Consider the following 55,857-nt stretch of genomic DNA (forward strand, 5'->3'; position numbering starts at 1 on the left):
ACGCCTTCGATATGCGTAAGCGGTCCGTCCGGCGATGCCGGTTGCGCGCTGAGCTGATCGTCGATGATCAGGCGACATGACGCAGGCAAGCTCTCCCGCCCGCAGTCGAGCGCAGGATCGAGCATCACCGTTTCTCCGCCGAATGTACGGACGGCCTGCGTCAGGCTGCGCAACACATAGGCATCGCGAATGCGCAAACCGACCGTGATGCCGGCAAGCGGATAGTCTGAAAACTCACGCTGTTCGATGTCGAGCGGCAAGCGGAATTCCACGCGCGTGCCTTGCCCGACCTCGCCTTCCATGCCGATGCTGCCGCCCAGCATCGCCACCAGACGACGCGAGATCGTCAGGCCGAGGCCGGTTCCGCCGAACCGCCGCGTAGTCGATGCTTCGGCCTGCACGAAGGGCTGAAACAGACGCGCAAGCTGGTCCGCACTCACGCCGATGCCCGTATCCGTCACGCGCCACACAATGGGTTGCCTGCCATCGGCTTCGTCAGCCAGTTCGACATCGAGCCGGATGCTGCCCTCCGACGTGAACTTGAGCGCGTTGCTCAGCAGATTGAAAAGAATCTGCCGCAGCCGCACGCCATCACTCCACACGGTTGGCGCAATCGCGGCATCGATGCACAAGCCCAGCTTCAGTCCCTTCTCCTGCGCACGCCAGAAGAACAGCGCGAACGTGCCTGTGCACAGATCGCGAATATCGACGGGTGCGCGCTCCAGCGCGATCTTGCCCGCTTCGATTTTCGAATAGTCGAGGATGTCGTTGAGAATCTGCAACAGCGATTCGGCGGCCTGCGAAATCAGCTTCACCTTGACGGCCTGATCGGGACGCAGATTGCTGTGGCCTAGCAGTTCGATCAGCCCGAGTACCGCGCTCATCGGCGTGCGGATTTCGTGGCTCATCGCCGCGAGAAACTCGCTCTTCGCGCGCGATGCCTGCTCGGCGGCATCGCGCGCCCCGGCAAGCGCGACGGCATGTTGATGCTGCTCCTCGGCGTCGGCCCAGTAGCCGTTCCAGACCAGGTCGCCATTGTCGGCGCGGTGCGGTACGGCGTGCAGCCGCGTCCAACGGTAAGCGCCGAGCCGCAGCACGCGTAGCTCGCGGTTCACGGGCGCCAGCGTCTGCGCGGCATGCTGCGCATCGTCCACGAGTGTCCGGCGATCATCGGGATGGACGGTCGAGAGCACATCGCCGGGGCTCGCCTGAAGTTCGGCGCTGGTCTTGCCGAACATCTCGACGGTATTGCCGCTCAGCCAGTTGATGCGCCACGCGCCGCCCGTCGCCCGTCGATACTGGAAGGCTGTCGCGGGCAACTGGCTGGTCACGTCGATCAGCCGCAGTTCCGCCTCGCGGCGCACGCGTGCCTCCTTGCGCAGCGCGTGCTGCGAGCGCCACAACACCGCGATCACGGCCAGCAGCGCGAGCGCCACGGGCGCAAAGCGCGTCGCGATGTCGCGCCATGACGGTCCGAGCACATAGTTCGCGCCGAAATAGCGGTTCTGGATCGCGAGCCGTTCGGTGTCGGGCAAGGCCGCCAGCGCGCGGTCGATCAGCGGCATCAGCCGTTCCGCCAGCTTCGGCGAAACGGCAAAGCCCGTCTGTACCGACGTGCCGCCCGAGCCGATGATGCGCAGATTGCCGCCTTCCATGCGCTGCAGCATGTAATGCGCGGTTGCGAGATCGTCGACATAGACATCGGCCTTCCCTTGCGCGACGTCGTTCATGCCCGTCGCCACGTCCGGCACGACGACGATCTGCGCATGCGGCGCTGCGGACGCCACCAGCCAGCGCAGCCCGCCGCCGTCGGTGATGGCCACGCGCTTGCCGTTGAGATCGCGCAACTGGCCCAATACGGGCGCGTCGTTGCGGCCAACGGCCACGACGGGAAACGTCGCATACGGCCGCGACACGGGGATGCCCGCCAGCGCCGGATCGCGCAGAATCGCCACCGCGTTCAGGTCGAGATCGCCTGTGCGCAATGCTTCGACGGTCGCGCCGAGCGTAGGCTCGTGCTGGCGCACGAAGCTGATGCCCAGCTGATTCGACAGATACCGCAGATAATCCTGCGCCATGCCGTGCGTCTGGCCGCTGTCATCGACATAGCTGTACGGCGCCAGCCCGTTGTCCACGCCCACGCGCAGCGGCGCGAGCGTGCGCAGCCAGGCACGCTCCCCGTCGGTCAGGAAGAACGGCGCGGCGCCCTCTCTGGCGATCGGTCCCGTGCTCATCCAGCGGCCGAGGATGCGTTCGCGCTCATCGTCGGGTAGCGCAGCGAGCCGCGTGTCGATGCTGTCGCGCAGCGCCTCGCGCGTACGCGGAAAACCAAAATGAATACCGCTTGCCGTCTCGCGATAGCGATTGATCTCCGCCAGCCCTGCGAACTCCGGCTTCGACAGCGCATAGTCGGCCACCGGCTGCAGCGTGATGAAGGCATCGGCCTCCTTGCGCAGCACGGCGCGCAAGCCCTGCTGCGGATCGTAGACGCGCACGAACACCGAACCGGGATAGCGTTCATGCGATACCTGCTCGATGTAAGAACCCGCCTCGACGGCGATGCGCTTTCCCGACAGACGCGGCGCTGTGCCATTGGGTGCAGCTTCCGCCGCACGTCCGACCACCACGAAGTCGGAATCGAAATATGGCGCGGACAAGATCAGGCAACGCCGCGCTTCGATTGGCTTCTGCACGGCCAGCACGATGTCCACGGCGCCGTCACAGGCGGCCGCGGCGAGCGATGGATAGTCGGGAAAAATCTTGACCCGCAGCTGGGTGGTCGGCGCGATGACGGACTTGAGAATGTCGAATGCCGCGCCCGACAGTTGCCCGTCGTCGACGAACACGAGCGGCGGCCAGCCGGCCGCCGTCTCGCCTACCGTGAGCGTGGCAGGCGCCTGCGCGACGGCATGGCCCGATGCCGCCGCCAGCATCGCTCAGATCAACCAGCACAGGCTGATGCAACCGTTCCGGATAGTGTCCATGGAAGTCAGGAATGCGACGCGCCGCGCGCAAACGCGCCGGCGTCATGTTGCTGAAACCATGATAGTGCCCCGACAGCCTGTTCGGGTCCCTGGTTGTGGACAACCGCACCGCATTCGATCCGGCGTGCAGCCGGGCGGATCAGGCGAGTTCGACCGTGACTTCGTCGAGGGCGCGGAACGGCGCGAGCAGGGTGTCGTCGGCGGCGACCGAGGTGATCAGCCGCCAGTCGCGCTGCAACGGCGTCCAGTGCTGCTGGCGCGCGCGGCCCAGCTTGTCTGCATCGGCGAGCACGATGATCTCGGCGGCACGCGACACGATGCACTCCTTCAGATACGCCTGCTGCGCCGATGCTTCGCACAGCCCGAAGCCCGCGACCACGCCGTCCGCGCCGAGAAACGCGCAATCGACGGTCAAACGGCTGAGAATGAGTTCTGCCAGCGGCCCGAGCGTGCTCATGCTGGAGCCGCGCAGTTCGCCGCCGATAAGCGTCAGCCGCACGCCCGGCGCATTGGCGAGCGCGGTGACCGCGAGCAGATTGTTGGTGACCACATGCAGGTCTTCACGCGTGGACAGGTGCCACGCGAGTCCCGCGCAGGTGGTGCCGCCGTCGAGCAGGACCGTGTCGCCGTCGCGCACGTGCAGCGCCGCGGCCTGTGCGATCGCTTCTTTCTGTTCGCGCTGGGCCGCCTTGCGTTCTTCCAGTGACGCTTCCGGCTCATGCACGCCGACCAGCGCCGTCGCGCCGCCATAGGTACGCACGAGGCGCTTCTGCTTCGCGAGCGCCGTCAGGTCGCGCCGGACCGTTGCCTCCGACACGCCCAGCGCCGCACACAACTGCTCGACATTGGCATCGCGCGTGCGGACGAGTTCGAGAATCGCCTGTTGACGGTCGGAAGTTTTTTTCACGTTTCTCGAGGGGCTGGGAAGGGGCTTGATCTTACACCAGCCCCTGATGTGAGCCGCTTATAGCAGCGGCTTGCGGCGAGCCCGCAAGGATCAGCGGCGCGTCGCCAGTTCCGCGCCCTGGCGCAGCGCTTCGAGCATGCTGCCTTCGTCGACCACACCCTTGCCAGCGATGTCGAACGCCGTGCCGTGATCGACGGACGTGCGGATCACTTCCAGTCCCACCGTCACGTTCACGCCCGCTTCCACACCGAGCACCTTCACCGGGCCGTGACCCTGATCGTGATACATCGCCACGACGAGATCGAAATCGCCTCGTCCGGCGCGGAAGAACAGCGTATCGGCGGGCAGCGGGCCGGTGACGTCGAGGCCGCGTTCCTGCAGCAGCTTCACGGCGGGGATGATCTTCTCTTCTTCTTCGCCATAGCCGAACAGGCCGTTTTCGCCCGCATGCGGATTGATCCCGCACACGCCGATACGCGGACGCTCGATGCCCGCCTTCACCAACGTTGCGTGGCCGCGTTCGATGGTCCGCTGCACGAGGCCCGGCTCGATCTTGCGGATCGCGTCGATGATGCCGATATGCGTCGTCACGTGAATCACGCGCAGTTGCGGCGCGACCAGCATCATCGACACTTCTTCGACGCCCGTCAGATGCGCGAGCATTTCCGTGTGGCCCGGATACTTGTGGCCGCCCGCGTGCAGCGCTTCCTTGTTCAGCGGCGCGGTGCAGATCGCGTCGATCTTGCCCGCCTGCGCGAGTTCGGTGGCGCGCCTGATGTATTGATAAGCGGCGTCGCCCGCCACGGCCGACAACTGGCCGAACGGCAGATCTTCCGGAATCAGGCCGAGGTCGATACAGTCGATCACGCCCTGTTCGTAGCGCGCGTCGGATGCGTCTTCGATACGGCGAATCGTCATCGTGCCGCCGACAATCTGGTTCGCGCGTTCGAGACGCTTTGCATCGCCGATCACGAGCGGACGGCATTGCGCGTAGACCGACGCGTGCGCGAGGCTCTTGACGACGACTTCTGCGCCGACGCCTGCTGCATCGCCCATCGTGATGCCGATTACGGGAAGGTAGTTGCTCATGATGTGATCTCGTCTAGCTTCTTCAGGGTACTTGCTGTTTGCTGTTGATGCGCGCACGTCAATGCGAAACGACGTCGCGCTCGGTTTCGTTGCGCAGGGTCAGCCATGCGGCGTACAGCGCGTGATCGGTGCCGAATGCGCCCGCCTTCGTCACGACGCCGGGCCGATGCGCGCGGGTGGCATCGAGCGGCTTTGCCACGGCCACGCCCGCCTCGACTTCCGCGAGCAGATGCAGATTGCCGATGCGCGCCGCCGCCAGCATCGCGCGTGCGGTCTCGCCGCCGGTGGCAATCACACCGCCCGTTTTCGTGAAGTGCGGTTCGACCAGTGCCGCGAGCGCGGCTGAAAGCTGCGCGCCTTCGGCGGGATCGAAGGCATCGTCGCGGCCGATTCGCAGCAGCAGATCGCAATCCGACTTCAGCGACACGCCGACCTGCTCCTGCCACGCGCGCCAGTCGCGATGGCTGCGGCCTTCGCGCAGCACGACGGGCGGCACGATCAGTTCCTCGACGCCGCCGCGCTCGCGCAACATCGCGCACTGACGCTCGCTGACGGCCGACAGGCTGCCGACCAGAATCAGGATCGGGCCGCCCGGGAAGGTCTCGGTCGCTGGCTGACTTGTGGCGTCGTTGCGCGGAATAAGCGCGGCGATCTCACGCGCGAGACCGCCCGAGCCGACCCAGAAAAACGGCGCATCGCTGCGCAGCGATGCCTGCGCCAGCGCGCGCAATGCTTTTTCGCTTTGTGTATCGACGATCAGCGCCTGCACGCCATTGGCCGCCATCGCGCCGATGCACACGGCGAGCGTGTCGGGTTCGCCCGCGAGCGCTTCGGCATCGAGACGATCGGTCCTGAGACCGGCAGCTTCGAGTTGGTCGGCAATACCGGCAGGCAGGCCCGCGTGTTCGAGCTTCCACGTGGCCGTCTGGTCGAGCGGCTCGCCGTGCACGAATACGCGGCCATCGCGCACCGTGCGTCCCGTTGCCGGGAACGCGGGCGCGACGATCGCCATGCCCGCAAGACGCTGCAATCCCGCCACTTCCGCGGCCCAGTTGCCGCGCAAGGTCGAATCGATTTTCTTGTAGAGCCGCTGGCCGCGCGTGTTCATTTCCGTGTAAGCCGCCGACGTGCGCGCCGCGGCTTCGTGCGGCGCGAGACGGCGCGTGTCGGTATCGACGGCGATCGTGTCCGCGCCGTCATGCGCCGCCGTGCGCGCTGCTTCCAGCGTGACGACGGTGCGATGCCCTGCGCTCGCATAACCGATCGCGCAGTCCGCGGCGCCCGACAGATCGTCCGCGATAATCAGAATCTTCATCGTGCCAGCCCTTCGCGATTCTTCGTGCGTGCGCCTTCCTGGCGCTGCTGATAGCGTTTCGCCACCGACGCCGTGAGGATCGGCGACAGGATTGCCGTGACGACCACGGCAGCCGCCACCAGCAAGGTCGCGCTTTTCGCCGCTTCGTTGTACACCGGGTTCGCCGCCGCGACGAGCGCTGGCACGGCGGCGGCATTGCCTGCCGTATTCGCTGCCGCCACACCTGCCACGCCCGTGCCGCCCGTCAGGCGATCCGCGAAATAGAGCGGAATGCCCGTCACGATCACCACGGCGATACCCAGACCGATGCCGAGCAAACCAGCCTGCCACACCTTGTGCAGATCGAGACCCGCGCCGAGCGCCAGCGCGAAGAACGGGATCATCACGGGCACGGCTTTGGCCAGAAAGTCGCGCATTTCGCGGTCCAGATTGCCGAGCAGCATGCCGAGCGCGAGCGGCAAGATGCTGCCGACCAGCGTCTGCCACGGAAACGCCGACAGCCCCGCGACGCCGAGCGTCACCATCGTCAGGAACGGGCCCGATTCGAGCGACATCAGCGTGTAGGCGCCGACGTCTTCCGAGCGGCCATACTGGCCCATCAGCGCCATATAGAGGCCGCCGTTTGTGTCGTTCATCGCGGCGATCACGGCGAGCGTCGAAATGCCCGCGAACAGGCCCGACGACACCGGCTGCTCGCCAAGAATACGCCCGAGAATCACACCGACGATCACCGCCGCGCCAACCTTCGTGATCAGCAGCGCGCCGCCCTTTTTCATCAGATACGGCGTGGCCTTCACGTCGATGCCCGCGCCCATGCACACATAGAACACAGCAAGAATGGGCAGCGCGCCCGTGAAGAGTGCATTGGTGAAGGAGCCGAAGAACTTCGGCATGTTGGGCAGGAACGTCGCCACCAGTGAGCCGACGAGCAGCGGCACGATCATCATGCCGCCGGGAATGCGCTCGATCGAGCGTTTGATGGGAATCTGAACCATGCGAGTCTCCTGGCGTTTATTGAGCACCGCGTCTGTTCGCGGTTTTGATTGAAACAATCACCATTCGATCAAATCGATCAGATCGCAGTGTAGCCGCTTTGATCGAATCGCGCAAATCGATCAGATGTTTGCGCAAAACGATCATTTTTATGACCAAAGAGACACGCGGCCCAATCACTGAGCCAGTTCATTTCCCTCCGCGCGCAGATTCCGTTGCATCCATTGCCCGACGTTCTCGACAGCAATATTGCGCTGGGCGTTGAAGGTCTGCTGCTCATCCCACGCGACGCCCCGGCCTTGCGCGAACACCACGCGATACTTCTTCAGCGCGTTATCGGCATCGTCGGCGAGCTCGCGCTTCAACTGGGGCACCGTCCATTCCACGCGTTCGAAGCTGCGGCCAGTGAACGCGTCGAGTTTGTCGGCGAGTTGCTGATAACCGATCGTTTCACCCGCGACATGCACGACGCGCCGGCTGATGCGCGGCTCGGTCAGCAGGATCTCCGCCGTCAACGCGCCGATATCCTCGGCGGTCGTGACCGTGACCGCGTTATCCCAGCCACCGAGCGCGCGGACCACGCCACGCTCGAAGTCCACCACGCCAAACGAGGCTTCGAACAGAAAGCTGGTGAACATGCCCGTCGATACGATCACCCAGTCGGTGCGCGATTGCGCGCGCAGCAGATCGCGCACGGCGAGTTGTTCGTCGAACAGATCCTGCGCGCTGCCCCGGCCAATCACGTCGTAGTCGACGCCGAACTGCCACGGAAAGTAGCGCGGCACGCCCGCATCCAGCGCCGCGCGTGCAATTTTCAGCTGCACGCCCTTGCCGCCGACGAAGCCCGTGCACGACACCACGGTATCGAACTGTGCGAACAGCGCGGCGAGCGTTTCGACGGAATCTGCGGCGAGATCGCCGGAAACCGTTGCGATGCCGAGCGCGCGAAGTGTGTCGATCTCGTGGCGTTTCACGGGGTCCGCGCTGTCGAGCGTCGACGGGCGCAGCAGCACGCTGATGTTCAAAGCAGAAGCACCCGCGCGTCCTGCGAGATTGCGCAGCACGGACATGCCGAGTTCGCCTGCGCCCAGAACGAGAATACGTTGTTGCGTCATCACGCTTTACCCTTTTTGTTGATACGTTGATCAGTTGATGCGTTGATCGCAGCGCGAGCCTGAAGGCGCGCTGCGTCGATCGAAGTCTAGGGTGCTGCGTGCGCCTGATTGTTCGGCACGCTTGAATTCACAACGCGTGCACGCCGAACGGGCGCGCTGAATGTACGGATGCGGCGCGCGCGGTATGCTCGCGTTCAATCGCCCGGCACGGCGCTCACGCTCAATCACGTTCCATGGACAAACTTCAGGCAATCAGCCTCTTCGTGCGTGTGGTCGATGCACGCAGTTTCAGCAAGGCGGCTGAAACGCTGTCGATGCCACGCTCGTCGGTCACGACTACCATCAAGAATCTCGAACAGCATCTGGGCACCGTGCTGCTGCGGCGAAGCACGCGCAACCTGAGCCTGACGGAAGCGGGCGAGCGTTACTACGCGTCGTGCCGCACGATCCTCGCGGAGATCGAGCGCGCGGAAAACGGGCTGCGCGACGACACGCAGACGCCGCGCGGCAAGGTGCGCGCGGAGATGCCCGGCGTGATCGGGCGCGCAATCGTGCTGCCCAATCTGCGCGACTTCGCACAGCGCTTTCCCGACATCGAACTGGTGCTCGGTCTGAGCGACCGTCCCGCCGACCTGATTTTCGACGGCATCGACTGCGCGATACGCACGGGCGAACTCGCGGACTCGACCCTGATCGCGCGACCGCTCGGCACGCTGACGTGGCTCACGTGCGCGTCGCCGCTGTATCTGCGCGAGCACGGCGAACCTTCGACGCCCGACGATCTCGCCGCGCACGACGCCATCAACTACATCTCGAACGCGACGGGCCGCCCGCTCGACTGGCGTTTCGATGTTGACGGCGAACCTGTCACGTTGACGATGCAGAGCCGCTTCGCCGTCAACGAAACGGAAGCCTATTTGCAGTGCGGGATCGAAGGGCTGGGGATCATCCAGTTATCGGAGTTCGTCGCAAAACCTTATCTGGAGTCCGGGCGGCTGAAGGAAGTGCTGTCCACGTCAAGAAGCGCGCCCGTGCCCGTGTCGATGCTCTATCCGAACCGCATGCACGCGAGTGCGGCAGTCAAGGCTTTCGTCGAGTGGATCGCGGAGATTTTCCCGCGCTGACGCAATGAAAAGCGCGACGCGCGCTCAGGCGTGGCGCCGTGCTTGCGATGGGTATCGGTCAAATGACCGATCTCGCGCGAAACCGTGCGCGGTATAGTGAAACTTGAACCGTGACCCAATAACCCGACCCGATATCCGCGCAACGCATCCATGCAGACTTCGCCCGATTTGTCCGGCGGCCCCGCCGTCCGCGTGTTCGACGCCGTGAAGGCGCTTGCCTTCATCGGCGATCTGAGCATGGGCCAGCCAACCGATCACTCGATCCGCACCGCATGGCTCGCCAGGCGCCTCGCGCATGCGGCCGAGCTTGGCGAAGCCGCTGCCATCGCCGTATGCGAGGCATCGCTGTTGCGCTGGTCGGGCTGCACGGCAAATGCAGCGGGCTTTGCGGAAGCACTCGGCGACGACGTCGCGAGCCGCGAAGCGATGCTCGCCCTCAAGACCGACTGGGCGCCGCTCGAACTGCACGCCGATCTGGGCGCCGTCATCACGCCACTTGCGCGGATCCACTGCGAAGTGTCGGGCGAAGCCGCGCGCATGCTCGGTCTTGGCGGCGAAACGGAAACCACGCTGCGGCACGTGTTCGAATCGTGGGATGGCAGCGGCGCGCCGGATCATCTCGCGGGTAGTGCCGTGCCTGCTACCGTGTTTGTCGTCGCACTCGCGGGCGAACTGGAGATTTTTTCGCGCACGTATGGCATCGAACGCGCGCAGGCACTGATCGCGCAACGCGCCGACGCGCGCTATCCCGACAAGCTGGCGCGCCTGACGGTGCGGCTCGCGGCGCAATGGCTCGACGAACTCGAACAGGCCGATAGCGCGTCGATCGATGCCGCGCTGCTGACGCCGAACATGAACGACCCGACACCCGTCGAACTGGTTGCCGACATCATCGATCTCAAGCTGCCGTGGATGACGGGCTATTCGCGCAGCGTCGCGGCAACGGCGGCGAATTGCGCGACGCGGTTCGCACTCGATGAAGCCGCGCAGAACCGGCTCTATTGCGCTGGCCTGATACATGGCATGGGCCGCGCTGCCGTGCCGAATCCCGTCTGGAATACGCCCGCCCGCCTGACGCAGTCCGCGTGGGAGAAAGCGCGCCTCGTGCCGTATTGGACCTCGCGCGCTGGGAAACAGACGGGCGCCCTCGCCGAAGCGGCCGAGCTTGGCTCGTACGCCTATGAGCGTCTGGACGGCTCCGGGTATTTTCGCGGCGCGGCGGGTGCGGCGCTGTCGATCGAAGCGCGCATTCTCAGCGCGAGTGCGGCGTGGGTGGCTTTGCGTGCAGCGCGTCCCTGGCGGGCGGCATTCACGCATGACGAAGCGGCCAGGCTGCTGCATGAAGAAGCCGCGCAAGGCCGCCATGACGCCGACGTGGTCAACGCACTGGTCGATGCGCGCGCGACGCCCCGGCGTGTCGTGAATCCGCGCGCGCAGACGGCAAGGCTATCGGCACGCGAGGTGGATGTGCTGCGCGGCATTTCGCGCGGTGCAAGCAACAAGGAAGTTGCCCGCGATCTGTCGTTGAGTCCGAGCACGGTGCGCACGCATGTCGAGAGCGTGTTCCGCAAGCTGGAGTGCTCGACGCGCGCGGCGGCTACCCTCAAGGCGCTGGCGCTCGGAGTGCTGTAGCGCGATCAGGCCAGAATCAGGCCGCAATCACATTGATGCCCAGCGCTTCGCCGCCCGCTTCGATTTCCAGCAGACGATCGACATTCGGATGCGCGCCGGGACGGTTGCGTGCATCGGCTGTATGTTCGGCGAACACGGCGAGGCCATGCGTGGCCGCTTGTGCGTTGAGCGAGCCGAAGGCGACGCGCAGATAGTTGTACACCGCGAGCGAGCCCTGCTTGCCCGGCTTGTTCTCGATGCTGGCGACCACGGCGCCCTTGCCGTCGACGAGATCGATGCGCTCGATGCCGTCGATGCCCGGCAGTTGCGCGAGGTTATCCTTGAATACGTTGCCCGGTTGAATCACTGAAACACTCCATCGTTCGAAAATGACTGGCGGGCCGTATCTTATCCGATTCGTTATCCGGTCCGGTCGGTCGATTCAGTTCGCCGGCTGATCGTCTAGCGCCGGAGTTTGCATACGATGACCGTCTTTCGAGCGACTGTGCGCGTCGGACCCCAATGCGAACCGGCTTGTCCAAAACGCTCATCAGCAACATTGCCCGATCGACGTTAAAATTGCCCGCTTGAATTCCGTCCGTATCTTCGAGCGCGCCAACGTTTGCCGCGTACGGGTCCCATGCCTTCGTCGAAGGCAGACCAACGAGTCAGTAGCAAGGGAACGACTTCAATGACAGGCGCAGACTTGTCCAGCATGCTGCCCGATATGCTTCCAAGGCTGTGGGCATTCGCATTGCGCATTTCCGGCGACCAGCACGACGCTGAAGATCTCGTTCAGCGCGCGTGCGTGCGCGGGCTGGAACGCGCGCATCAGCTTCAGGCGGACACCGCACCGCTCAGCTGGATGTTTTCGATCGTCCATTCCACATGGATCAACGAGTTGCGCGCGCGCTCCGTGCGCAGCCGCTCCAGCATGGACTGGGACGACGACTTCCTTGAAACGGTCGAAGATCCGAAGGCGCGCACGCCCGAGCAGATCACGATGAACGCGCAGATCATCGAAGCGGTGCAGCGCCTGCCCGAAGCGCAGCGCGCGGTGATGCTGCTGGTGGCCGTCGAAGGCTTGAGCTATAGCGAAACGGCCGAAGCGCTCGAAGTCCCCATCGGCACCGTGATGAGCCGCCTGTCGCGCGCACGTCAGGCCATCGGCGCGCTGTTCACGGGCAAGGCCGCGCAACCGGCGAAGGTCGCGGCACTCGGCAAGGACTCGGCATCATGAAAGTCGACGACATCATGCTGATGGCCTACGTGGACGGCGAACTCGACATCGAGGAGCGCCGCGAGATCGAACGCGAGCTGGACGAGTCGCCGGAACTGGCGGAGCGCATCGAACTGTTCCGCGCGTCGAGCCTGCCGTATGACGCCGCATTCGCGCAGCAGAAGCTGCCGCCCGTGCCTGAATCGCTGACACGCAAGATCGCCGAACTCGCGCGCACGCATGCGAGCGCGACCTCGACCGTGCCGCCCGGCCCCGCAGCCGATCCCGCCGCCAACGATGCAAGCCTGCCGTCTCGCGCCGGCTTGCCGCCGTCCACGCCCGTGCGTTCGCGGATGCGCTTTTCGGCGCCGTGGCTCGCGGCGGCGTTCGCGGCCGGCGTGGTGTGCTGCACGATCGGCTTGCGCGTGGCGTCGGATGTACCCGGCCTGCTGCCGGGCAGTGCAGCCACGGTTGCGTCCGCGCAGCCCGCTTCGTCGTGGGTGATGGCGGCGGCTGGCTATCAGGCGCTTTATTCGCGCGATACGGTGGCCGTCACGACCGATGCGGCCGTATCGGCGAAAACGGTCGCCGATATCCGGCAGATCGACGGATTGCCCGTGCGTGTGCCGGATCTCAGCGCACAAGGCCTGACGTTCAAGCGCATCCAGCGCCTGCACTTCCACGACAAGCCGCTCGTGCAGATCGTCTATCTGCCGAAAACGGGCGGCCCGGTCGCGCTGTGCGTGGTCAAGGACGCGAAGCCGGATCAGTCGATTGCGCAACAGAAGGTCGATGGCATGGACGTCGTGACATGGCGCCAGTCGGAATTGAGCTATGCGCTGATCGGCACGGCGGGCGACGTCGATCTCGACAAGCTCGGCAAGCTGATCGCGAAGCGCGATGTGGATGCGATGTTCGGCCAGGCGGTGCTGCCGGTTTCGACTGTGGCAGGTTGACGCCGGGTGCGGCGCGCTTCGCGCCGCAGCACATCAAATCGGCGGATTGACGCCCTGTTTGTAGACAGAACGTTATACTTGACAGTCAGATAGCTGTGACAGCGCTGTGACATGAACCATTTCGAGTGTTACGGCACTCCCGATCAAGGCCCGAGCGTATGAAAGTCGACGATACCGTGCTGATGGCGTATGTCGACGACGAACTGTCGCCGAACGAACGTCAGCAGATCGAAGACGAACTCCGCGCCCACGCGGAGCTCGCGGATAAGGTCGCCCTCTTCCAGGCCTCGCGCCTGACGTATCGCGAAGCCTTCGCCACGCAGAAATTGCCGCCCGTTCCCGCGAGCCTCATCAGGCGCGTGGATGATCTGATCCGCGCGCAGACGGAAGCGGCGCGGATCAGCGCCGCTGCGCAAGCGCAGGCGGCTGCCGCGCCCGTCGCGAGCGCGCAAGCTGCGAACATGCCCGGCGCCAACGACGCCGCCATCCAGCACAGCGCGCAATTGCCCCCGTCCGCGCCCGTGCGTTCGCGGCTGCGTATCGCGCCCGCATGGCTGGCCGTCGCGTTTGTCGGCGGTGCGTTCTGCTGCGGTGTCGTGTTGCGTCTCGCGCCCGGTGTCGGTTTCGGCGATACGGGCAAGCCGGCGGGCAGCGCCACCACCGTCGCGTCGTCGACGATGGGCTCGCTGCCGTGGGTACAGGTCGCAGCGAGCTATCAGCAACTCTATTCACGGGACACTGTCGCGCATCTCTGGCCCGATGAATCCGACGCGCAAAGCACCGTCGATGAAATCCGCAACCAGGACGGCATCGCGCTGCGTGTGCCCGATCTGAGCAAGGCGGGGCTGCGCTTCATCCGTGTGCAGCGGCTGAAATTCCACGGGCGTCCGTTGGTGCAGATCGTCTATCTGCCGCAGAAGGGCGACCCGGTCGCACTGTGTGTGATCAAGGAAGACAAGCCCAATCAGAGCGTCGCATCGTCGCGCGTCGACACCATGAACGTCGTCACGTGGCGCGAGTCCAATCTCGGCTACGCGTTGATCGGCGCAACCAGCAACGGCGAACTCGCGCCGCTCGGCAAAGAGATCGCCGAACGCCGCTTCGATCCGCTGTTCGGATCGGTTTGAATTCCATTTGAGTTTTCTTCGATGCTGCGCGCAGTCGCGCGCAGCATCCGTTGTCGATTCATGTCCAGATTTCCCTTTCGCATCGTTGCGGGCGGCGCGCTCGCTGTCATCGCGCTCGGCTCGATTGCCGGCGCGTATGCCTACACGCATGGCCTGACGGGCCTGCTTGGCACGCAGCCTTCGGCTGACCAGATCATCGACCGCTTCGAAGCCGTATCGGGCAAGCATCCGGGCTTTCGCCGCAACCATGCCAAAGGCGTGTGCGTGACAGGCTATTTCGACAGTAACGGCAGCGCCGCCCCGCTTTCGCGCGCCAGCGTGTTCGCGTCTGGCCGGTCGCAGGTCGTGGGACGGCTGTCGATTGGCGGAGGCAATCCCGCGCAGGCCGACGGCGCATCGAACGTCCGCAGTCTCGCGCTGCGTATCGTCACGCCGGGCGGCGCCGAATGGCGCACGGCGATGAACTCCGCGCCCATCTTTCCCGTGCGTTCGCCCGAGGCGCTCTTCGAGATGCTCGCCGCCTCACGCAAGGCGCGCGACGCAACCACATATGGCGACAACCCCGGCATGGATGCCTTCATGCAGACGCATCCGGAAACGGCGCGCTTCGATCGATGGCTGCACGATCACCCGCCGTCATCGGGCTTCGACAATGCCGCGTACTACAGTGTCGCCGCGTTCCGGCTGATCGACCGCGACGGTCACGCGCAGGACGTGCGCTGGCGCGTCGAACCCGACGACGCCTACAGGCCGCTCGCCGACGCCCAGACGCACGACACCGATTTCCTCGAGCGCGGTCTCTCCGAGCGTTTGCAGCAAGGCCCGGTGCGCTGGCACATGGTGATCACGCTGGCGCAGCCGGGCGACGTCACGAACGATTCGACGCGCCTGTGGCCCGCAAATCGGACGCAGATCGATGTGGGGACACTCGTAGTGCAGCGTGAGGAACCGCAGATCGACGGGCCTTGCCGCGACATCAGCTTCGATCCGCTGACACTGCCCGACGGCATCGCGCCATCCGACGATCCCTTGCTCAAGGCCCGCTCGGCCGCATATGCGGAATCGCATGCACGCCGCGTGCAGGAAGAACAGCGCTACGCGACACGCAAGTAAGTTCGCTTGCCCCAGATAGTGGGTTCGACGCAGCGGCAAAGTCACCTCCGTTACGTTTCGCTGCCTGTCTTTCTGCGAAGCCAGCACAAAAAATTTTTCGCATTTCGCGTGCGCCCGCAACCAATCCGATGCCACTCGCATTGCACGCACCGCTGCAAGCCCTTGTGCGGCAAGCGTTTTTCAACGACTCATGCGTGTCGCGTGTCGATTGATAAGTCGATGGAATAGTCGCTTGCTATCAGGTGTTGTGTATTGCGAGAGCACTGCAAACATAGACAGCGCCTCAAGACCAGAACGACGGGGGATAACGGCGCGCACGGGCCGCGCCGCGATGGTTATGGAGCCGACATGCGAATCGCCTTTTTCACTTTCAGCGACGTGCTGTACAAGCAGATCAGCGAGTCATTCGAACAGAATGGCATCGACTGCGCGCGCTTCACCGACGAGCTTTCGCTGATCCGCTTCCTGCAACGCAACTCGGCCGCACTCGTCATCTTCGATGCGACGCAAAGCCAGATTCCCGCGCTCGCGACGCTCAAGTGGCGCACCTGCCATTTCCGCACCGATCTGCCTGTGATGATGATCGGCCGTTCGTGGGACAGCGAAGCCGTGACGGAAGCACTCGACGCAGGCGTCGACGAAGTCGTGATCGGCACCGCGAGTGTCGCCGAAATCATGGCGCGTGCGCGGCGCTCGATCGCGCGCTGCCGCGGCTCGCGTGTGGGCGACCGGCTGACGGTGGCGGGTTATACGATCGACCGCAGCGCGCGCACAGTGTGTTTCGGCGACCGTTGCGTGTCGCTGACCGCGCGCGAACTGAGCCTCGCGTGGCTGCTGTTCATGACCGCCGGCGCGCTGATGAGCCGCGAGCAGCTCGCAAACGCCGTGTGGGGCAAGGATGCCGATCTCGCGGGGCGTTCGCACGAACAGCACATCTACAAGCTGCGTTCGAAGCTCGCACTGGATGGCCGCGACGGTTCGCAACTGAAGACGGTCTACTCGCTTGGCTACGTGTTCGTCGCGCGGCAGGACGAGGCGACCGACGAGGCGGCTGACCGCGCGCAGGCGATTGCCGCGTGAGCCGGCACACGAGCACGCCTGCGCGCCTGTCTAACGGCGAGCGAACGCCGACGTCAGACGGCTGGTCGTGGCCTTCTGCGCCGCGTCGTCTTTCGCGAAATCGGCATTGCCGCCGTACGTGGCCTTATCCGGGTCTTGCGCCAGCTTCGTTTCGATCGACATTTCGACCATGCGCTGCATCGTGTAGATCGATTCGCTGCGTCCCATGCCCGTATCGCGCAGCAACTGGTACGCGTTCTTCATGCCGGGGTCGGCGTCGATCAGTCTCGCGAACTGCTTTGTGCGCGTCTGTCGCGTGCCGCCGCTTTGCATGAGCGTGTTCCATTCTTTTGCGAGCGCCTGCTGTTTGTCCGGGTCACCCAGACCCATCTGATATTCGACGACGGCATGCGCGTGCTTGCCCACCAGATCGCGCGTTTCTTTCTTTGCAGCGGTGGACTTTCTGTCGTCGATCATCGTGCCGGGGAAGATCTTGCCGTAGCGCTCGGCGCCCGCCTGCGTGCGTGCCTGTTGTCGGAACGCGAGATGCGTGTCCTTGATGACCTTGTCGCGTGCGTCGCCGAGATCGTCGAAGGCCTGCTTCATTTGCGTGTCCGCGTGCGGCCCGACCATGGAATCGGCGAATGCGTTGCGCTTTTGCAGTTCGAAGCTGCCCGCGACTTCGGCCTTTTCGTCGCGCATGCGCTGCTTGAGTCCACGGATGCCCTTGCCGACATCGAGCGCGCCTGCACCCGCGAGCGCACTGCCCGCGATGCGCTCGCTGGCCGCCGTTCCCGCTGCGTGCGAGCCTGCCGCTGCCACGGAGGCGCCATGCGTGCCGACGGCCGTCGCAGTGGCCGCGCCAATCGCGACCGTATTGCGAATGAACTCGTAGGCCGCGCGATTGCCCTGCTTTGCAGCGACATCGTCCTTGAGGAAAGCGGTGAGCAGCACGTTTTTCGCGTGCGCGGCTTCGTTCTTCAACTCGTGATCATCCGAGGCGGCGAGTTTGCGCACGGCCTCCATGTCGTATTCGAGGTCGGCGTTCGGCTGCGTCCTGGCCGGCGCCTTGCCTTTGGAATTCGTGAAGACGTCGCTGGCTTTCTGGATGCCGTTCTTCCGTTTGAAGATCATCGTTTCCGGGCGCATCGCGACGCCGTTGTCGACGTCGGTTTTGAACTTCTGCAGATCGTGCTGCAAGAGATGATCGAGTTGCTCGCCATAGCGTTGCTTGCGCTCGCGTGCCGCAAAAAACGCGTGGCCGTTGACCATCGCACCCACCGCTTCGTGCGCGGCAGTCAGGCTGCCGCCCACCACGGCACCCGTCGCGGCGCCCACGGTCGTGTGCGTGCTAATTCCGATTGCGCCCGCAACGGAAGCATCCGGGCGCAGCTTGTTGGTCTCCAGCAGCGTGAAGCCCGGCTTGTCGCGATACACGGGTTGGCCGAGATGCTGCGATCGCGCGGGCAGCTTGAACCCCGGATCTTGCGGGCCGTCGTTTGACGCCGCTTCGACGGTCCCCGCGATGGACGGCGCACGCGATGGTGGCTGCGATGGCGCGCCAGGCGCGGTGAGTGGCGTTGTTGCCGGTGCCGCGCCAAGACGCGAAGGCCCGGCTTCATCGGACGCGGGTGGCAGCGGCGGCAATGCCTTGTCGGTCGATATCGCCGGCCTCGGCCCGCGTTGTGCACCCGATGTGCTGGCGGCGAACGTCGCGCCGCTGCGCGAAGTGCGTCCATCGACATGTGCGGATGCAGACGCTTGCGGCCTCAACGGCGCGAGCGGTGTCGCCATCGTGCGCGGCCCGGCTGGCGGCCGCGGCGAATTCGCTGTTCGCTGCGGCGTCGTGCGAGGCAAATCGGCGCTTGCATCGGATGAGATTCGGGTCGTGTCATGCGTGGTGAGAGTCGGCGGTTTCAGCATGGCATGGCTCGTCGGCTAGAGGGTTGAACGCGCATGAGGCGGCACAGATCGAGGCGGTCTGATGGCTTCACGATAAGCGCGCTTTGCATCTCGCAGCACGCGGCGCGCGAAGCCGGATGCGCAAACGCGAACGCGCGGCGCACTTCGTTTGCAGGTAGCGCCGCTTCGCGTTGCGCGATGGCCGCTTGCAAGCGTGCCCGTATCCTCGTTGGCATGCTTACGATCGATACGGAGTCAGCCATGCGCCGCTTGATACGCGCTGCCATTGCGCTATCGATTGCGTCGTCCACCGTCGCGCATGCGTCTGCGATGCTGCAGGTGAACGCGTATGAAGACAGGATCGAGGCGAGGCGCCTCGAAGCGCATCGCGAGGCGGACCATCGCGAAGATGAACGGCGCGAACAGGAACGGCTTGCCGAAGCACGCCGCGAAACGCGGATGGATGCATATAACGCCTGGCTCGCGCGTTGGCACGAGATGCACTCGCGCGACGGAATAACGCCATGAGCCGTCGATACGTTCGCCGCCGCATGACACACGTTGCAGGCGCGCTGCTAGCGCTTCTGGCACTGCCCGCCCACGCCGACTGCTTCGACGACGCCGCCGCATGGCAGCGTCTGAATCCGTTGATTCTGCGGGCCATTGCATGGCAGGAATCGCATAACCATGCCGATGCGACGCACGCAAATGCAAATGGCTCGATCGATTACGGCGTGATGCAGATCAACTCGATCCATCTGCCCGAACTCGCGCGTTATGGCATCCGGCGCGATGCGCTGATGGTGCCGTGCAAGAACGTCTATATCGCCGCATGGCATCTGCGCAAGCAGGTGGTCCGCTATGGCAACACATGGACGGCCGTCGGTGCCTATCATTCGTCGACGCCCGCGCTGCGCGACGATTACGCGCGCCGTATCGCGGCCATCATCGAGCGCTGGCAGCGCGATCCCGATCACGCGATACCGGTGACTGCGGCGTCACTTGCTGCACGCTAACCGCCCTGCGTGTTAAGGCAGTCAAGCGGCGCACCCGACTGCTCGCGCGCGCCGCTCAACAACCCGTCGATCAGACGTCGTTCTTCTGATTCAGGTCACCCGACGACACCGCCACCTGCGCCGAATCGAACACCGTGTTGCCGCCGTCGCCCGTTTCCGGTTTGGTCAGGCCGCCACCGCCGAGCATCTGCGCAAAACTCATCTTGCCGTTGGAATGCCCTGTTTCCAGAATCGCGGCTTCCTTGGTTGCACCCGAGTTCAGCGTGATCGAGCCGTCCGCGCCCATATGGCCGACGTTGTTGCCGCTCGCGTTGTACAGGTTGCCTTGCGAGTCTTCCTGCAGATGCAGCGCATCGCCGCCTGCCTTGCTGTTGATCTTGATGTTGTGCATGCCCTGGCCTGCTGCACCCAGACCGTTGTTCGCCGACGCGCCTGCGGGCGATCCCGTTGGCATGCCCAACGGTGCGCCTGCCGAAGGCGTGGCGCCAGGCTGCCCGGCACCCGTCGAACCTTGCGCGCCTTGCTGGCCGCCCAGCACATTGGCGAGATCCTGCAGAAACTGGCTGACGTTGTTCGCGCCGCCACCGTTGTTCTGCTGGCCATCGATCAGTTGCGACAGATCCTGCAACAGCTTGCCGACATCGCCGCCCTGACCCGGCACCGCTTGTGCCGAACTACCCGTCATGCCGCCCGTGGGCGTGTAGTTCACCGGGTTGAGAAAGGATTGGGTAATGGAGTTCATCGAATTCTCTCTGGTTATCAAAGAAGACGAACCGGCGATCTTTGCCCGATCCCGATTCGATACCGAAGATAGATTCATGTTCGCTATCGGCTGCGATGAAGCGCGAAGCAGCGTGACGTGTCGCGAATGCGGCGGGGTAACGATGTGTCGTCGAACGCGTGCGCGCTGGTGTGACTGGACAATCGCTGATTACGCGCTTCGGTGTGCGGCACGATGCTTCGCGGCCCGGAAAGACCGCAAGCGCGGCGATACGCAGAATGCAGTGTCGGGCGTGTGCCCGCTTCAGTTCGTCAACCGTTCATGCGAGGCCGCCATGTCGAATCTTCAATGCAGTCCATCCGTGCTCAACGCGATGATGTCGGTGTTTTCAGGGGGGATGCGCATCGGTGCCATGCCGGAACTGCATGACGTGCTCAGTGCACTGCGCGCGTGGCAGCCGGATAGTCCGCTCGCCGATGTCTGCGAGGCACGTCTGCTGATCAACCAGACCGAATGGCGTGAAGCCGCCAGTTTGCTAGGCCATGTGACCGGGCGTCACGCGAATCTGCCCGTGGTGTCGGCACTGCATGCGCTGTGTCTTTTCATGCAGCAGGATGATGAGTGGCGGCGCGCAGCGATGGAAGCAGTGGATACGGGCAATGACATGGCCATTGCTATCGTCGCGCGTTTCCTGAATGTGCCGGGTAATGATGAGGCGGATCTGTCGATGCGAGTGACAGCGGCAATCGAAATGAATGGTGCGCTCGAAGCAGGTTGAGAACCGTCATTGATCACGGCAGCTTCGACATCGGGTCCGCACGGTAGCAATCGTGCACGATGTGCGGCACCCATGAGTGTCGTTAGCGTCTCGCGCCTCGCGTCATGACGACGCCACGACAGGCCACGGCGTCGGCGCAGGAACCGCACAAGGTGCCTGCACATCGATCGACTTGAAGTCAGCGGGACTCACGATCTCCAGATACTCCATGTCGTCGGAGTAATCGAACAGGAAGTGCACGATGCCAGGCGCCTGGTGCACGCAATCGCCCGCCTCCACGAGGGGTTCCCGGTCGCCGTACATGAAGCGCGCCCACCCTTTCAGCATAATGACGATGTGGAAATCTGCCTCATGACGGTGCCATCCGGTGCCTTCCTCTGGTGCGCGATGCGCCTTGACGAGTTGCGCAACGACCTTGCCGCCCGTTGCCTGTGCGATGCCCAGATCGCGATACTGGAAGAAGTCGCGCAGGCCGCCTGCCTCGAAGGCCGTATCGTCGCGCTTGACATGAGAAAAGCGGGTTTCGGGTTCGACAGACATCGCACACCTCCGGCAGAGAAGTTGGGCCTCGATTGAAGCATTTAGTATTCCAATGCCGATGCGCTGTCCGATTCGGCATGCTGTCGAATCTCACGCCTTTTCCCTGTGCCCGATCGCTGGACGCTACCTTCAATCGCAGCCTCCGACTGGATCGGGCACAATAGGTAGCGATGCATAAACAACAATTCAGTCGGGGAAGACAATGACCACTCAGTCACCCACCGTCGCACTGCTCGGCGCTGTCATGTTCGCTGCAGAACGTCACAGGAATCAACGCCGCAAAGACGCAGAAGCAACCCCCTACATCAATCACCCCATCGCGCTGGCCCATCTGCTCGCACCGCCGGGCGGCATCGCCGACGTGACGTTACTTCAGGCCGCCATCCTCCACGACACCATCGAAGACACGGAAACGACAGCCGCAGAGTTGAGCGCACGCTTCGGCGACGACGTCACCCGCATCGTCCTCGAAGTCACCGACGACAAGACACTCCCCAAGCCGCGCCGCAAGCAACTCCAGATCGAACACGCGCCGCACAAGAGCCGAGGCGCAGCACTGGTCAAGCTCGCGGACAAGACCTGCAATCTGCTCGATGTCGCAAGCTCTCCGCCAGCGGACTGGCCACTGTCCCGGCGCCAGGCATACTTCGACTGGGCAAAACAGGTCGTCGACGCGCTGCCGCGCGTGAACGACGCTTTGCTGAGTGCGTTCGATCAGGCCTACGCTGCGCGCCCGTAGCAAGCTTCGACAGAAATCCCGGCACCGCGCGCTCACGGCAACTACACTCCAGTTCGGGTCCGCAAAAACCGCTCATCTCAACCGGGGAGCACGCGCTACATGGCTACGGAGACGAAACGGATCGTCGTGATCGGCGCGGGCTTTGCCGGCCTGTGGAGCGCGCTCGGCGCGGCGCGCAAGCTGGATGAACTGCGCGTGCCGCCGGAGCAGGTGGACGTCACCGTGATCAACAGCAAGCCGTATCACAGCATCCGGGTACGCAACTACGAGCAGCCGCTCGACGGCACGCTTGTGCCGCTTGCCGACGTGCTCGGCCCGGCCGGCGTGAACAGCATTCTGGACACCGTCCACTCCATCGATACCCATAACCATCGCATCGTCTGTGAAGCCGGCCAGACGCTCACCTACGACCGCCTGATTCTCGCCGCCGGCAGCGAACTGGTGCGCCCCGCGATTCCCGGCCTGCAAGACCATAGCTTCGATGTCGATACATTCGACGGCGCCACCCGGCTCAACCAGCATCTGCTGCATTTGCCCCACACCGCGGCCTCACCCGGCCGCTTCACGGTCGCCGTTATCGGCGCAGGCTTGACGGGCATCGAACTCGCCGCTGAACTGCCTGCACGTTTGCGTGCCATCGCCGGCGACGATCAGCGCGAGACTATCCGCGTGATCCTCGCCGACCGTTCCGCCAGAATCGGCCAGGCGATGGGCGGCGCCCAGCCCGTGATCGAAGAAGCGCTCACGGCCGAAGGCGTCGAACTCCGCCCTGGCGTGTCGCTCGAGGCGGTATCGAGCCAGGGCGTTCAACTGGCAGGCGGCGAGCACATCGACGCCGCGACTGTCGTCTGGTGCGGCGGCATGCGGGCGAATGCACTGACGGAACAGTTGCCCGTGCCACGCGATCCGTCCGGACGCGTGCCTGTCGATACGTACCTGCGCGTCGACAGCCTTCCCGACGTCTTCGCCGCAGGCGATTGCGCCCGCATCCTGATCGACGGCGAACGGCCTTCCGTGATGTCCTGCCAGCACAGCCGCCCGATGGGGCGGCACGCCGGGCACAATGCCGTCTGCGATCTGCTGGGCCTGCCGATGCTGCCGCTTCACATCGACTGGTACACGACCATTCTCGATCTCGGCCCGTGGGGCGCCGTCTACACGGAAGGCTGGGAGCGCCGGCTCGCGTCGCAGGGCGAAGCGGCGAAAGCGACCAAGCGCATCATCAACTGCGAGCGCATCTATCCGCCACGCAACGGGAATCGCGACGACATCCTGCAAGCCGCCGCGCCCGTCGTCCAGGCGCCGCCCTACACCATCCGCGACAAGGGCTGACAAGGCCGCTTAAAACTCGATCACGCGCGGCGTCAGCAGCACGAGTCGCTCCATATGGCTGCTCTGATGCGTATGCGAGCGGAACAGCGCGCCCAGCAGAGGTATCTTCGACAGCACGGGCACACCCGTATTCAGATTCGAATCGTTATCGACGCGATACCCTGCGATCAGCAAGCTCTGCCCTTCTCCGACGACAGCCTCGGTATTGATCTCACTGGTGCGGATTTCGGGAATGTCTTTCACGCTATCGCCCGTCGGCTGGCCGTCTTCCACATGCACCTGCAGCTTGATCTGCTGCATGCCGTCCGCGTCGACCACCATCGGCAGCACGCGCAGCGTATTGCCGACCTGCACGCTAAACAGATTGCTCGACGTGAACCCCGACACAGGGATAAAGAACTGCGTCTTGTTGTTCATCACGGCTTCGACGTTGTCGAGCGTCGCGACCTTCGGGCTGGCATCGATGCGTGCCAGATTGGTCTGTTCGAGCGCGTCGATGCGCGTGAGCAGATAGCGGCCTGCATCGCCGATCACGGCAGTCAGCGAGCCGCCCGTCGGCGTGGCCGTGGCGACCAGATTACCCGCTGTATCCAGTGACGAAAACGTCGGACTCACGTTGCCGTTGAAACCGTTTGCATTGGCGCTGCCGCTGCCCGTCTGGAAATCGACGTGGCTCGAATGCGCATGCCAGTCCACGCCGAGTTGCTTCAGCGCGCCGTCGTCGATCTCGATGATGTGCGCTTCGATCTCCACCATCCTGCGCTTCACGTCGAGCCGGTCGATCAGTTGCTGATACTGGCCGACGCGATCGGGCAGGTCACGGATCAGCACCGAATTGGTCCGCGCATCCGCCTGGATCACGGGCAGCGAACCTGCGCCGTCCGGCACGGCCGCCGTCGCTGAACGGCCCGAGCCTTGCGCGCCGCCTGCCGAGCCGCCAACGCCGCTTGCATTGCCCGCGCCCGGCATCGCAACCGGCCCGCCGCCTGCCGCCGCGACGCCCGCGAACACGTCGGGCAACGGCGGGTTCACGCCGCCGCCGTTGTACGGGGAACCGCCATTGGTGCCGCCCTGCACGTCGGCATAAGGGCTGACCGGCTGCAGATTCGCCGTGCCATCGGCGGAAGCGCGCGACGTGCCCTGCTGGTCGCTGTCGCGATCCGGGTGATAGAGGCTCGCGAGTACATGGGCGACGCCCGGCACCACCTGCGTCTTGCCGTTCACGGTGATCGTATGATCGGCGGCCCAGCCATAACGCAGCGGAAACGCGCGCACTTCGCTGCCCGTGCGGCGATTCGCGTTCTGATCGAGCCGCGCGGCCACTTCTTCCACCAGTTGAATCAGCCGGTGAGGGCCCGTGATCAAAGCGACACCCTGCTCAGGATCGTAGACGATCGGAAAGCGGTCGGTGTCGAGGCCGATCTGCTTCAAGGTCGCGCGCAGGCTTTGCGTGCCGGCAAAATCCAGCTTGATGACCTTGGTGGTCACGTCATCGGCGGTGCTGATCGACAGCACGCTGCCGTCGTAGAACCAGACGAAGCCGAAGGTAGCCGCCATCGTGTCGATGAATCTGCGCGGCGGCAGGGCGAAGCGTCCCGATACGGTGCCCTGCACGTTCGGCGCAATCGTCGCGATGATCCCCTGACTCGCTGCGAAGTCGCGCAGCACGTCTTTCAGGTCGCGGCTTTCCACCGATATATGCACTGCGCCGGGCCGCCATGAAATCGGTGCGGCGTGGCCCGTGCTCAGGCTCATCATCAACAGGGCAGCCGCAATCGCGCGGTGACGGAAGGTGAGTTTCATGATCGTCGCTTTGGTGTAGGTGTGGTAATGGCGATGCACGGGTTAGCGGTTCAGCGTGTCGGAAGGCGACTCGTTGAACTGTCGGCGATAGCTGTTGACGAGCGTCGAGCGGTTGCTGACGCCCCACTTGACGGCTGTCGCGAGAATGCCCTGCTCGTGCGCGCTATCGTCGGCTTCGAGTTCGGCACGGATGCGCTCCATGCGCAAGCGCCGGATGATCTCGGTCGGCGTCGAGCCGAGGCTGGTCTTGAACGCGCTCTGCAACGCGCGGTCGGTCACACCGATCTGCGCAGCGATCTCGCGGATCGACAGATCCTTGCGCTCCAGGTTGTCGAGCAGATAGCGATACGCACGCCGATAACGCGCGGGCAGCCGCGTACCGATATCGTCGAGTTGCTCCGGCGCGCGCGCGATGCGCTGGCCGTAGCGCGCCAGTGCGCCCGCTTCGTCGCGAATGCAATTGACGGCGGCGGCCGCATAACGCGTGTACACCTCCAGCGATTCCGCGCTGCGCCCCTGCAGATGGCGCAGCTTGGCGAGGCAGTACAGATATTCGAGCTGTCGATGGCTTTGCGGCATGCGCACTTCCGCCGTCAGCAGCGCCAGCACCGATTCGGCCAGCGAAGACGCCCCGCCCGCGAGACTTGCAAGCACGATCTCGATGCGCACCGCGCTCTGATAGTTCTGGATGCCCTGCTTGCCGGCCCGCTCCGCATGAGCGACGAGTTGTTGCTGCGCATCGCGCTCGCCGCCCGCAAGACGCGCAAGCGCATCGAGAAATTCGACACGTCCGCGCAGCAGCGGGTCCGCGATCGCGCCCGTCAACACGCGCAGCGCGACGGGCCGCTGCGGCGCGATACGCGGCGCGGCCTCGCCCGTCAGGCCCACTTGCCAGTAGATGTGATCCGACAACTGGGCGCGCGAACGCAGCGCGCTTTGCGCCTCGACGTCGAAACGCACCGTGCTCAACAGGCGCTGCCAGCCATCCACGTTGTGCATCGAACCATTCGACGCTGCTTCGTCGAGCAGGTCTTCGAGCGTATCGAGCACGGCATCGGCATCGCGCAAACGGCCCACGCTGAACAGCACGCCGAACGCACCGAACAGCGCATCGAGCCGCAATGCCGCGCCCGCCTGAGGATGATCCGCGATCTGCATGAAGCACGACATCGCCGTGCCGTAGCGATAGCGGAACAGCGCCTGCCAGCCCGCATTGCGGCACGACGCGAAGCGCATGCTGTCCTTGTCGTCGCGGACACGCTTTTGCGCTTCGCGGAACGACTCGTCGGCATCGACCTCCATGCCGAGCGACAGTTGCAGATCGCCCTGCAATTGCAGCAGCGCGGCTGGCGCTGCGTCGTCGTGGCTATCGACCGTTCGCTGCACTTGCGCAGCGGCGGCCTGCACATTGCCGCTGCCGATCAGATCGGCGACGCTGGCAGGCACCGACGCTGCGTTGAGCATCGACACATACGGGAAGTAGTAGGTAACGAGCATGGCTGATTCCGTCGTAAGGCTCGCGCAGCGTGTGGGTCAAAGCTGTGAGAGCGCGTTGAAACGATGGCGACGTTTTGGGAGCGAACATCGCGGTGACGGAATGCACTGTAGCCAGGCTGAAATGTGAAAAGCTCAATTATCAGAGGAAAGAATTGAGGCTTGAGCAAAGTTGAGAATTCGCGCGCTTCATGGACAAGAAGACTCAACAAAGCTCATTTATTTTTTGTGTTTGCGCGACTGACTTTATGGCGTCACAACGTCGGGATGTGGTGCGTGGCCGGGCTTGAGATCGGTGTCGCGATCGCTCATCTGCGCGATGGCGCGTACCTGTTGTTTGAACAGACGCAGGTCGAGCTGATCCTGCACCTGATGCACGAACAGCCCCGCGAACACCGCGAGCATCAGCACGGTCACTGCCCCTTTGATCGGCTGGCTCAGTGCGCTCAGATCGAGCTTTTGTGCCGCTTTGGACGCGAGATTCGCACCGAGATCGATCAGCAGCAGCACCAGCAGCATCGGTGCGGCGAGCTTCGCGATGGTCTGCATCAAGGTGTCCGTCTGATGCAAGGCGAACACCCCAAGAAAATCCGTCGACATTGGTTTCGTCGACGCAACCGGCCACCACCGGTACGACTCGTACAGCGCCTCCAGCAGAAACTGCATGCCGCCCAGCGACCAGAACGCAACGGTCGCAATCTGGCCTAGCAGCGTGGCCGAAGGCGTCGATTGCTGCGACAGCATCGGGTTGCTCAACTGCGCGTTGTTGTAGCCCGTCAGATTGTCGAGATAAATGCCCGCGCCTTCCGCGACCCAGAACACCGTCGCTGCCGCGAAACCCATCACGACGCCGATCAGCGTTTCGCGCAAGCCGGTGATCACCAGCGTGAAGCCTGTCAGCGAATCGGCGAACGACTCCGGTTGCGCAAGCGCGACGAACAGCGAAAAGCTCAACGCGACGCCGTTACGCAGGCGGCCTTGCAGCACGCCGTCGGCTGTCGGCGGAAACAGCGTCATGAGCGCGTAGAGCCGCAGCGAGCACACGCCGAGCACGGCGAGATGCTTGAGCAGCCAGGGGCCATAGAACTGCAACAGGTCGTTCATCCACGGGCAAGGCGCGCGAGCGCCGTCTCTTCGATGTCTTCGTCTTCCGCATCGGCGGCGATGCCGTCCAGCACACGCTGCAACTGGCCGATGCGCTTCTCGCACAGTTCGATGCGTCCCCGGTTCTTCGCGATCTCTCCACGCATGCCGGCGATCGATGCATCGTGTGCGGCGAGCATCTGTTGCGCGGCTGCCAACGCTTCTCGTGCAACGGCGCACTGCCTGTCGACTTCATCGGCGTAGAGACGGATCGCTGTCAGCGTGTCGATGGAGAACGGCTCCGCGCCTGACATCATCGCGCTCACACGCTGCCGGTACGATTGCGCCTGCGCTTCGAGCGCAGCCGCCTGGCCGCGCGCATGCGCCTCGCTTTCGACCAGCGCGATGCGCGCCGCCACCAGTTGCGCAAGCCGCGCGCGCAAGTCCTGCTCGAAGCGCTGGCGGCGCGACACCGCGCGCGACAAGGCTGCAATTTGCCGTTTCGGCGCACTCATTGCGCGTCACCCTGTGCAAGCCGGTGCAGCGCGGTTTCCGTTTCGGCCGGGTCCGCGTAGGCATCCGTCGGCTGCGACAGGAACGCCTTGAGCGCATCGATCTTTGCGATTGCTTCATCGGCGAGCGCATTGGTGCCCGGCTGGTACTCGCCGATCTGCAACAGCATGTCCACTTCGCGGTGCTTTGCGAGCAGCTTGCGCAGCCGCGCCGACGACGCCATGAACTCGCGCGGCATCACCTGCGACATCACGCGCGACAGGCTGCCGAGCACGTCGATGGCGGGATAGCGGTTCTGCGCCGCGATGTCCCGCGAGAGGATCAGATGGCCGTCGAGCACGCCGCGCACTTCTTCGGCAATCGGATCGCTGCCCGATTCGTCTTCGGCGAGCACGGTGTAGAGCGCCGTGATCGAGCCGCGCTCGCCCATACCGGCGCGTTCCAGCAAGCGCGGCAACTCGGCGAACACCGACGGCGGGAAACCGCGCCGCGCGGGCGGCTCGCCCGCCGCCAGGCCGATTTCGCGGCCTGCGCGGGCAAAACGTGTCAGCGAATCCATCATCAGCAGCACGCGTTTGCCTTCGTCGCGGAAGTGCTCGGCAATGGCTGTCGCGACGTACGCCGCCTTCGCGCGTTCGCTCGACGAGCGGTCCGAGGTCGCGCACACCACCACCGAACGCGCCATGCCCTGCTCGCCGAGTATCAGTTCGACGAACTCGCGCACTTCGCGGCCGCGTTCGCCGATCAGCGCGATCACATTGATGTCGCATTGCGCGCCGCGCGCGAGCATGCCAAGCAAGGTGCTCTTGCCCACACCCGCCGGTGCGAAAATGCCCATACGCTGGCCTTCTGCAAGCGTGGTCATCGCGTCGATCACGCGCACGCCCGTCACCATCGGTTGCTCGATCATGCGGCGCGTCATCGGGTTAGGCGGGTCGGCGAAAATCGGCCTGCTGTCTGCCGCATCGATCGGGCCGCGTCCGTCCATCGGCTGGCCGAGTGCATCGATCACGCGGCCCAGCAGCGCATCGCCGACGGGCACCGACAAGGGCCGCTGCAAGCCGATCACATGCGTCGCGCGCGACACGTCCGTGAGTTGCGCGAACGGCGACACGACGGCATGTTCACGCGTAAAGCCGATCACTTCGCCGTGCTGCAACAGCTTGCCTTGCGGCGTGCGCAATTCGCAGAGTTCGCCGAGCTTCAGGTCGATGCCCGCCACCTTGATCAGCGTGCCGACCACTTCGGCAATCTTGCCGGTCTGGCGCACGGGCAGCAACGCGCGGATTTCGCGCTCGATGGCGCCGCCCAGTTCACGCAAGCCGTCTTCCTGCAGACCGAAGATGTCGGTCAGCGGCTGCTGCCGCGAGTTCGCTGTGGTGCTGGTCATCATGAGTCGTTCTCTGCCTGCGTACCTTGCGTTTTCAGCGACGTGTTCAATGCCCGTACGATGGCGGCCCGCATCGAATCGAGTTGTGTCGACAGGCTCGCATCGACAATGCCCAGGTCCGACTCGCAGACGCACGCGCCCGGCGCGAGCCGCGGATCGGCCGCCACGGCCAGCGGCACCGGCCTGCCGAGCAGGCGCAGCCGCGCATCGAACTCGCCGAATGCATCGCGTGCCGCGTCGAGATCGGCGGGATGCACGCTGATACGCAAACTCGCCGAGCCTTCCACGATTCTGTCGATGGTGTCCGTCGCGCGCGCGAAGAGGGCCTGCGCGCTTTCGGTGCGTACCAGTTGCTCGACGGCGAGCATCACCAATTCGGCCATCCGGTTGCGCATGCTCATTTGCAGACGCTGCGCGTCCGCGCTCAATGCAGCGATTCGTTCGATCCACTGCGCCTCGCCGCGCACGACGCCTTCTGCGTACCCGCGCTCTTGCGCTGCTTCGCGCTCGCGAGCCGCCGAGGCAATGAGCGCTGCCGCTTCATCGCGCGCGGCCTGCAGAAGCTTTTCGCGCTCGATCTGTGCGGCAGCGAGAATCGCCTGCCGTTCAGCTTCGACACGGCCATAGACATCGTCGATGGTTGCGAGCATGCCGAAGGTTTCGCGCGGCACGATGTCGCTCGCCACGCCGACGCGCGGTTCGTCCTTACGTCGGCCCGTGGCGTTGCGCGACGCGTGTGCTTCGCGTGGACGGCTCAGCCAGATAACCATGCGTACTCCGGCAAAAGTGGGCCGATGCGCTCGCGCAGCAACGCGAGCGCCTCGTTGCATTCGTCTTCGGAAGGTTGTGGCTGGTGTGGGCACTCGTTACGCGGCAACGCGAGCGGCAGCAGCATTACCTGCGTGTGATGTCGGGCCAGCAACGCCAGTCCTTCGTGTGCAAGCGCGTCTGCATCGAGCGAGCCGAGCGCGCACGTTCCTGCACGCTCACGTTTCGCGTCGATCAACGACGGCGCTTCGGCCACGGTTGCGCCGAGCAGCGCATCCAGCGGACAGCCTATCCAGTCCGCGAGACGCCTGCGCGTGCCGCGATCGACGAGACGCCGCACTTCGGCGCGGCGCGTCAACAACGCCAGCATGCGCAGCACGCGCAAACCAGTGTCGACAGGCAAAGCGTCGAGCCGGATAGCGGGTACATCAATGAATGCTTCAAGTGTTGGCGGTGTCGGCAACAACACGCGCGACACCGCAAGAGAACACGCTTCGTCGCAGCGGGCCCGCAGTGTATCGAGCGCCGGTTCTACATCGGCGTTTCGCTCGACACCGAATGCGTAGGCAAGCCAGTCGCCGTGCAACCACTGCAGCGCCGTTCGCGCGTTACGTTGCCAGCCGAGCAGCATCTGCGTGGCGTCGGGCGGTGCATGACGCGCATCCGCGTGGCGCGGCATGGCAATCCGCATCGCAGCGACGCTCATGCCGACTTCTGCCTGCGTCCGGGCAGTCGCTGCATGAGCGTCGCGACACTGGCTTTGAGCGGTGCGGCAATGACACCGAGCCGTGCTCGCAACGCATAACCCAATGCAGCCCCTGCCACGATCAGCGCGAACAACCCGCTCAGCACGAACGGCCAGACAGGCGTGTGCGCGGGCACCCGGCTGTCGATATCCACCTGATCCGCCGCCACGCCCGTCACGCTGACCTGGTCGTACGACAGGCCTTCCACGCTATGCACAACAAGGTTCTTGATCTGCGGCACGAGCGCATCGAGTTCGAGTCCCGGCCGGTACTTGATAAACACGGCAGCCGAAGATGGCTTGATGGTCTGCGCAAGCGGATCGTTATTCGGAATCACGATCTGCACGCGCGCGACCAGCACACCATCGATACGCGACAGCGTGCCCGACAACTCCTGTGACAGCCCATAGATAAAGCGCACGCGCTCTTCCGTCGGCGTCGAGACGAGTCCGTCCTTCTTGAACAGGCTGCCGAGATCGTCGAACTTGCTGTGCGGCAAGCCTGTTTCGCGCAGCACCTGCATCGCGCGCACCATGTCGCCGTCTTCGACCTGCAGCGTGTAGGTCTTGCCGCCATCCGGCGTGCTCTTGTCTGCCGCTACGCCACGTTCGAGCAACGCAACCGTCATCTCGTTGACGTCCTCTTCGGCAAGGCCCGTGTACAACTCTTTCTTGCAGCCTGCGAGCAGCGCACACGCGACCAGCATGCCGCCCATCAGCGTCCGCCTGGCCGGAGGAAACAGGGTTGGCAGGTTCATCACTGGTTCTTCATCAGCGTTTCAGCCGACGACTTCGACGCCGACACCACCGCCATCTTGGTCTGGAAATCGAACTGCGCCAGCGACAGATTGAGCGACACCTGCGCCGCCGCAGCAATCTGCTGTGTCGGCGAGAGCGACGCAGCATTCGCGCTCAGGGTCGTGACCTGTTCGAGCGCGGCTTCCATCTGGCCGGCCTGCTTGCGGATCGCATCGACGAGATGGTTGCCCGCATGCTGCGCCGTATCGTTGCCGGGCGCGGCGAGCGGCTGCTGCATCAGTTCCTCGAAACGGCTCACGGATTCCGGCGCGGGCATCTGCGGCAAGGCTTCCGGTTTGGCGGCATCGGTCACGGCATGCATGGCCGTTTCGGCAATCGTAGAGATGGACATGATCGGCTCCTCGAATCAGGCACGCAGGAAGGCGTGCGAGGCGAACGTGGATACATCGGCGGATGCGGGGCGTGCGGAGTTCGATTGCGCGTTCTCCTGCTGTTCGGCGAGATCGCGATACGACTCGGGCAACACCAGCTCGCCGCCGCGATGATTCGCGCGTGCCGCTTCGAGATCCGCACGCACGCCGAGCGCACGCACCAGCGCATGCGTTTCCGGCCCGGCATCGTCTTCGAGCGCCTGATCGGCCCATGCGCGCCAGCCCGCATCCTGCTGCGACGCGAGACAGTACGCGTACATCGCCTTGGCATACGCGAACGACGGCGCCGCATCGATCACATCGCGCAGCGTGCGCGATGCCTCTTCCCAGCGACCGTTGACGATCTGCAGCACGCCCGCGAGCGTGTCGATTTCAGCGACCTTCGGGCGAAACGCGCGCAGTGCGTCGAGCACCAGTTCGATATCGGCCGTGTCTGCGCTGGCTTGCGGGAAATGCCGGTACAAACCCGCCGAGGCTATCTCGATCAACGCGCTCAGCATGGCATCGCTGCATTGCAGATAGCCGGGCGCAGACCGGTTGGAAACGGCAGACGACGCGGGTTGTGACGAATTGGCGAGCATGACGTGGACCCTCTTGAAGGAAACAGGACGCAAGGCGTCAACGCTTCGCAAGGTATCAAGCCTGGGCCGCGTGCCGCGCGGCGCAACCGAAGCGAGTCGCGTGAAAGCGAACCTGCCTGCGTGAACCGATGCGCCCGCGCCTGGCAGATACAAGCGCTTCGCCTTCCTGCGCGGAGCTTCGCCTCATACGAATGCGTTGTGCAACACGCGCCCTACACTGCCCCAGCATCAACAGGAGCGCGCGATGAGCGACGACAAAACCGAACAGCCCACAGAGAAGCGCCTGCGCAAGGCGCGCGAAGACGGCGAAGTCGCGAAGAGCACGGACCTCGTGGATGGTGCGCTGCTCGCCGTCGGCGTCGGCATGCTGATGGCGATGGGCGACAAACTGGTCGACGCGTTACGGTCCTGCATCGCGATTGCGCTGAAGTTCGTCGCGGGACCGCACGACATGACCACGCTGCTGCTCGCGCTGAACCAGATCGGCTCGCGCATGACAGGCGCGCTGCTGCCCGTGATCGGTGCGGCGATTCTCGCGTCCATCGCCGCGCTGGCGGGACAGACGGGCATCATGATCTCGATGAAGGCGGTCGGGCTGAAGTTCGAGAACGTCAGCCCGATGGCGGGTATCAAGCGCATCTTCTCGCTCAAATCATTGCTCGAACTCGCGAAGATGAGCATCAAGGGCATCGTGCTCGCCATCGTGATGTGGCAAACCATCACGGGCCTGCTGCCGCTCGTTACGGGTTCCCTGTTCGAGTCGCTGCCGGAACTGTCGAAGCTTGCCAGCTTCGTCGTGATCCGGCTGCTGGCGGTCGCGGCGGCGCTGTACGTCGTGTTCGGTGGCATCGATTTCAAGCTGCAGAAGTTCCTCTTCATTCGCGGCAAGAAGATGAGCAAGGACGAAATCAAGCGCGAATACAAACAGGACGAAGGCGATCCCATCATCAAGGGCGAGCGGCGCAGGCTCGCGCGCGAACTGGCCACGTCCGCGCCGCGCAAGCTCGCGACAGCCAGCATGGTGGTCGTCAATCCGACCCACTATGCAGTCGCCGTGCGCTACGCACCGGACGAATATCCGCTGCCCGTCGTGATCGCCAAAGGCATGGATGACGCGGCGCTGCAGATGCGCCGCGACGCACAGTTCGCAGGCGTGCCGATTGTCGGCCACCCACCCGTTGCGCGTGCGCTCTACAAGGTCGAACTCGACGAACCGATTCCCGACGAACTGTTCGAAGCCGTCGCCGCGATCTTGCGCTGGGTCGATTCGCTCGCGTTGCCGAGCGGCGACGCTACGCCTTCGCTGAACGGCTGACCGCGCATTCCACACGCTTTCGCATCGCTTCACACCACGCTCATGTCAAAGACACTCAAACTACCCGCTGGCGGCGAGATCGGCATCCTCGTGATGATCATCGCGATCGTGTCGCTGATGATCCTGCCGTTGCCGTTCTTCATGATCGACATCCTCGTCGGCCTGAACATCGCCACGGCCGTCACGCTGCTGATGATCACGCTATACGTGCCGAGCGTGGTTTCGCTCTCCGCCTTTCCGTCGATCCTGCTGTTCACCACGCTGTACAGACTGTCGCTGAGCATCGCGTCGACCAAATCGATCCTGCTGCATGCCGAAGCGGGCGACATCATCGACAGTTTCGGCAAGCTGGTCGTAGGCGGCAATCTGGTGGTCGGCATGGTGGTGTTCATTATCATCACGCTGGTGCAGTTCATCGTTATCGCCAAAGGCTCGGAGCGCGTCGCGGAAGTCGGCGCGCGCTTCACGCTCGACGCGATGCCCGGCAAGCAGATGAGCATCGACGCCGATCTGCGCGCCAATTTGCTGACCGCCGACGAAGCACGCCACAAACGCGCGACGCTTGCGCTGGAAAGTGCGCTGCACGGCGGCATGGACGGCGCGATGAAGTTCGTCAAGGGCGACGCGGTGGCGGGCCTGATCATCACGATGATCAACATCGTCGCGGGCCTCGCTGTCGGCGTGCTCTATCACGGCATGACGGCGGGCGAAGCGGTGAACCGCTTTTCGATTCTGTCGGTGGGCGACGCGATGGTCGCGCAGTTGCCCGCGCTGCTGCTGTCCGTCGCGGCAGGCGTGATGATCACGCGCGTCGCTGACGACCGCGACGAGAAGCCTCGCTCGCTTGGCGCGGAGATCGGCAAGCAATTGATGGGCAGCGCGCCCGCGCTCGGCTTTGCGGCGTTGCTGCTGGTTGCGTTTGCCGCGGTGCCCGGATTTCCGTGGCCGCTCTTTCTGGTGTTGAGCGGCATTCTCGGCTTCACCGCGTGGAAGCTGAAAAAGCGCGGCCCGGCGCGGGCGTTCGAAGATCTCGAAGCCGTGCGCTCGATGCAGCGCGCGGGCGCGAAGAACGAAACGCCCGCTATTTCCAGCGTGCCGCCCGCATTCTCCTGCGCGCTCGGCGTGCGCCTCGCGCCCGATCTGTGTTCACGGCTCGCCGTGGACCGCCTCAATCATGCTTTCGAGACCGAGCGCGCTTCGCTTCAGGAAGAACTGGGTCTGCCGTTTCCGGGCATCCACATGTGGATCAGCGACAAGCTCGCGCCATCCACCTGCGAGTTCCTGATGCATGACGTGCCCGCTTTAACGCTCGAATTGCCGCAAGGAAAAGTGCTGCTGGCCGATTTGCCGCAACGGCTCGCTGCGCAACCCGACGACGCGCAAGTGCAGGCGCTCGCCGGACGCTGCGAGCAGCGCGAGCCGATCGACGGCAGCGCGCAGCCGAGTTACTGGCACGACGAGTCGACCCTCGCCGATAAGACATCGAGCTGGCGCGCCGAACAGGTGATCGCGCATGTGTGCGTGCAGTTGCTCAGGCGCAATGCGTCGCTGTTCCTCGGCGTCAACGAGGTGCAATGGATTCAGGAGCAACTCGGCATCGAATATCCGGGCCTGCTTGCCGAAGTGCAGAAAGTGCTGCCGCCGCAACGTATCGCCGATGTATTGCGGCGCCTGCTCGAAGAGCAGATTCCGATCCGCAATATCCGCAACATCATGGAAAGCCTGATCGCGTGGGGACCGAAAGAGAAGGACGTGCTGATGCTGACCGAGTACGTGCGCGGCGATCTTGCGCGCTTTCTCGCGCATCGGGCCGCGCTCGGCGCGCGCATTTTGCCCGCCATCCTGCTGGACGCGCCCGTCGAGCAGCATATCCGCCAGGCGATCAAGCAGACGCCAACAGGGAACTACCTTGCCTTGCCGCCCGATCAGGTCAGCTTCCTCGTCGACAGCATCGAGTCGTTTGCGGGTCTCGCGCCGAGGCCCGGCATCGCACTCGTCACGTCGATGGATATCCGGCGCTACGTGCGGCGCATGATCGAAGGACGGCTTGGCTGGCTGTCCGTGTATTCGTATCAGGAGCTCGGCGGTCATCTTGAGCTGCAACCCATCGGTCACGTGACCGCCTGAGGCCGCGTATGTCGAGAATCAACTCGCGCCCGGTGCGCGTGATCGCTTCGCCTGCGCCTGCGCAGAGCACGTCGGCTTCCGTACGCACGCGGCGCGCACGGCACGCGGACTTCGCCACACTGTTGCGCCGCGACGATCCGCCATCGCGGGACGCTCCGTTCGACCATCATCATCGCGAGCCTTCTCACGAACCGGCGCAGGACCTAGCGCAACACATCGGCAACGCGAGCCAGCGCGTGGTGGCCGCCGTGCTGCGCCGCGAACAGCAGATGCTCGAGCTTGCCCATGTGCTCGCGCGGCATATCGGCGAGTTTGCGTCGAACGCAGCGCTTCGCGAAGCGGGCCACTGGGAAGTGATCTTGCGCATCGACCCTCAGCGGCTGCCTGGCACGCAGCTACACCTGACGCTTTCGCCTGCCGTTCTGCTGCTTCGCTTCGACGTGCAGGCCAACGACACGCGCGAACTACTCTTGCATCATGCCGGCCTGCTCGAACGTGAGCTGCGCCAGGTGCTCGCATCGCAAGGCGAAGCGCGCACGCTCGAACTGACGGTTCACTAGTCCTGCCCTATGTCCACTGTATCCACCGCGCGTCCGTATGCAGACAGGCTGCGCCAGGTTGAACCTGCTGCTGCACGCGCCGCACGCTTTCTGTGCGATGCGCGTCATCTCCACGCGTTGCGCCGGCTCGGCGCCATCGATGCGCTCGAAATCACGCCCGCCGTTGCGGCCCGACACGATTTCGACGAAGCCGGCCGCATCGTGCTCGCTCATCTGGCCGGCACGCTCGCCATCGATGTCGATCTGACGCGCTATCCCGCCTTGCAGATCGTTGCGGCGAGCGCGGGCGACAGCACGCGGCACACGTTGCGCAACACGCTTGCGAATGCGTTGCTCGCGCCGCTCGTGCAGCGCTTTCAGGCGGCAGGGCTGGGACGTTGGCGCGTCGCTTCAGTGGAGCGTGCGTCAGGCGCTGCCGTGAGCAACGAGCGCTTCGATGCCGTCGTGCTGCATGACGGCATCGCGCATCGGCTTTCTGTCGAAGCAACGGGCGCGACGCTCGACCTGTTGCACGCGCGGCTCGCTGCTCTGCCGTCGCTGCATCTGATCGGGACGTTTGCCGCGACATCGCCGGTGCGCATCGCCGGATCGATTGCGCTCGGTGCGCGGCGCGTGCCGCTCGCCGCGTTGCAGTCGCTGCGTCCCGGGGACGTGTTGCTGCGCACGTTCGCGCCCAGCGTCGCGCAAGCGCTGAACAACGCTGCACCGTTCGCCGCCCGTGCCGCTTGGGGCGCGACGGGCACCAGCATGCGGCGCATCCATGCGCGTGTCGTGATCGACGGCACGCAGATTACTGTCGAAGAGCAACCCATCATGAACGAAGAACCTTTACAGGCCGAATGGCCCGACACCTTGCCCGGCGATGGCGAAGCCCCGCCGCACGAAGACGCGCTCCACGACGTCCCCCCGGAACAACAAGACGCTGCCTTCGAAGACAACACACCACTCGACATCGGCCTGCTCGATCTGCCCGTGCAGTTCGAACTCGACAGCGTGGCATTGCCGCTCGCGCAGCTTGCCGCCCTGCGGCCCGGCTACGTGATCGAACTCGCCGCACCCGTGCTCGATACGCCCGTGCGGCTCGTCACGCATGGGCAAACGGTCGGCTATGGCGAGATTGTCTGTGTCGGCGAACATCTTGGCGTACGTATCACGAGGATGGCCTATGCCGGCGATTCAGACAGGTGACATCACCGGGCTGCTGATCGTCGTGCTGGCGATCAGCGTGATCCCGTTCATCGCGATGGTGGTGACCTCGTACATGAAGATCGTCGTCGTGCTCGGGCTGCTTCGCAACGCGCTGGGCGTCCAGCAGGTGCCGCCGAACATGGTGCTCAACGGCATCGCGATCATCGTCTCCGTGTACATCATGGCGCCCGTCGCGTTCTCCGCGATGCAGGGCATGCAGGCGAACCAGGCGCCCGGCAACGTCACGCAGAACGTCACCGAAGGTATCGCCGCCGCGCGCGAGCCGTTCCGCACGTTCCTCGAAGCGCATGCGCAGCCGCGCGAGCGGCAGTTCTTCCTGCGCTCGGCAACCGCCCTCTGGCCCGCGCAGCAGGCGAAGGCACTGAAGGACACGGATCTGATCGTGCTCGCACCTGCCTTCACGCTGACGGAGCTCACCGACGCCTTCAAGATCGGCTTCCTGCTGTACATCGGCTTTATCGTCGTCGATCTCGTGATTGCGAACGTGCTGATGGCGATGGGCCTGAATCAGGTGCAGCCGACCAACGTCGCGATTCCGTTCAAGTTGCTGCTGTTCGTCGCGATGGACGGCTGGTCCACGCTGATGCACGGCCTCATTCTCGGCTACCGGTGAATCCCGTAGAAGCCGCTTTCTTTCATTGACGGACTTGCCATGACTCTCGATACGCTCGTCGGACTCGCGACGCAGGGGCTGTTGCTATGCCTGTATGTGTCGCTGCCCGTTGTCGTCGTCGCGGCGGGTGTCGGCCTGCTGGTGTCGTTTCTGCAGGCGATCACTTCGCTGCAGGATCAGACGCTGTCGTTCGGCATCAAGCTGATCGCCGTGGTGGTCGCGCTCATCGTGGCGGCGCCGCTTGGCGCATCGGCGATCCTGCGCTTTGCGAACCAGTTGCTGTTGACGGCTGTGTCGCGATGAATCCGCTTCACACGCGCCCTGTCGCAGGCACCTCCGGCGCCGATGCGGCCACGCAGGCACAGCGCGGCACAACCGAACCTGCGCAGCAGCACACGCGTGCGCGGTTCGCCACGTCGCTGCGCAACAACGTGCGCTTTGCGCATGCGCACCACGCGCATTTGCAGGGACAGGCGCGTTCGGCCAACGCACGGCGGCTGGCAAAAGCGCTAGCGAAAAAGCGTCAAGGCAAAGCTGCGACAGCACGCTTTGCGCCCACGCGCCGCCCGGCCACGACGCGTACGGGAACAGGCGCACCCGGCGCGCGGAATGCCGATCGCCAGCGCAACGCGCCGCTGCGCGTGACACGCGACGGCGGCAATGGCGGCTCACGCGGCGGCGGACAGCAGCAGGACCAACAGCAACAGCAGAAGCAGCAACAGCGCCAGCACGGTAATCACGATGATCTGTCGATGCTCGACGGCACGCATGGCAAGCACCGCGCGGCGGGTGCGATGCCTGAGTTCGCCACGCACGCGCTGACGCTCTCAGGCACCGCACGCCGCGATGCACTGGCGAGCGCATGGTGCGATGTGTTGCTGCAACCTGGCCGCCCGCTGCACGACGCGGTTGCGCAACTGCGTGTGCTGCGGCAACGCGAAGGCGTGCTGCCACTCACATCGCTCGCACAGGTCCGGCAGTCGCTGATGGATGCAACTGCGCGCGCCGCAAATACGCGTCAACAGGCAGGCGGCGAGGCGCGTCCGGCTGACAGTGTCCATCACGTATTCGCACCGTTGCTCGCCCTGATCGCGGGAAGTCCGTTGCTGCCCGCTCGTGAAAGACGTGCAACCGGTGCATGCGCGGCACTCGATGGTCTCGCCCGTATGCGCAGCATGCGTAAAGCGCAGATCGCTGAGCCGTCTGCGTCCGTCTCGCCGTCCACTTTGCGCGCGGACTGAACGACGCTTCGCGTGCACGCAAGTGCCTTCGCAAAGGGACCGTGCCACGCCCGATGCGTCCACTAATCTGCGTCTCATCGAAGGAAGCGGAGCAGCGTCACAGCCGCCCGCGCTTCACAGCCTGATCGACCGAACTCATGAAACAACTGCGCATCCTGACGGGTATTCATGCTGGCGCGACGGCTCCGCTCTCTCCCGGTCCATACCGGATCGACGCGGACGACGACGCCGACATCCGCATCACCGACTGGACAGGTCCGTCCGCAATCGTCGAAGTCGGCGACAGCGACGTGGTGACCGTGCGCCGGCTTGCTACGCAGCAGGCCGACGTGACTGCCGGTGACGATAACGGCACGCATGAGACAGCGAATGAAGGCGTCGAAGACACCGCGCCCGTTTTCATGCTCGACTTCCTGCCGATGCAGTTCGACCAGAGCGTGATCTGCATCGGCCCCGACGACATGGAATGGCCGAGCGATCTCACGCTGCTGTCGACGCTCCTGAAGCCCGGCCAGCCGGACGACGCCGCACGCAGTCAGCGGCACTCGCGCCGCCGGACCTTCGTCGCGCTTTGTGCGGCATGCGTGGCGCTGGCCGTGATCGGCGGTGTCAGCGCGCTGTCGATGACGACACGCGCGAAGGCGTCGATGCTGCCCAACGATGTGGCCGCGATGGAAAACGTGAACCGCGAATTTGCCGCTGCGCATCTCAACGAGTTACGCGCGTCGCTCGACGGACACGGTGGCGTGCTGGTGCGCGGCCTCGTCGCGAATGAATCGGAGAATCTCGCCGCGCGACGTTTGCTGGCCTCGATCACGGCACCACGCATGCAGGCGCAGTACGGCATAGCGGAAGTGATACGGCGCAGCATCGGCGAGAGCCTGCCCGTTGCGGGCATCAGCGTGCGCTACGACGGTGGCGGCGTGTTCTCGATTGCCGGCAAGGACGTCGACATGGACGCGTTGCAGCAAGGCGTGCGGCGCATCCGTCCGGATCTGCCCGCGAACGTGAAGGACATCCGCATCGACGCGACGGGCGCCGAGCAGGCCGATGCGCCGGCAGGTGCGAGCTATATCGCGATCGTGTCGTCGGATACGGTGCGCTATGCGCAGACGCCCGACGGCGTGAAGCACATCTTCATTCTCGACAGCGAGGCGAGCGCAGCCACTTCCGATACGGCAAGCGCAGCCGGTGCAGCCGCGCCGCACGCCGCCAGCGACACCGCGCCGGCTCCTGCCTCGCACGGCACGCCGTTGTCCGGGCCTGCCGCCGCGCGGCACGCGCTCGACTTACCCCAGACATCCGTCGCACAGACGGCCGATACGTTACGGAGATGATCATGTACGAAGCCATTGAACGCCACGCACCGCTTTTCATGCAGCTGCAGACGGTCGTGACGGCGCCCGACGCCGATGCGCGCGTCGCCGAACTGCGCAAGGCGCTCGAAGACAGCGCCGAGCAGCTCAATCACGCCGCCGACGGCACAGCCGCCGACCGCGATGCCCGCGCCCGCATCTATCGCGGCCTGATCGCTGCAAGCCGGATTGTCGGTCAACTGCGCGAAGACGCGCTGCGCGGCTGACACAGCAAAACCTCTTTCCCCGTTTTTTCAACCACCCGTCGGACATCCTGTCTGCGGGATCATTCCAGGAGTGCAACCATGCCCGGTATTGCAACAGCAGGACAAGCTCTCGGCGGCGCCCTCGTCGGCAACGTCAATTCGAACAGCGCGACGGACAGCGCGACCAGCACCATCAACAACAACGCCCAGCAGCAACTGCAGATTGCCGAAGCGCAATCGAATGCCAGCCTGCTGCAGGCACTCGGCGAAGCGATGAAGTCGGGTGCGTCGAGCATCCAGAAGGCCGCACAGGCGTCGTAATGTGCGCGGGCTGGCCGTCCACGCGGCGGCCGGCCATGTGCGCGTTACGCAGTCTCTTTCAGCTTGCACGACTATCCTCGCCGTGAGTGAAGACCGTTACACAGAACTTGTCGCCTCGCTATGCGAGGCCGTCGGCCTGCCCGACGTCGAGCACGTCTTGCAGACCCATTCGATCGAAGTGGGCGGGCTCGATGTGCGCCTCGACTGCTTCGACGAAGACCCCGACGCGCTCTATCTGAGCTTCGACTTCGGCGCGGTGACGGCGGGACGCATCACGACCGTCTACCGGCTGATGCTCGAAGCGAACCTGCTGGTGTATGCGCAGGACCAGGCGCAACTCGGACTCGATTCCGACTACGGCAACGTGGTGCTGCTGGTGCGCGTGCCCTTCGCCGACTCGCCGACGGGCGAGACGCTCGCCGATCTCCTCGCCCACTATTCGGAACACGGCGCGTACTGGAAACAGAGCATTCTCGAAGCCAGCGACGAACGTTTCGAAGCCGGCGTATCGGGTAATTTCTCGTGGATCCGGGCATGACATGCTCACGAAAAACCACGCCACGCTAGAATGTCCCGCGACACGTTCTGAACATGGCTACACGATGGATCTGCAAACCGACCTGAATTTCTTCAACCTGCTGGCGGGCAGTTACCGACGCCTGCTCGGCATCGAACTCGTGCCGGACCACACGCGTGCCGAAGATGCCGCGGCCTGGCTGTATCGCGATGCGCCCTTCGGGATACTTGCGCACAATACCCTTCAAGACCCCGTGTTCGTCTATGGAAACCGCCGCGCGCAAACGCTGTTCGGCTATGACTGGGATGAACTGACGGCCCTGCCTTCGCGCCTTTCGGCCGAAGCGCCAGAGCGCAGCGAACGTCAGGCCTTTCTCGATCAGGTGAAGCGTGACGGCTTTGTCAGCGGCTATCGCGGCGTGCGCATCGCGAAGACGGGGCGCCGTTTCTGGATCGAACGCGCAACGGTATGGCAACTGATCGACGAACACGGCACGCTGCATGGCCAGGCTGCCATGATTCCGCACGTCACGGCGCTCGCTGAGTAGACATTCTTCCGCTTCATCATTTGCGGTTTTCTCATCTGCTACGCCCGTTTTTGCATCATCTGCGTCTTGTCGGACGATGCGCACGCCAGTAGATTCAGGCGATCACGTCCCCGACGCGAGCGCCCACGATGCATGCGCCCGTCGACATCCAGATGAGCCATGTATCAGTACAACGAGTTTGACAAAGCTTTCCTGCGCAATCGCGCTGCGCAGTTCCGCGACCAGATCGAGCGGTGGCAGGACGGCAGACTGAGCGAAGACGCCTTTCGTCCCTTGCGGCTGCAGAACGGCTGGTATGTGCAGCGGCATGCGCCGATGCTGCGCGTCGCCGTGCCGTACGGTGAACTGTCGGGTGCGCAGTTGCGCGTGCTCGCCCGCGTGGCGCGCGAATACGATGCGCCCGAAGCCGACGTGTACCGTCGCGCGCTCGACGCGCAACGCAAGCTCGGCACCGTGCGTCTGCCGACCCATCACGCGCACTTCACGACCCGCACCAACGTCCAGTTCAACTGGATTCCGCTTGCCAAGGCAGCGGACGTGATGGATCTGCTCGCCACTGTCGACATGCACGGCATCCAGACCAGCGGCAACTGTATCCGCAATATTTCCTGCGATGAGCGCGCAGGCGTCGCACCCGACGAGATCGCCGACCCGCGCCCGTTCGCCGAGATCATGCGCCAGTGGACCACGCTGCACCCCGAGTTCGCATTCTTGCCGCGCAAGTTCAAGATCGCGATCACAGGCGCCAGCGACGACCGCGCAGCGACCGACTGGCACGACGTCGGCTTGCGGCTGCGTCATGGCGACAACGGTGAACTCGGCTTTCGTGTGACGGTCGGCGGCGGCATGGGGCGCACGCCGGTGATCGGCACGGTGCTGCGCGAGTTCCTGCCGTGGCAGCACATCATGAACTACATCGAAGCCGTGGTGCGCGTGTACACCCAGTACGGGCGGCGCGACAACAAGTACAAGGCGCGTATCAAGATACTCGTGAAGGCCGAGGGGCAGAATTACATCGACGAAGTGGAAGAAGAGTTTCGCCAGATCGTCGAACACGACGGCGGCCCGCATACGATTCCGCACGCCGAACTCGAACGCGTCAGTGCCTATTTCGTGCAGCCAGCGACGGATGAAGTCAACAAGCCGTCAAGCCCCCGCGCACTTCAGGCGATTCACGATGCAGCCGCCAGCACGCCGCAATTCGCCCGCTGGCTGGAACGCAACGTCGCGCCACATCGCAATGCTTCACTGCGGATCGTCACGCTGTCGTTCAAGCGTCTGTTGCAGGCACCCGGCGACGCCTCCGCTGATCAGCTCGATCAGGTTGCCGATCTCGTCGACCGTTTTTCGGCGGGTGAAGCGCGTGTCACGCATACGCAGAATATCGTGCTGCCCTGGGTGCATGAAGACGATCTGCTCGCGCTGTGGGAAGCGGCACGCAGCGTGGGACTGGCCAGTGCCAATGTGCATTTGCTGACGGATATGATCGCGTGTCCGGGCGGCGATTTTTGCGCGCTGGCCAATGCCCGTTCGCTGCCGATCGCGGAAGCGATCACGGAGCGCTATCAGGACATGGACGAACTCGAAGACATTGGTGAAGTCGATCTGCACATCAGCGGCTGTATCAATTCGTGCGGACATCACCATAGCGGGCACATCGGCATTCTCGGCGTCGATAAAGATGGCAGCGAGTGGTATCAGGTCACGCTAGGCGGCTCGGATGGATCGCATGCGAGCGGCGATGCGCAACCCGGCAAGGTGATCGGCCCGTCGTTTTCCGCGCATGAAGTGCCCGATGTGATCGACGCCGTGCTGCGCACGTATGTCGAGCATCGCGCGCCGTCTGGAGCGCGGCGCGAGAGCTTCATCGAAACCGTCAGGCGTGTTGGACTCGATCCCTTCAAGACGGCTGCCAATTCGGCGCGTGCTCCGGTGGAGGTATCAGCATGAACGGGCGCATGAACTCAACAGCGCGTATCCGCATTCTTGTTTCCGGCGATCACGTAGCCGAAGCGGTCGATCATGTCGTCACGCTCGATAACGACGCCGATCCGTTTTTGTACAGCGAGGCGATTGCTGAGGCAGACCGTGTCGAACTGCATTTTCCGCAATTCACCGATGGCCGCGCGTTCAGCCAGGCGTATCTGATCCGCCGGCGGCTTGGCTTCAAGGGCGATCTGCGCGCAACAGGCGACGTGCTCGCGGATCAGTTGATTCAGATGGAGCGCACGGGCTTTTCGAGCGCGGTGCTGAGCGAAGGTGTCGATCTCGCCGATGCCCAGCGTCAACTGGAACGTTTCGGCGCGTTCTATCAGGGCGACGTGTCGCGCGATGCGCCGTTCAGGACAGGCCAGCAAGCCTGATCAGCTGTCAGGCATGCTCTCCAGCGTGCGCGCTGCCGCCAGCATGCCGTTCATGATCCTGTCCGCCACCTGTTCCGGGAAGCCTGCGGGCAGATCTGCCCGCACCTTCTCGACGACCTCGGGCGTGCGGGCGATGATGTCCTGCAGCAGCGGTTCTGCCGTGTCGCCGTAACCGACCTTCCTGGCCGTGCTGTTGAAGTGCCGACGCTCGATGGCGTGCATCTGATAGTGCTTGCTCTTGCCGAGCAAGGCCATCGCCAGCTTGATTTCACGTTCTGCCCATTGACTCGGCCCGTCGCCGATCACCGGATACGCCGACATCACGTCGTACATCGGTGTGAGCCTGAAGCGCCCCGCGCCGCCGCCAAGCAACTGGATGCTGAAATTCTTCGCATGACCGTCCGGCGCGCGCATCATCCAGAACAGGATCTGCGAGGCCATCAGCGTGCGCATGTCGTCTGCGGCCTGCTGCGACTGCTGCAAGAGCGTAAATATCTTCTGCAGGCCTGGGCCGCCCTCATTCTCGTATTTGATCAGCGGTGACGTGCCCGTCGCCTGGCAGAAATCTTCCTGCACCAGCCGGAATAGCTGTTCTCCATCGCGCGAGCGCGCCCGGTCGAAGCGCTCGACCACCAGCACGCGCTGCGAACCAAATGTCTCGATGCGTGCCTCTGCCGTCGGCAGGCCGTACGCTTTCAGCAAGCGCAGGCACAGCCATTCGTTGTCGACCGAGGTGCTGAAGTCCGCCTTGCGCCCGCCCACCATGCCGATAGGCAGCTTGAAAATGTGTGTGGTCGGCGTCGTGCCGCGCGGTTTCATCCATTGCCCGTCCCACCACAGGAAGGCGTCCTTTTCCTGCGCGCCGGCCAGTGAGATGCGGAAGTCGTCATCGGGATCGATTGCCGCAGTGAAGCCACCCGGACTGACCACTTCGAGCAGATGGCGCTCGATGGCCTCTTCATCGACGACGATACCTTCGATCTTGTCGATTCCCTTCGGCGTTGCCTGTTCCGGCAACAGCTGCAACGCGCCGACGCAGTCGCGGCCAATCGCGCCGAGCAGATCGAATGCCTCGATGGAGCCGGTCTTGAAGCGCGCCGCCACCCGCTTGCGAATGGTCTCGCTATCCGGCAGCAGACCGTCGAAGTAATGGGTGACGTGGTCGCCCTTCAACGCCTCGTTGTGAAGGTTGAATGGCAGCGACAGGGAAATCGGGCGGCCACGCGCGGAGTTGCGCCACCCCGCGTCGTATTGAAGCTCGGATTCCCCATTGGTATTGACGGTCCAACGCCCGACGTAATCGCCGTTGGCCCAAAGGGAAAGCGTCTGGCTGTGCGAGCGGCGGCCCATGCTCACCACTCCGGCGCATCGGGTGCGTCGTTCAGTTCGGTCACGATCCGCTCGCCAAGCTGCAATTCAAGCCCGATCGCGGCGCACCAGCTGAGCAACTGCCTGAAGCTCAGCTCGCCTGGGTTCTTTTCCAGGTACGATATGCGGTTCTGACTCAGGCCGACGCGCTGCGCCACCTGCGCCTGTGTGAGCTTGCGCCGTTTGCGCGAAGCAATGAGCAGCTGGCCGAGCTGAGGCTCGGTGACGAGTGGCTGGGAGATGGGATAGGCAGACATGGACGTATCCGTTATTCGGCTATATGCAGTTTAGCCGAATAGCAGATAAAGTCAATTTAGCCGATATGCAGATATTTACGGTTTATCCGATATGCGGCTATTTCGTGAAAAAGCGCCCCGTACAAGGGGCGCGAACTGCCCTTAATCCACCCGTCAATCCCGCGCCAGTGCGCGCTCGACGGAAATCTGCGTCGGCATCATGTTCACGTTCGCGTTGTGGATCACCCACAGCGACCCCGCGACGATGATCGCGATCAACAAAGCCGTACACACGAATATGCCCGTATTCGAACGCTGATCCGCCGATGAACCCAGGTGCAGGAAATACCGCAACTGCACAACCAGTTGCACGACACACAGCACGACCACGGCAGCGAGTCCCATCGAACGCGGCACGACATGCGTCATCACCACGCCAAACGACGCAAACGTCAGCACCAGCGACAACAGCATGCCGACCACGTAGCTCTTCACGCTGCCATGCGACGCATCATGAACGTGCGCATGCGCCCCGTTCGCTCCAGAAGTTTTGCTCATAGAAATTCACGCAGATAGACAAGACTGAACACGCAGATCCACACGAGATCGAGGAAGTGCCAGAAGAGACTGAGGCAGGCGATGCGCCGCCGCGTCACGGGCGTCAAACCGAAGCGGCTGATCTGATGCATCATCACGACGATCCACAGCAGGCCCGTGGTCACGTGCAGACCGTGCGTGCCGACCAGCGTGAAGTAGCTCGACAGGAATGCGCTGGTCGACGGACCTGCGCCATCGCCGATCAGATGGGCGAACTCATACACTTCCATGCCGATGAAGCCCGCGCCCAGCACGAAGGTCGCGGCCAGCCAGCCGATCACCTTGCCGCGCCGGTTCGCATGCATGCTCAACACGCCCATGCCGAACGTGAAGCTGCTGGCGAGCAGCAGCAGCGTTTCGCCCAGCACATACGGCAACTCGAATAGCTGTTTGCCCGTCGGTCCGCCTGCCGTGGCGTTGGCGAGCACGCCGAACGTCGCGAACAATGTTGCGAAGATCAGGCAGTCGCTCATCAGGTAAATCCAGAACCCTAGCGTGGTGCGAGTCCCGCTGTCGTGTTCATGGTCATGATCGTGCGCATCGTGATGATCGCGCGCATGATGGGTCGATATGCTGCTCATGGTCAGGCCATCTCCGCCAGTTCTTCGTCACGCGGGGTTTCCAGCTTCGCGTAACGTTCGTTCTCGATGCGCGCGACTTCGGCAGCCGGCACGTAGTAATCGACGTCCTGGTCGTACGAGCGCGCGATGAAGGTCGCAATCATGCCGAGCAGACCGATGACGGCAAACGCAAACATGTGCCACACCATCGCAAAGCCGAACAGCAGGCTGAACGCGGCGATGATGAAGCCCGCGCCCGTGTTGCGCGGCATATGGATGTCTTCGTAGGCTTGCGTGGGCCTGACGTAAGCGCGTCCTGCCTGCTTGTTGTCCCAGTGCTGTTCGAGCGATGTGATAACCGGCACATGCGCGAAGTTGTAGAACGGCGCAGGCGAAGCCGTCGACCATTCCAGGCTGCGCGCATTCCACGGGTCACCTGTCACGTCGCGATACTCTTCGCGTTTGCGAATACTCACGGCGAACTGGATCAGGATCGCGAGAATGCCCATGCCGACAATTACCGCGCCTACCAGCGCGACGATCAGCCATACATGCCACTCAGGCACCGAGTAATGGTTCATGCGGCGCGTCATGCCCTCGAAGCCGAGGATATACAGCGGCGTGAACGCGAGCCAGTAACCGACCAGCCAGCACCAGAACGCGACCTTGCCCCAGAACTCGTCGAGCGTGAAGCCGAACACTTTCGGGAACCAGTAGCTGATGCCCGCGAGACAGCCGAACACCACGCCGCCAATGATCACGTTGTGAAAGTGCGCGACGAGGAACAGGCTGTTCTGCAGCACGAAATCCGCGCCCGGCACGGCGAGCAGCACGCCCGTCATGCCGCCCACGGCGAACGTCACCATGAAGCCGATGGTCCACAGCGTGGACGAGTGGTAACGGATGCGGCCGCGATACATCGTGAACAGCCAGTTGAACAGCTTCACGCCCGTCGGCACCGAAATGATCGACGTCATGATGCCGAAGAACGCATTGACGTTCGCGCCCGAACCCATCGTGAAGAAGTGATGCAGCCACACGAAGAACGACAGCACGCCGATCGAGGCCGTTGCGTACACCATCGACTTGTAGCCGAACAGCGGCTTGCCCGAGAACGTCGCGATGATCTCCGAGAACGCGCCGAACGCGGGCAGGATCAGGATGTACACCTCGGGATGGCCCCACACCCAGATCAGGTTGATGTACATCATCGCGTTGCCGCCCAGCTCGTTCGTGAAGAAATGCATGTCGAGATAGCGGTCCATCGTCAGCAGCGCGAGCGTGCCCGTCAACACCGGGAACACGGCGACGATCAGGATGTTCGTGATCAGCGCCGTCCAGCAGAACACGGGCATTTTCATCAGGTTCAGACCGGGCGCGCGCATGCGCAGGATCGTCACGATGAAGTTGATGCCGCTCAGCGTCGTGCCTAAACCCGATACCTGTAGCGACCATATGTAATAGTCGACACCCGTGGTTGGACTGTAACCAAGCTCGGACAACGGCGGATACGCGACCCAGCCCGTCGCCGCGAAATCGCCGACGAACATCGAGATCATCACCAGCACCGCGCCCACTGCCGAGAGCCAGAAGCCCAGCGAATTGACGAACGGATACGCGACATCGCGCGCGCCAAGCTGCAACGGCACGACCACGTTCATCAGGCCGAGAATCAGCGGCGTCGCGACGAAGAAGATCATGATCACGCCGTGCGCCGTGAAAATCTGATCGTAGTGATGCGGCGGCAGATAACCTGCCGATTCACCAAAGGCGATGGCCTGCTGCGCGCGCATCATGATCGCGTCGGCGAAACCGCGCAGCAGCATCACGAGCGCCAGAATGATGTACATCACGCCGATCCGCTTGTGATCGACGGACGTGATCCACTCTTTCCACAGATACGTCCATTTGCCGAGGTACGTAATCGCGCCGAGCAACGCGAGGCCGCCCAGAATCACGACCCCGAGCGTGCCCATGATGATGGGCTCGTGATACGGAATCGCATCGAGCGTAAGTTTTCCAAACATATCCACTACTCCGATACCAAAGCTGCGTGTGAAGGCAGGCGAGCGGGCTTGACATACATGTCGGCGTTCGCCGTCGTGCAGATCGGTTTGCCGCTCGCGTCACGCATGTACTGATAGACGACGCCATCGAACAGACCCGGCGCGACGTTGCTGTAGAGCGTCACGGGGTTCTTTTTGCTCGGCTGCTGCAGGCGGTCGTAGGTGGTCACGTCGAGCGCCTGCGGCGACGCCTTTGCGTGCGCGACCCATGCATCGAATTCACCACGACTCGTGACGACAGTCTTGAAGTCCATGTCCGAGAAGCCCGGCCCGCTGAACGCCGATGAACGGCCCGCATACGTGCCTTCGCTATTCGCGATCAGATGCAACTGCGTCTGCATGCCGGACATCGCATACACCTGGCTGCCCAGTTGCGGAATGAAGAACGAGTTCATCAGCGATTCGGCCGTCAGCCTGAAATCGACAGGTGTATCGACGGGCAACGCAAGCTGGTTCACCGACGCGACGCCATAGTCCGGATAGATGAACAGCCACTTCCAGTTCAGTGCGACCACTTCGACGCGCACCGGTTTCACATCCGATTCGAGCGGCTTGTATGGATCGAGGCTATGCGTTGTCTTCCATATCAGCACCGCAAGCGTCGCGACGATGATGCAGGGTATGGTCCACACGACGACTTCGATGGCAGTCGAATGCGCCCACGTCGGCGCATATTTCGCCTTCGTGTTCGACTCGCGGTAACGCCATGCAAAATACAGCGTCAGCGCAATCACGGGGATCACGACCAGCAGCATCAGGCCAAGCGCGATCAGGATCAGATTCTTTTCCTGCTCGCCGATGGACCCTTTCGGATTGAACAGCACCATGCTGCAGCCGCCGAGCAGGCTGAGTGCGCCCATGGCGGTGACGCGTCCTGCGCGTACGAGTTGTCTTCGAATGGGATGGGCGCGGGGACGTGGTCCCGCAGATTGGGGGGAACCCCCGCGTGTAGGTGGGTTGCGCATGCTTTGAGGTTGGTTGCCGGGTTACATAGCCCCATGCATCTATCCCCAAACGCCGATCACGCGCGAGCTGTCCGCCATGCCTGGCCTTACGGCGGATACATACATAGGCTATGGCGGCGCATGCTAGAGTAAGACATAAGCCATACATGCGCGACAAGTTGCCACACATGCCTTCTTCCACAGCTTCTACTACCCGCAAGCGCGCCGCGCGGCGGCCCGACTGGATCACCGACTTCGCCGATAACGGCAAGGCGCGCTATCTGCAGATCGTCGATCTGATCGAGCGCGCTGTCGCCGACGGCAAGCTGAACGCAGGCGACCGCTTGCCACCGCAGCGCAAGCTCGCGGACATGATCGGCGTCGATCTGACTACCGTCACACGCGGTTTCGCCGAAGCGCACCGGCGCAATCTGATCGAATCGCGTGGCCCGCTCGGCACGTTTATCGCGCCACCCAGGGCGACGTTCATGCAGCAGATCGATCTCAGCATGAATATTCCGCCGCCGCCCGCTGACATCGATCTCGCCGTGTTGCTGCGTCGCGGGCTGTCGCAGGTGCTGGTGCGCAGCGACATCGATCTCCTGATGACCTATCAGCTTGGCGGCGGCAGCGATACGGACCGCCAGGCGGGCGCAGCGTGGCTCAAGCCGGTTCTGGGGCGGGTGGACCCGTCGCGCGTGGTGGTCACGCCCGGCGCGCATTCGGCCCTCGCCGCGCTGATCCTGACGCTCACGAAGCAGGACGCGCCCGTTTTCACCGAGCAACTGATCTATCCGGGTCTGCCGCTGATCGCACGGCAACTCGGGCGCGTGCTCGTACCGCTTGCGTCGGACCGGCACGGCATGCTGCCCGACGCACTCGACGCGGCCTGCGCACGCACGGACGGCGGGCTGATCTATCTGAACCCGACGATCCGCAATCCGACCGCGCAGACCATGCCCGAGCGTCGCCGCAAGGAGATTCTCGCGGTGGCGGCGCGGCACAACCTGCCCGTCGTCGAAGACGATCCCTATTGGCTCTTTGCCGACGATGCGCCCGCGCCGCTCGCGGGCCTCGCGCCGCAGCAGGTGTACTACCTGTCCACCCTGTCCAAATGCATCTCGCCGGGCTTGCGTGCGGCCTTTCTGGTGTTGCCCGATGCGGCGAAACAGGAAGCCTTTCTAAAGGCCTTGCGCTCGCTCTCGCTGATGTCGCCGCCGCTCACCACGGCGCTCGTCCCGCAATGGATACTCGATGGCACGGCGGCAGAGGTACTGACTGGCATCCTCAAGGAGTCGCGCGACCGTCTGCACGCCGCGAACCAGATTCTGTCGGGAGCCGGCATGTCGGCATCGGGCGGCGCGATCCATGTGTGGCAGTCGTTACCCGCGCATTGGGCAGCGCAAAGTCTGGCAACGGCGGCAAGCACGGAAGGTCTGGTCGTCGCGCCCGCGTCGGCGTTCTGCCAGAGCGGCGATGTGCCGAACGCGATCCGCATCTCGCTTGGCGGGTGCACACGTCGCACCGAATTGACCTCGGCGCTGCGCAAACTGGCGGCACTGGTCGCGCGCAAACCTTCCGCCGACGACCGTCTGCTGATTTAACACCGCATCTGCTGCGCTCGAATTTCTGTCAACTGCTGCTGTACGAAACAGCGCCGTGCACGAATAATTCACCCAACGCTGCTTCGGAGCATTTCCTTCCTCCTTTTAACCGAAGCGCGCCGGGATCACTGCGAGTGCCCGCGGCCTCTGGCCTCCAACTCGCAGCGCTTGCAGCAGCGTCGTATCCAGCGTGGCAGGCACTAAGCCTCGGCGCCTTCGGGCGTCGAGGCTTTTTCATGAGCGCGTGACGTCGCAATGTTCGCCAGTTGCGTGACGATCTGCGCAATACTCGCGCCCGTGGCAAAGCACGCAAGAACGCCTCGCTCCTTTAACGCCTGCTGCCCTGCACTGTCGATGTTGCCGCCGATCACGACGGGTATATGCACATGCCGTGCGTGAAGTGCTTCGAGCAGACCCGACACCAGTTCGACATGCGCACCGGCAAGCGACGACACACCCAGCACATCGACGTCATGCGTCAAAGCCAGATCACACGTATCTTGCGCTGTGGCGAACAGGGCACCCGTTACTACGTCGAAGCCCGCATCCGTCAACGCAGCGGCGACGGCGCGTATGCCACGGTCGTGTCCGTCCTGGCCGAGTTTCGCCAACAAGATGCGTGGCGAGCGGCCCAGGTGTGCCGTGGCCTCGCGCACTGCATCGCAGGCGGCGACCCATGCGGCGTCGAAAGAAAGCGACTCTCCGTAGACTCCTTCCGTCACAGGCAACGCGACTGCCTGTCGCGGCCACACGGCTTCGAGCGCCTGTATGCACTCCCCGACCGTCGCCCGTGCGCGCATGCATTCGATCGTCAGTGCGAGCAGATTGCCTTCGTCTGTGCGTGCGGCATGATGTAGCGCGGCCAGTGTGTCGCGCACACGCGTTGCGTCGCGCGAGCGCTTTACCTGCGCGATGCGACGCGCCTGCAGCGCGCGAACCTGCGCAGCATCGAGTGCCGGCGAATCGAACGGTGCATCTTCGTCGTCGGCGATAAAGCGGTTGACGCCCACCACCACACGCTCGCCACTTTCGATTTCCGCCTGCACGCGCAGTGCCGATTCATGAATGCACTCACGTATCCAGCCCGAACGAATCGCTGCTACGACGCCACCTTTTGCTTCGATCTCCTCGAGCATCTCGCGCACACGCCCGGCAATGTCTGCTGTGAGCGATTCCATCATGTACGACCCGGCCCACGGATCGACCACATCGCAGATGCCCGTCTCGTGCTGCAGCACCAGTTGTGTATCGCGTGCGAGCCGCGACGCCTGCGCGGAGGGCAGCGACACTGCCTCGTCGTACGCATTGGTGTGCAACGACTGTGTGCCACCGAACACGGCGGCGAGCGCTTCGACGGTCGTGCGCACGATGTTGTTCGTCGGCTTTTGCGCGGTCAGCGACCAGCCCGATGTCTGGCAATGCATGCGCAACGCGCGCGCCTTGCTGGACTGCGCACCGCATTGCGTCGCGATCTCCGACCACAACAGCCGCGCCGCCCTCAGTTTCGCAATCTCCACATAGAAGTCCGTGCCGACGCCGAAGAAGAAACTCATGTGCTCGCACGCATCGTCTGCCTGCATGCCGCGTGCGACCAGCGTGACGATATAGGTGCGCGCATTGGCGAGCGTCAGCGCGAGTTCGAGCACGGCGTCCGCGCCCGCTTCCTGAAAGTGATAGCCCGACACCGACAGACCGTTGAAGCGCGGCACGTTCGATGCAAGATAAGCGGCCACATCGGCAGCAATGCGCAGCGACGGTTCCGGCGCGAAGATGCCCGTGTTGCGCACCATGAATTCTTTGAGGATGTCGTTCTGGATCGTGCCTCTGAGTTGCGCCGCAGACACGCCATTTTCCTGCGCTGCGACGATGAACGCGGCGAGCACAGGCAAGACTGCGCCGTTCATCGTCATGGAAACCGACACACGGTCCAGCGCAATGCCGTCGAAAAGGCGCGCCATATCTTCGACGGTATCGATCGCCACGCCTGTCATGCCTACATCGGCACTCACAGCGGGATCGTCGGAATCATAGCCGCGCTGCGTCGGCAGATCGAAGGCGACGGACAGGCCTTGCGCGCCTTCGGCCAACGCCGTGCGAAAGGCGAGATTCGTATCGACTGCCTGCGCGTAGCCGGCGTATTGCCGGATCGTCCACGGCTTTTGCGTGTACATCGACGCGAACGGTCCGCGCACGAACGGCGCCTCGCCTGGACGGCTGTCGAGATGTGCTGCCGCGTGCGCGAGGTCCGCTCGCGTATAGACCTGCTTGAGCGGCACCGCATGGCTTCGACGTGATCCCGTCATGCTCATCTGCGCCTCCAGCGCTTGTCCGTCGTGACATCGGCGATCTTCATGCCGTCGCTTTTGCGGCGCACTTCCGTCCAGTGACGGATGCCGTGCTCATTTTCTGCATGGCCGATGGCGCGCACGCTCAGCGCATCGCCCACATCGACATTGCCGTAGTAGAACAGCGAGCGGCTAGTGATCACGGGCGGCTCGTCGAAGCGGCGCCATTGCCATTCGGCGCGATCGACAAAGGCCTGAAAGCTTGCGAAGTACAAGAAGTCCGCGCCATTGAAATCGCTGTTCGGGCACGGCAGGAATTCGATCGGGTCGCCATTCGCGGGTGCGAGTTCCGGCAGCGCGTGATGGTCTTCGGCACGCAGGCGCTTGCTCATCTCGATCATTCGCAACGCGCGCTCGGGCATCGGTTCGACAGCGCCTGGCAGCGAAGCCAGCGCAGCACGCGCGACGGAACGATTGCTGCGTGCGTCGCCGCGCGTGACGAACGCCGACGACATCGACAGTTCGGCAATCTCCGTCTCGCCGTGCACGATGCGATGCGTGCTGAAATGCCGTACCGCGCCCGTCCTGCAAAGCGTGCTGTGAATATCGAAGGTGT

The 55,857-nt window shown here is 63.9% G+C and carries 56 protein-coding genes (2 of these 56 only partly in view); 28 read left to right on the plus strand and 28 right to left on the minus strand.

Features of this window, described 5'->3' with window-relative positions:
• From DK391_RS07860 to DK391_RS07885, 6 genes are all read right to left on the minus strand, one after another.
• On the minus strand, positions 1–2,933 hold the 5' portion of the coding sequence (locus DK391_RS07860) for a transporter substrate-binding domain-containing protein (RefSeq protein ID WP_109477428.1). The gene continues 1,033 nt to the left of window position 1, outside the view; only the first 2,933 of its 3,966 coding nucleotides appear in the window; the start codon lies at positions 2,931–2,933; its stop codon lies off the left edge, out of view.
• A 190-nt stretch (positions 2,934–3,123) separates the two neighbouring features.
• Positions 3,124–3,891: a DeoR/GlpR family DNA-binding transcription regulator gene (locus tag DK391_RS07865; protein WP_109477429.1), complete on the minus strand. Its 768-nt coding sequence runs from the start codon at positions 3,889–3,891 to the stop codon at positions 3,124–3,126.
• A 90-nt stretch (positions 3,892–3,981) separates the two neighbouring features.
• Positions 3,982–4,980 (minus strand): 4-hydroxythreonine-4-phosphate dehydrogenase PdxA, encoded by a 999-nt coding sequence (gene pdxA / locus DK391_RS07870; protein ID WP_109477430.1) that lies wholly within the window; start codon positions 4,978–4,980, stop codon positions 3,982–3,984.
• Positions 4,981–5,038: 58 nt separating this feature from the next.
• Positions 5,039–6,295 carry a four-carbon acid sugar kinase family protein gene (locus tag DK391_RS07875; protein WP_109477431.1) on the minus strand — a complete coding sequence of 419 codons (1,257 nt, stop codon included), beginning with the start codon at positions 6,293–6,295 and terminating at the stop codon, positions 5,039–5,041.
• Positions 6,292–7,290 carry a 2-keto-3-deoxygluconate permease gene (locus tag DK391_RS07880; RefSeq protein ID WP_109477432.1) on the minus strand — a complete coding sequence of 333 codons (999 nt, stop codon included), beginning with the start codon at positions 7,288–7,290 and terminating at the stop codon, positions 6,292–6,294. The genes DK391_RS07875 and DK391_RS07880 overlap by 4 nt, the downstream gene beginning before the upstream one ends.
• A gap of 174 nt (positions 7,291–7,464) precedes the next feature.
• Positions 7,465–8,403 carry an aromatic alcohol reductase gene (locus DK391_RS07885; RefSeq protein ID WP_109477433.1) on the minus strand — a complete coding sequence of 313 codons (939 nt, stop codon included), beginning with the start codon at positions 8,401–8,403 and terminating at the stop codon, positions 7,465–7,467.
• 233 nt (positions 8,404–8,636) lie between these two features.
• On the opposite strand from DK391_RS07885, the gene DK391_RS07890 reads away from it, so the two are divergent.
• Both DK391_RS07890 and DK391_RS07895 read left to right on the plus strand, forming a co-directional pair.
• Positions 8,637–9,527 carry a LysR family transcriptional regulator gene (locus DK391_RS07890; RefSeq protein ID WP_109477434.1) on the plus strand — a complete coding sequence of 297 codons (891 nt, stop codon included), beginning with the start codon at positions 8,637–8,639 and terminating at the stop codon, positions 9,525–9,527.
• A gap of 150 nt (positions 9,528–9,677) precedes the next feature.
• Complete coding sequence (locus tag DK391_RS07895) at positions 9,678–11,159, plus strand: HD domain-containing phosphohydrolase (RefSeq protein ID WP_109477435.1); 1,482 nt, start codon at positions 9,678–9,680, stop codon at positions 11,157–11,159.
• A 16-nt stretch (positions 11,160–11,175) separates the two neighbouring features.
• On the opposite strand, the gene DK391_RS07900 is transcribed toward DK391_RS07895, so the two are convergent.
• Positions 11,176–11,505: a DUF2322 family protein gene (locus DK391_RS07900; RefSeq protein ID WP_109477436.1), complete on the minus strand. Its 330-nt coding sequence runs from the start codon at positions 11,503–11,505 to the stop codon at positions 11,176–11,178.
• 324 nt (positions 11,506–11,829) lie between these two features.
• On the opposite strand from DK391_RS07900, the gene DK391_RS07905 reads away from it, so the two are divergent.
• The 5 genes from DK391_RS07905 to DK391_RS07925 all read left to right on the plus strand — a co-directional run bounded on the left by DK391_RS07905 (position 11,830) and on the right by DK391_RS07925 (position 16,633).
• Positions 11,830–12,378: an RNA polymerase sigma factor gene (locus DK391_RS07905; protein ID WP_109477437.1), complete on the plus strand. Its 549-nt coding sequence runs from the start codon at positions 11,830–11,832 to the stop codon at positions 12,376–12,378.
• Positions 12,375–13,313 carry an anti-sigma factor gene (locus DK391_RS07910; protein ID WP_109477438.1) on the plus strand — a complete coding sequence of 313 codons (939 nt, stop codon included), beginning with the start codon at positions 12,375–12,377 and terminating at the stop codon, positions 13,311–13,313. The genes DK391_RS07905 and DK391_RS07910 overlap by 4 nt, the downstream gene beginning before the upstream one ends.
• Before the next feature lie 158 nt (positions 13,314–13,471).
• Positions 13,472–14,440 (plus strand): anti-sigma factor, encoded by a 969-nt coding sequence (locus DK391_RS07915; protein WP_109477439.1) that lies wholly within the window; start codon positions 13,472–13,474, stop codon positions 14,438–14,440.
• 60 nt (positions 14,441–14,500) lie between these two features.
• Positions 14,501–15,553: a catalase family peroxidase gene (locus DK391_RS07920; protein WP_109477501.1), complete on the plus strand. Its 1,053-nt coding sequence runs from the start codon at positions 14,501–14,503 to the stop codon at positions 15,551–15,553.
• Between the two features lie 348 nt (positions 15,554–15,901).
• Entirely contained in the window at positions 15,902–16,633 is a 732-nt protein-coding gene (locus tag DK391_RS07925; RefSeq protein ID WP_109477440.1) for a response regulator transcription factor, read from the plus strand.
• Positions 16,634–16,663: 30 nt separating this feature from the next.
• Here DK391_RS07925 and DK391_RS07930 read toward each other — a convergent pair whose 3' ends face one another.
• Positions 16,664–18,049 (minus strand): hypothetical protein, encoded by a 1,386-nt coding sequence (locus DK391_RS07930; protein ID WP_239482746.1) that lies wholly within the window; start codon positions 18,047–18,049, stop codon positions 16,664–16,666.
• Between the two features lie 88 nt (positions 18,050–18,137).
• On the opposite strand from DK391_RS07930, the gene DK391_RS45235 reads away from it, so the two are divergent.
• The 3 genes from DK391_RS45235 to DK391_RS07945 all read left to right on the plus strand — a co-directional run bounded on the left by DK391_RS45235 (position 18,138) and on the right by DK391_RS07945 (position 19,530).
• Positions 18,138–18,554 carry a hypothetical protein gene (locus tag DK391_RS45235; protein ID WP_239482747.1) on the plus strand — a complete coding sequence of 139 codons (417 nt, stop codon included), beginning with the start codon at positions 18,138–18,140 and terminating at the stop codon, positions 18,552–18,554.
• Between the two features lie 221 nt (positions 18,555–18,775).
• Positions 18,776–19,042, plus strand: coding sequence for a hypothetical protein (locus DK391_RS07940; RefSeq protein WP_109477443.1), 267 nt, complete (start codon positions 18,776–18,778; stop codon positions 19,040–19,042).
• A gap of 23 nt (positions 19,043–19,065) precedes the next feature.
• Positions 19,066–19,530: a lytic transglycosylase domain-containing protein gene (locus tag DK391_RS07945; protein WP_239482753.1), complete on the plus strand. Its 465-nt coding sequence runs from the start codon at positions 19,066–19,068 to the stop codon at positions 19,528–19,530.
• Positions 19,531–19,600: 70 nt separating this feature from the next.
• On the opposite strand, the gene DK391_RS07950 is transcribed toward DK391_RS07945, so the two are convergent.
• Positions 19,601–20,272, minus strand: coding sequence for a hypothetical protein (locus DK391_RS07950; protein ID WP_109477445.1), 672 nt, complete (start codon positions 20,270–20,272; stop codon positions 19,601–19,603).
• Positions 20,273–20,585: 313 nt separating this feature from the next.
• Here DK391_RS07950 and DK391_RS07955 point away from each other — a divergent pair, with 313 nt between their 5' ends.
• Positions 20,586–21,029: an HrpB1 family type III secretion system apparatus protein gene (locus DK391_RS07955; protein ID WP_109477502.1), complete on the plus strand. Its 444-nt coding sequence runs from the start codon at positions 20,586–20,588 to the stop codon at positions 21,027–21,029.
• Between the two features lie 102 nt (positions 21,030–21,131).
• Here DK391_RS07955 and DK391_RS07960 read toward each other — a convergent pair whose 3' ends face one another.
• Entirely contained in the window at positions 21,132–21,569 is a 438-nt protein-coding gene (locus DK391_RS07960; protein WP_109477446.1) for a cupin domain-containing protein, read from the minus strand.
• Between the two features lie 202 nt (positions 21,570–21,771).
• Here DK391_RS07960 and DK391_RS07965 point away from each other — a divergent pair, with 202 nt between their 5' ends.
• The gene (locus DK391_RS07965) at positions 21,772–22,308 is read left to right on the plus strand and encodes an HD domain-containing protein (protein WP_109477447.1); all 537 of its coding nucleotides are present in this window, start codon (positions 21,772–21,774) and stop codon (positions 22,306–22,308) included.
• A 99-nt stretch (positions 22,309–22,407) separates the two neighbouring features.
• Positions 22,408–23,640 carry an NAD(P)/FAD-dependent oxidoreductase gene (locus tag DK391_RS07970; RefSeq protein ID WP_109477448.1) on the plus strand — a complete coding sequence of 411 codons (1,233 nt, stop codon included), beginning with the start codon at positions 22,408–22,410 and terminating at the stop codon, positions 23,638–23,640.
• A 9-nt stretch (positions 23,641–23,649) separates the two neighbouring features.
• Here the strand turns inward: DK391_RS07970 and sctC are convergent, their stop codons facing one another.
• The 10 genes from sctC to DK391_RS08020 form a co-directional block, all read right to left on the minus strand.
• Complete coding sequence (sctC, locus tag DK391_RS07975; RefSeq protein WP_109477503.1) at positions 23,650–25,443, minus strand: type III secretion system outer membrane ring subunit SctC; 1,794 nt, start codon at positions 25,441–25,443, stop codon at positions 23,650–23,652.
• Positions 25,444–25,485: 42 nt separating this feature from the next.
• Complete coding sequence (locus DK391_RS07980; RefSeq protein ID WP_109477449.1) at positions 25,486–26,940, minus strand: helix-turn-helix transcriptional regulator; 1,455 nt, start codon at positions 26,938–26,940, stop codon at positions 25,486–25,488.
• A 243-nt stretch (positions 26,941–27,183) separates the two neighbouring features.
• Positions 27,184–28,041 (minus strand): type III secretion system export apparatus subunit SctT, encoded by an 858-nt coding sequence (gene sctT / locus DK391_RS07985; RefSeq protein WP_109477450.1) that lies wholly within the window; start codon positions 28,039–28,041, stop codon positions 27,184–27,186.
• Positions 28,038–28,535, minus strand: coding sequence for a type III secretion protein (locus DK391_RS07990; RefSeq protein ID WP_109477451.1), 498 nt, complete (start codon positions 28,533–28,535; stop codon positions 28,038–28,040). Before DK391_RS07990 ends, sctT begins: the two co-directional genes overlap by 4 nt.
• Positions 28,532–29,926, minus strand: coding sequence for a type III secretion system ATPase SctN (sctN, locus tag DK391_RS07995; RefSeq protein WP_109477452.1), 1,395 nt, complete (start codon positions 29,924–29,926; stop codon positions 28,532–28,534). Before sctN ends, DK391_RS07990 begins: the two co-directional genes overlap by 4 nt.
• Positions 29,923–30,693 (minus strand): type III secretion system stator protein SctL, encoded by a 771-nt coding sequence (gene sctL, locus DK391_RS08000; RefSeq protein ID WP_109477453.1) that lies wholly within the window; start codon positions 30,691–30,693, stop codon positions 29,923–29,925. Before sctL ends, sctN begins: the two co-directional genes overlap by 4 nt.
• Entirely contained in the window at positions 30,678–31,397 is a 720-nt protein-coding gene (locus tag DK391_RS08005) for a type III secretion protein HrpB4 (protein ID WP_109477454.1), read from the minus strand. The genes sctL and DK391_RS08005 overlap by 16 nt, the downstream gene beginning before the upstream one ends.
• On the minus strand, positions 31,394–32,152 hold the full coding sequence (gene sctJ / locus DK391_RS08010) for a type III secretion inner membrane ring lipoprotein SctJ (protein WP_239482754.1): 759 nt from the start codon (positions 32,150–32,152) through the stop codon (positions 31,394–31,396). The genes DK391_RS08005 and sctJ overlap by 4 nt, the downstream gene beginning before the upstream one ends.
• Before the next feature lie 41 nt (positions 32,153–32,193).
• Positions 32,194–32,586 carry a type III secretion protein gene (locus DK391_RS08015; RefSeq protein ID WP_109477456.1) on the minus strand — a complete coding sequence of 131 codons (393 nt, stop codon included), beginning with the start codon at positions 32,584–32,586 and terminating at the stop codon, positions 32,194–32,196.
• Between the two features lie 15 nt (positions 32,587–32,601).
• A complete protein-coding gene (locus tag DK391_RS08020) occupies positions 32,602–33,207 on the minus strand; it encodes an HrpB1 family type III secretion system apparatus protein (RefSeq protein ID WP_109477457.1) in 606 nt (201 codons plus the stop codon).
• A 244-nt stretch (positions 33,208–33,451) separates the two neighbouring features.
• Here DK391_RS08020 and sctU point away from each other — a divergent pair, with 244 nt between their 5' ends.
• The 14 genes from sctU (at position 33,452) to DK391_RS08090 (ending at position 45,581) form a co-directional block, all read left to right on the plus strand.
• Positions 33,452–34,522: a type III secretion system export apparatus subunit SctU gene (sctU, locus tag DK391_RS08025; RefSeq protein ID WP_109477458.1), complete on the plus strand. Its 1,071-nt coding sequence runs from the start codon at positions 33,452–33,454 to the stop codon at positions 34,520–34,522.
• Positions 34,523–34,564: 42 nt separating this feature from the next.
• Positions 34,565–36,649 carry a type III secretion system export apparatus subunit SctV gene (gene sctV, locus DK391_RS08030; RefSeq protein WP_109477459.1) on the plus strand — a complete coding sequence of 695 codons (2,085 nt, stop codon included), beginning with the start codon at positions 34,565–34,567 and terminating at the stop codon, positions 36,647–36,649.
• An 8-nt stretch (positions 36,650–36,657) separates the two neighbouring features.
• Positions 36,658–37,209, plus strand: a complete 552-nt coding sequence (sctP, locus tag DK391_RS08035) for a type III secretion system protein SctP (protein WP_109477460.1) — start codon at positions 36,658–36,660, stop codon at positions 37,207–37,209.
• Between the two features lie 9 nt (positions 37,210–37,218).
• Positions 37,219–38,397, plus strand: coding sequence for a type III secretion system cytoplasmic ring protein SctQ (sctQ, locus tag DK391_RS08040; protein ID WP_109477461.1), 1,179 nt, complete (start codon positions 37,219–37,221; stop codon positions 38,395–38,397).
• Positions 38,375–39,031 (plus strand): type III secretion system export apparatus subunit SctR, encoded by a 657-nt coding sequence (sctR, locus tag DK391_RS08045; RefSeq protein WP_109477462.1) that lies wholly within the window; start codon positions 38,375–38,377, stop codon positions 39,029–39,031. Before sctQ ends, sctR begins: the two co-directional genes overlap by 23 nt.
• Positions 39,032–39,070: 39 nt before the next feature.
• On the plus strand, positions 39,071–39,334 hold the full coding sequence (gene sctS / locus DK391_RS08050; protein ID WP_109477463.1) for a type III secretion system export apparatus subunit SctS: 264 nt from the start codon (positions 39,071–39,073) through the stop codon (positions 39,332–39,334).
• Positions 39,331–40,272 carry a hypothetical protein gene (locus DK391_RS08055; protein WP_109477464.1) on the plus strand — a complete coding sequence of 314 codons (942 nt, stop codon included), beginning with the start codon at positions 39,331–39,333 and terminating at the stop codon, positions 40,270–40,272. The genes sctS and DK391_RS08055 overlap by 4 nt, the downstream gene beginning before the upstream one ends.
• A gap of 137 nt (positions 40,273–40,409) precedes the next feature.
• Positions 40,410–41,609: a type III secretion protein gene (locus DK391_RS08060; protein WP_109477465.1), complete on the plus strand. Its 1,200-nt coding sequence runs from the start codon at positions 40,410–40,412 to the stop codon at positions 41,607–41,609.
• A gap of 2 nt (positions 41,610–41,611) precedes the next feature.
• A complete protein-coding gene (locus DK391_RS08065) occupies positions 41,612–41,854 on the plus strand; it encodes a type III secretion protein (protein WP_109477466.1) in 243 nt (80 codons plus the stop codon).
• Between the two features lie 78 nt (positions 41,855–41,932).
• Positions 41,933–42,154, plus strand: coding sequence for a hypothetical protein (locus DK391_RS08070; RefSeq protein ID WP_109477467.1), 222 nt, complete (start codon positions 41,933–41,935; stop codon positions 42,152–42,154).
• Positions 42,155–42,236: 82 nt separating this feature from the next.
• Complete coding sequence (locus DK391_RS08075; RefSeq protein ID WP_109477504.1) at positions 42,237–42,692, plus strand: CesT family type III secretion system chaperone; 456 nt, start codon at positions 42,237–42,239, stop codon at positions 42,690–42,692.
• A 64-nt stretch (positions 42,693–42,756) separates the two neighbouring features.
• Entirely contained in the window at positions 42,757–43,218 is a 462-nt protein-coding gene (locus tag DK391_RS08080; RefSeq protein ID WP_109477505.1) for an MEKHLA domain-containing protein, read from the plus strand.
• A 159-nt stretch (positions 43,219–43,377) separates the two neighbouring features.
• Positions 43,378–45,168 carry a nitrite/sulfite reductase gene (locus DK391_RS08085; protein WP_109477468.1) on the plus strand — a complete coding sequence of 597 codons (1,791 nt, stop codon included), beginning with the start codon at positions 43,378–43,380 and terminating at the stop codon, positions 45,166–45,168.
• A gap of 8 nt (positions 45,169–45,176) precedes the next feature.
• Positions 45,177–45,581 carry a DUF934 domain-containing protein gene (locus tag DK391_RS08090; protein ID WP_109477506.1) on the plus strand — a complete coding sequence of 135 codons (405 nt, stop codon included), beginning with the start codon at positions 45,177–45,179 and terminating at the stop codon, positions 45,579–45,581.
• Here the strand turns inward: DK391_RS08090 and DK391_RS08095 are convergent, their stop codons facing one another.
• From DK391_RS08095 to cyoA, 6 genes are all read right to left on the minus strand, one after another.
• Entirely contained in the window at positions 45,582–46,931 is a 1,350-nt protein-coding gene (locus tag DK391_RS08095; protein WP_109477469.1) for a type II toxin-antitoxin system HipA family toxin, read from the minus strand.
• A 2-nt stretch (positions 46,932–46,933) separates the two neighbouring features.
• Positions 46,934–47,206 carry a helix-turn-helix domain-containing protein gene (locus DK391_RS08100; protein WP_109477470.1) on the minus strand — a complete coding sequence of 91 codons (273 nt, stop codon included), beginning with the start codon at positions 47,204–47,206 and terminating at the stop codon, positions 46,934–46,936.
• Positions 47,207–47,359: 153 nt separating this feature from the next.
• The gene (cyoD, locus tag DK391_RS08105; protein ID WP_109477471.1) at positions 47,360–47,743 is read right to left on the minus strand and encodes a cytochrome o ubiquinol oxidase subunit IV; all 384 of its coding nucleotides are present in this window, start codon (positions 47,741–47,743) and stop codon (positions 47,360–47,362) included.
• On the minus strand, positions 47,740–48,363 hold the full coding sequence (gene cyoC / locus DK391_RS08110; RefSeq protein ID WP_109477472.1) for a cytochrome o ubiquinol oxidase subunit III: 624 nt from the start codon (positions 48,361–48,363) through the stop codon (positions 47,740–47,742). The genes cyoD and cyoC overlap by 4 nt, the downstream gene beginning before the upstream one ends.
• Before the next feature lie 2 nt (positions 48,364–48,365).
• Positions 48,366–50,369 carry a cytochrome o ubiquinol oxidase subunit I gene (cyoB, locus tag DK391_RS08115; protein WP_109477473.1) on the minus strand — a complete coding sequence of 668 codons (2,004 nt, stop codon included), beginning with the start codon at positions 50,367–50,369 and terminating at the stop codon, positions 48,366–48,368.
• A gap of 5 nt (positions 50,370–50,374) precedes the next feature.
• Positions 50,375–51,268, minus strand: coding sequence for a ubiquinol oxidase subunit II (cyoA, locus tag DK391_RS08120; RefSeq protein ID WP_109477474.1), 894 nt, complete (start codon positions 51,266–51,268; stop codon positions 50,375–50,377).
• 272 nt (positions 51,269–51,540) lie between these two features.
• On the opposite strand from cyoA, the gene DK391_RS08125 reads away from it, so the two are divergent.
• Complete coding sequence (locus DK391_RS08125; protein WP_239482748.1) at positions 51,541–52,956, plus strand: PLP-dependent aminotransferase family protein; 1,416 nt, start codon at positions 51,541–51,543, stop codon at positions 52,954–52,956.
• Between the two features lie 200 nt (positions 52,957–53,156).
• On the opposite strand, the gene scpA is transcribed toward DK391_RS08125, so the two are convergent.
• Together scpA and DK391_RS08135 are read right to left on the minus strand one after the other, a co-directional pair.
• Positions 53,157–55,265 (minus strand): methylmalonyl-CoA mutase, encoded by a 2,109-nt coding sequence (scpA, locus tag DK391_RS08130; protein ID WP_109477476.1) that lies wholly within the window; start codon positions 55,263–55,265, stop codon positions 53,157–53,159.
• Positions 55,262–55,857, minus strand: partial view of a Pnap_2097 family protein gene (locus tag DK391_RS08135; RefSeq protein ID WP_109477477.1) — the 3' portion only. It continues 226 nt past the right edge of the window; 596 of the gene's 822 nt are visible here — the last part of the coding sequence; the start codon falls outside the window, past its right edge — the gene reads right to left on this strand; it ends in the stop codon at positions 55,262–55,264. The genes scpA and DK391_RS08135 overlap by 4 nt, the downstream gene beginning before the upstream one ends.

The sequence above is a fragment of the Paraburkholderia sp. C35 genome (genome assembly GCF_003121405.1).
Classification (GTDB): domain Bacteria; phylum Pseudomonadota; class Gammaproteobacteria; order Burkholderiales; family Burkholderiaceae; genus Paraburkholderia.

Excerpts from the sequence above, each read along its gene's own strand:
- pdxA (WP_109477430.1), bottom strand. The coding sequence starts at position 4,980 with ATGAGCAACTACCTTCCCGTAATCGGCATCACGATGGGCGATGCAGCA.
- DK391_RS07875 (WP_109477431.1), bottom strand. The coding sequence starts at position 6,295 with ATGAAGATTCTGATTATCGCGGACGATCTGTCGGGCGCCGCGGACTGC.
- DK391_RS07880 (WP_109477432.1), bottom strand. The coding sequence starts at position 7,290 with ATGGTTCAGATTCCCATCAAACGCTCGATCGAGCGCATTCCCGGCGGC.
- DK391_RS07885 (WP_109477433.1), bottom strand. The coding sequence starts at position 8,403 with ATGACGCAACAACGTATTCTCGTTCTGGGCGCAGGCGAACTCGGCATG.
- DK391_RS07890 (WP_109477434.1), top strand. The coding sequence starts at position 8,637 with ATGGACAAACTTCAGGCAATCAGCCTCTTCGTGCGTGTGGTCGATGCA.
- DK391_RS07895 (WP_109477435.1), top strand. The coding sequence starts at position 9,678 with ATGCAGACTTCGCCCGATTTGTCCGGCGGCCCCGCCGTCCGCGTGTTC.
- DK391_RS07905 (WP_109477437.1), top strand. The coding sequence starts at position 11,830 with ATGACAGGCGCAGACTTGTCCAGCATGCTGCCCGATATGCTTCCAAGG.
- DK391_RS07910 (WP_109477438.1), top strand. The coding sequence starts at position 12,375 with ATGAAAGTCGACGACATCATGCTGATGGCCTACGTGGACGGCGAACTC.
- DK391_RS07915 (WP_109477439.1), top strand. The coding sequence starts at position 13,472 with ATGAAAGTCGACGATACCGTGCTGATGGCGTATGTCGACGACGAACTG.
- DK391_RS07920 (WP_109477501.1), top strand. The coding sequence starts at position 14,501 with ATGTCCAGATTTCCCTTTCGCATCGTTGCGGGCGGCGCGCTCGCTGTC.
- DK391_RS07925 (WP_109477440.1), top strand. The coding sequence starts at position 15,902 with ATGCGAATCGCCTTTTTCACTTTCAGCGACGTGCTGTACAAGCAGATC.
- DK391_RS45235 (WP_239482747.1), top strand. The coding sequence starts at position 18,138 with ATGGACGGCGCACGCGATGGTGGCTGCGATGGCGCGCCAGGCGCGGTG.
- DK391_RS07940 (WP_109477443.1), top strand. The coding sequence starts at position 18,776 with ATGCGCCGCTTGATACGCGCTGCCATTGCGCTATCGATTGCGTCGTCC.
- DK391_RS07945 (WP_239482753.1), top strand. The coding sequence starts at position 19,066 with ATGACACACGTTGCAGGCGCGCTGCTAGCGCTTCTGGCACTGCCCGCC.
- DK391_RS07950 (WP_109477445.1), bottom strand. The coding sequence starts at position 20,272 with ATGAACTCCATTACCCAATCCTTTCTCAACCCGGTGAACTACACGCCC.
- DK391_RS07955 (WP_109477502.1), top strand. The coding sequence starts at position 20,586 with ATGTCGAATCTTCAATGCAGTCCATCCGTGCTCAACGCGATGATGTCG.
- DK391_RS07960 (WP_109477446.1), bottom strand. The coding sequence starts at position 21,569 with ATGTCTGTCGAACCCGAAACCCGCTTTTCTCATGTCAAGCGCGACGAT.
- DK391_RS07965 (WP_109477447.1), top strand. The coding sequence starts at position 21,772 with ATGACCACTCAGTCACCCACCGTCGCACTGCTCGGCGCTGTCATGTTC.
- DK391_RS07970 (WP_109477448.1), top strand. The coding sequence starts at position 22,408 with ATGGCTACGGAGACGAAACGGATCGTCGTGATCGGCGCGGGCTTTGCC.
- sctC (WP_109477503.1), bottom strand. The coding sequence starts at position 25,443 with ATGAAACTCACCTTCCGTCACCGCGCGATTGCGGCTGCCCTGTTGATG.
- DK391_RS07980 (WP_109477449.1), bottom strand. The coding sequence starts at position 26,940 with ATGCTCGTTACCTACTACTTCCCGTATGTGTCGATGCTCAACGCAGCG.
- sctT (WP_109477450.1), bottom strand. The coding sequence starts at position 28,041 with ATGAACGACCTGTTGCAGTTCTATGGCCCCTGGCTGCTCAAGCATCTC.
- DK391_RS07990 (WP_109477451.1), bottom strand. The coding sequence starts at position 28,535 with ATGAGTGCGCCGAAACGGCAAATTGCAGCCTTGTCGCGCGCGGTGTCG.
- sctN (WP_109477452.1), bottom strand. The coding sequence starts at position 29,926 with ATGATGACCAGCACCACAGCGAACTCGCGGCAGCAGCCGCTGACCGAC.
- sctL (WP_109477453.1), bottom strand. The coding sequence starts at position 30,693 with ATGGTTATCTGGCTGAGCCGTCCACGCGAAGCACACGCGTCGCGCAAC.
- DK391_RS08005 (WP_109477454.1), bottom strand. The coding sequence starts at position 31,397 with ATGAGCGTCGCTGCGATGCGGATTGCCATGCCGCGCCACGCGGATGCG.
- sctJ (WP_239482754.1), bottom strand. The coding sequence starts at position 32,152 with ATGGGCGGCATGCTGGTCGCGTGTGCGCTGCTCGCAGGCTGCAAGAAA.
- DK391_RS08015 (WP_109477456.1), bottom strand. The coding sequence starts at position 32,586 with ATGTCCATCTCTACGATTGCCGAAACGGCCATGCATGCCGTGACCGAT.
- DK391_RS08020 (WP_109477457.1), bottom strand. The coding sequence starts at position 33,207 with ATGCTCGCCAATTCGTCACAACCCGCGTCGTCTGCCGTTTCCAACCGG.
- sctU (WP_109477458.1), top strand. The coding sequence starts at position 33,452 with ATGAGCGACGACAAAACCGAACAGCCCACAGAGAAGCGCCTGCGCAAG.
- sctV (WP_109477459.1), top strand. The coding sequence starts at position 34,565 with ATGTCAAAGACACTCAAACTACCCGCTGGCGGCGAGATCGGCATCCTC.
- sctP (WP_109477460.1), top strand. The coding sequence starts at position 36,658 with ATGTCGAGAATCAACTCGCGCCCGGTGCGCGTGATCGCTTCGCCTGCG.
- sctQ (WP_109477461.1), top strand. The coding sequence starts at position 37,219 with ATGTCCACTGTATCCACCGCGCGTCCGTATGCAGACAGGCTGCGCCAG.
- sctR (WP_109477462.1), top strand. The coding sequence starts at position 38,375 with ATGCCGGCGATTCAGACAGGTGACATCACCGGGCTGCTGATCGTCGTG.
- sctS (WP_109477463.1), top strand. The coding sequence starts at position 39,071 with ATGACTCTCGATACGCTCGTCGGACTCGCGACGCAGGGGCTGTTGCTA.
- DK391_RS08055 (WP_109477464.1), top strand. The coding sequence starts at position 39,331 with ATGAATCCGCTTCACACGCGCCCTGTCGCAGGCACCTCCGGCGCCGAT.
- DK391_RS08060 (WP_109477465.1), top strand. The coding sequence starts at position 40,410 with ATGAAACAACTGCGCATCCTGACGGGTATTCATGCTGGCGCGACGGCT.
- DK391_RS08065 (WP_109477466.1), top strand. The coding sequence starts at position 41,612 with ATGTACGAAGCCATTGAACGCCACGCACCGCTTTTCATGCAGCTGCAG.
- DK391_RS08070 (WP_109477467.1), top strand. The coding sequence starts at position 41,933 with ATGCCCGGTATTGCAACAGCAGGACAAGCTCTCGGCGGCGCCCTCGTC.
- DK391_RS08080 (WP_109477505.1), top strand. The coding sequence starts at position 42,757 with ATGGATCTGCAAACCGACCTGAATTTCTTCAACCTGCTGGCGGGCAGT.
- DK391_RS08085 (WP_109477468.1), top strand. The coding sequence starts at position 43,378 with ATGTATCAGTACAACGAGTTTGACAAAGCTTTCCTGCGCAATCGCGCT.
- DK391_RS08090 (WP_109477506.1), top strand. The coding sequence starts at position 45,177 with ATGAACTCAACAGCGCGTATCCGCATTCTTGTTTCCGGCGATCACGTA.
- DK391_RS08095 (WP_109477469.1), bottom strand. The coding sequence starts at position 46,931 with ATGGGCCGCCGCTCGCACAGCCAGACGCTTTCCCTTTGGGCCAACGGC.
- DK391_RS08100 (WP_109477470.1), bottom strand. The coding sequence starts at position 47,206 with ATGTCTGCCTATCCCATCTCCCAGCCACTCGTCACCGAGCCTCAGCTC.
- cyoD (WP_109477471.1), bottom strand. The coding sequence starts at position 47,743 with ATGAGCAAAACTTCTGGAGCGAACGGGGCGCATGCGCACGTTCATGAT.
- cyoC (WP_109477472.1), bottom strand. The coding sequence starts at position 48,363 with ATGAGCAGCATATCGACCCATCATGCGCGCGATCATCACGATGCGCAC.
- cyoB (WP_109477473.1), bottom strand. The coding sequence starts at position 50,369 with ATGTTTGGAAAACTTACGCTCGATGCGATTCCGTATCACGAGCCCATC.
- cyoA (WP_109477474.1), bottom strand. The coding sequence starts at position 51,268 with ATGGGCGCACTCAGCCTGCTCGGCGGCTGCAGCATGGTGCTGTTCAAT.
- DK391_RS08125 (WP_239482748.1), top strand. The coding sequence starts at position 51,541 with ATGCCTTCTTCCACAGCTTCTACTACCCGCAAGCGCGCCGCGCGGCGG.
- scpA (WP_109477476.1), bottom strand. The coding sequence starts at position 55,265 with ATGAGCATGACGGGATCACGTCGAAGCCATGCGGTGCCGCTCAAGCAG.